General features: G+C 64.3%; 36 protein-coding genes. 25 read left to right on the forward strand and 11 right to left on the reverse strand.

What is annotated here, in order from left to right:
* Nucleotides 1-524, forward strand: a 524-nt coding sequence (locus ACVOK8_RS12045) for a hypothetical protein (RefSeq protein ID WP_481567010.1), incomplete at its 5' end; no start/stop codon positions are given.
* Nucleotides 525-528: 4 nt separating this feature from the next.
* On the opposite strand, the gene tyrS is transcribed toward ACVOK8_RS12045, so the two are convergent.
* Nucleotides 529-1,743 carry a tyrosine--tRNA ligase gene (gene tyrS, locus ACVOK8_RS12050; protein WP_481567011.1) on the reverse strand — a complete coding sequence of 405 codons (1,215 nt, stop codon included), beginning with the start codon at nucleotides 1,741-1,743 and terminating at the stop codon, nucleotides 529-531.
* Between the two features lie 167 nt (nucleotides 1,744-1,910).
* On the opposite strand from tyrS, the gene ACVOK8_RS12055 reads away from it, so the two are divergent.
* Together ACVOK8_RS12055 and ACVOK8_RS12060 are read left to right on the forward strand one after the other, a co-directional pair.
* Nucleotides 1,911-3,368 (forward strand): peptidoglycan DD-metalloendopeptidase family protein, encoded by a 1,458-nt coding sequence (locus tag ACVOK8_RS12055; protein WP_481567012.1) that lies wholly within the window; start codon nucleotides 1,911-1,913, stop codon nucleotides 3,366-3,368.
* Nucleotides 3,369-3,441: 73 nt separating this feature from the next.
* Entirely contained in the window at nucleotides 3,442-4,566 is a 1,125-nt protein-coding gene (locus ACVOK8_RS12060) for an anhydro-N-acetylmuramic acid kinase (RefSeq protein WP_481567013.1), read from the forward strand.
* Between the two features lie 39 nt (nucleotides 4,567-4,605).
* On the opposite strand, the gene ACVOK8_RS12065 is transcribed toward ACVOK8_RS12060, so the two are convergent.
* The 3 genes from ACVOK8_RS12065 to ACVOK8_RS12075 all read right to left on the reverse strand — a co-directional run bounded on the left by ACVOK8_RS12065 (nucleotide 4,606) and on the right by ACVOK8_RS12075 (nucleotide 7,239).
* Entirely contained in the window at nucleotides 4,606-4,833 is a 228-nt protein-coding gene (locus tag ACVOK8_RS12065) for a hypothetical protein (RefSeq protein ID WP_481555387.1), read from the reverse strand.
* 79 nt (nucleotides 4,834-4,912) lie between these two features.
* On the reverse strand, nucleotides 4,913-6,442 hold the full coding sequence (locus ACVOK8_RS12070; protein WP_481567014.1) for an AmpG family muropeptide MFS transporter: 1,530 nt from the start codon (nucleotides 6,440-6,442) through the stop codon (nucleotides 4,913-4,915).
* On the reverse strand, nucleotides 6,439-7,239 hold the full coding sequence (locus ACVOK8_RS12075; RefSeq protein WP_481567015.1) for an exodeoxyribonuclease III: 801 nt from the start codon (nucleotides 7,237-7,239) through the stop codon (nucleotides 6,439-6,441). The genes ACVOK8_RS12070 and ACVOK8_RS12075 overlap by 4 nt, the downstream gene beginning before the upstream one ends.
* 197 nt (nucleotides 7,240-7,436) lie before the next feature.
* On the opposite strand from ACVOK8_RS12075, the gene pyrE reads away from it, so the two are divergent.
* The 8 genes from pyrE (at nucleotide 7,437) to ACVOK8_RS12115 (ending at nucleotide 17,392) form a co-directional block, all read left to right on the forward strand.
* A complete protein-coding gene (pyrE, locus tag ACVOK8_RS12080) occupies nucleotides 7,437-8,096 on the forward strand; it encodes an orotate phosphoribosyltransferase (protein WP_481567016.1) in 660 nt (219 codons plus the stop codon).
* Between the two features lie 69 nt (nucleotides 8,097-8,165).
* The gene (locus ACVOK8_RS12085; RefSeq protein WP_481567037.1) at nucleotides 8,166-8,816 is read left to right on the forward strand and encodes a hypothetical protein; all 651 of its coding nucleotides are present in this window, start codon (nucleotides 8,166-8,168) and stop codon (nucleotides 8,814-8,816) included.
* 694 nt (nucleotides 8,817-9,510) lie between these two features.
* Entirely contained in the window at nucleotides 9,511-9,603 is a 93-nt protein-coding gene (locus ACVOK8_RS12090; RefSeq protein ID WP_054660392.1) for a potassium-transporting ATPase subunit F, read from the forward strand.
* A gap of 11 nt (nucleotides 9,604-9,614) precedes the next feature.
* Nucleotides 9,615-11,333, forward strand: a complete 1,719-nt coding sequence (gene kdpA, locus ACVOK8_RS12095) for a potassium-transporting ATPase subunit KdpA (RefSeq protein WP_481567017.1) — start codon at nucleotides 9,615-9,617, stop codon at nucleotides 11,331-11,333.
* 8 nt (nucleotides 11,334-11,341) lie between these two features.
* A complete protein-coding gene (gene kdpB / locus ACVOK8_RS12100; RefSeq protein WP_481567018.1) occupies nucleotides 11,342-13,390 on the forward strand; it encodes a potassium-transporting ATPase subunit KdpB in 2,049 nt (682 codons plus the stop codon).
* Entirely contained in the window at nucleotides 13,387-13,995 is a 609-nt protein-coding gene (kdpC, locus tag ACVOK8_RS12105) for a potassium-transporting ATPase subunit KdpC (RefSeq protein WP_481567019.1), read from the forward strand. The genes kdpB and kdpC overlap by 4 nt, the downstream gene beginning before the upstream one ends.
* Nucleotides 13,996-14,031: 36 nt before the next feature.
* Nucleotides 14,032-16,692 carry an ATP-binding protein gene (locus tag ACVOK8_RS12110; RefSeq protein WP_481567020.1) on the forward strand — a complete coding sequence of 887 codons (2,661 nt, stop codon included), beginning with the start codon at nucleotides 14,032-14,034 and terminating at the stop codon, nucleotides 16,690-16,692.
* A complete protein-coding gene (locus ACVOK8_RS12115; RefSeq protein ID WP_481546038.1) occupies nucleotides 16,682-17,392 on the forward strand; it encodes a response regulator transcription factor in 711 nt (236 codons plus the stop codon). Before ACVOK8_RS12110 ends, ACVOK8_RS12115 begins: the two co-directional genes overlap by 11 nt.
* Before the next feature lie 548 nt (nucleotides 17,393-17,940).
* Here the strand turns inward: ACVOK8_RS12115 and ACVOK8_RS12120 are convergent.
* From ACVOK8_RS12120 to coaBC, 3 genes are read right to left on the reverse strand one after another with little or no spacing between them, the layout of a single operon-like run.
* Nucleotides 17,941-20,292: a phosphomannomutase/phosphoglucomutase gene (locus ACVOK8_RS12120; protein ID WP_481567021.1), complete on the reverse strand. Its 2,352-nt coding sequence runs from the start codon at nucleotides 20,290-20,292 to the stop codon at nucleotides 17,941-17,943.
* Nucleotides 20,293-20,308: 16 nt separating this feature from the next.
* Nucleotides 20,309-20,776 (reverse strand): dUTP diphosphatase, encoded by a 468-nt coding sequence (dut, locus tag ACVOK8_RS12125; protein WP_481508139.1) that lies wholly within the window; start codon nucleotides 20,774-20,776, stop codon nucleotides 20,309-20,311.
* Complete coding sequence (gene coaBC, locus ACVOK8_RS12130; protein ID WP_481567022.1) at nucleotides 20,773-22,014, reverse strand: bifunctional phosphopantothenoylcysteine decarboxylase/phosphopantothenate--cysteine ligase CoaBC; 1,242 nt, start codon at nucleotides 22,012-22,014, stop codon at nucleotides 20,773-20,775. Before coaBC ends, dut begins: the two co-directional genes overlap by 4 nt.
* A gap of 97 nt (nucleotides 22,015-22,111) precedes the next feature.
* Between coaBC and radC the strand changes: the two genes are divergently transcribed.
* From radC to ACVOK8_RS12150, 4 genes are all read left to right on the forward strand, one after another.
* A complete protein-coding gene (gene radC, locus ACVOK8_RS12135) occupies nucleotides 22,112-22,786 on the forward strand; it encodes a RadC family protein (RefSeq protein WP_481567038.1) in 675 nt (224 codons plus the stop codon).
* Nucleotides 22,787-22,981: 195 nt separating this feature from the next.
* Nucleotides 22,982-24,670 (forward strand): arginine--tRNA ligase, encoded by a 1,689-nt coding sequence (argS, locus tag ACVOK8_RS12140; protein WP_481567023.1) that lies wholly within the window; start codon nucleotides 22,982-22,984, stop codon nucleotides 24,668-24,670.
* A 21-nt stretch (nucleotides 24,671-24,691) separates the two neighbouring features.
* Entirely contained in the window at nucleotides 24,692-25,573 is an 882-nt protein-coding gene (locus ACVOK8_RS12145; RefSeq protein ID WP_481567024.1) for an SPOR domain-containing protein, read from the forward strand.
* 627 nt (nucleotides 25,574-26,200) lie between these two features.
* Nucleotides 26,201-26,953 (forward strand): SDR family NAD(P)-dependent oxidoreductase, encoded by a 753-nt coding sequence (locus ACVOK8_RS12150; RefSeq protein WP_481567025.1) that lies wholly within the window; start codon nucleotides 26,201-26,203, stop codon nucleotides 26,951-26,953.
* A 40-nt stretch (nucleotides 26,954-26,993) separates the two neighbouring features.
* Here ACVOK8_RS12150 and ACVOK8_RS12155 read toward each other — a convergent pair whose 3' ends face one another.
* Nucleotides 26,994-27,434, reverse strand: coding sequence for a PepSY domain-containing protein (locus ACVOK8_RS12155; protein ID WP_481567026.1), 441 nt, complete (start codon nucleotides 27,432-27,434; stop codon nucleotides 26,994-26,996).
* 120 nt (nucleotides 27,435-27,554) lie between these two features.
* On the opposite strand from ACVOK8_RS12155, the gene ACVOK8_RS12160 reads away from it, so the two are divergent.
* Genes ACVOK8_RS12160 through ACVOK8_RS12170 form a run of 3 tightly spaced genes read left to right on the forward strand, consistent with a single transcriptional unit; the run spans nucleotide 27,555 to nucleotide 29,850 of the window.
* Complete coding sequence (locus ACVOK8_RS12160) at nucleotides 27,555-27,863, forward strand: PepSY domain-containing protein (RefSeq protein ID WP_481567027.1); 309 nt, start codon at nucleotides 27,555-27,557, stop codon at nucleotides 27,861-27,863.
* Nucleotides 27,863-28,525, forward strand: coding sequence for a response regulator transcription factor (locus ACVOK8_RS12165; RefSeq protein WP_481567028.1), 663 nt, complete (start codon nucleotides 27,863-27,865; stop codon nucleotides 28,523-28,525). The genes ACVOK8_RS12160 and ACVOK8_RS12165 overlap by 1 nt, the downstream gene beginning before the upstream one ends.
* Nucleotides 28,522-29,850: a sensor histidine kinase gene (locus tag ACVOK8_RS12170; protein ID WP_481567029.1), complete on the forward strand. Its 1,329-nt coding sequence runs from the start codon at nucleotides 28,522-28,524 to the stop codon at nucleotides 29,848-29,850. The genes ACVOK8_RS12165 and ACVOK8_RS12170 overlap by 4 nt, the downstream gene beginning before the upstream one ends.
* Before the next feature lie 81 nt (nucleotides 29,851-29,931).
* Here ACVOK8_RS12170 and speA read toward each other — a convergent pair whose 3' ends face one another.
* Nucleotides 29,932-31,821 carry an arginine decarboxylase gene (gene speA / locus ACVOK8_RS12175; RefSeq protein ID WP_481567030.1) on the reverse strand — a complete coding sequence of 630 codons (1,890 nt, stop codon included), beginning with the start codon at nucleotides 31,819-31,821 and terminating at the stop codon, nucleotides 29,932-29,934.
* Between the two features lie 251 nt (nucleotides 31,822-32,072).
* On the opposite strand from speA, the gene speE reads away from it, so the two are divergent.
* Nucleotides 32,073-32,930: a polyamine aminopropyltransferase gene (speE, locus tag ACVOK8_RS12180; RefSeq protein WP_481567031.1), complete on the forward strand. Its 858-nt coding sequence runs from the start codon at nucleotides 32,073-32,075 to the stop codon at nucleotides 32,928-32,930.
* 269 nt (nucleotides 32,931-33,199) lie between these two features.
* Nucleotides 33,200-33,856 (forward strand): RIO1 family regulatory kinase/ATPase domain-containing protein, encoded by a 657-nt coding sequence (locus ACVOK8_RS12185; protein ID WP_481567032.1) that lies wholly within the window; start codon nucleotides 33,200-33,202, stop codon nucleotides 33,854-33,856.
* A 135-nt stretch (nucleotides 33,857-33,991) separates the two neighbouring features.
* Here ACVOK8_RS12185 and ACVOK8_RS12190 read toward each other — a convergent pair whose 3' ends face one another.
* The gene (locus ACVOK8_RS12190) at nucleotides 33,992-34,330 is read right to left on the reverse strand and encodes a P-II family nitrogen regulator (RefSeq protein ID WP_057628415.1); all 339 of its coding nucleotides are present in this window, start codon (nucleotides 34,328-34,330) and stop codon (nucleotides 33,992-33,994) included.
* Nucleotides 34,331-34,485: 155 nt separating this feature from the next.
* Here ACVOK8_RS12190 and ubiK point away from each other — a divergent pair, with 155 nt between their 5' ends.
* The 3 genes from ubiK to ACVOK8_RS12205 all read left to right on the forward strand — a co-directional run bounded on the left by ubiK (nucleotide 34,486) and on the right by ACVOK8_RS12205 (nucleotide 38,005).
* Entirely contained in the window at nucleotides 34,486-34,743 is a 258-nt protein-coding gene (gene ubiK, locus ACVOK8_RS12195) for a ubiquinone biosynthesis accessory factor UbiK (protein ID WP_481536176.1), read from the forward strand.
* A 10-nt stretch (nucleotides 34,744-34,753) separates the two neighbouring features.
* The gene (locus ACVOK8_RS12200) at nucleotides 34,754-36,268 is read left to right on the forward strand and encodes a YifB family Mg chelatase-like AAA ATPase (protein ID WP_481567033.1); all 1,515 of its coding nucleotides are present in this window, start codon (nucleotides 34,754-34,756) and stop codon (nucleotides 36,266-36,268) included.
* Between the two features lie 210 nt (nucleotides 36,269-36,478).
* Complete coding sequence (locus ACVOK8_RS12205) at nucleotides 36,479-38,005, forward strand: esterase/lipase family protein (RefSeq protein ID WP_481567034.1); 1,527 nt, start codon at nucleotides 36,479-36,481, stop codon at nucleotides 38,003-38,005.
* A gap of 66 nt (nucleotides 38,006-38,071) precedes the next feature.
* Here the strand turns inward: ACVOK8_RS12205 and ACVOK8_RS12210 are convergent, their stop codons facing one another.
* On the reverse strand, nucleotides 38,072-39,532 hold the full coding sequence (locus ACVOK8_RS12210) for an aminotransferase-like domain-containing protein (protein WP_481567035.1): 1,461 nt from the start codon (nucleotides 39,530-39,532) through the stop codon (nucleotides 38,072-38,074).
* A 170-nt stretch (nucleotides 39,533-39,702) separates the two neighbouring features.
* Here ACVOK8_RS12210 and ACVOK8_RS12215 point away from each other — a divergent pair, with 170 nt between their 5' ends.
* Both ACVOK8_RS12215 and ACVOK8_RS12220 read left to right on the forward strand, forming a co-directional pair.
* The gene (locus ACVOK8_RS12215; protein ID WP_481567036.1) at nucleotides 39,703-40,980 is read left to right on the forward strand and encodes a hypothetical protein; all 1,278 of its coding nucleotides are present in this window, start codon (nucleotides 39,703-39,705) and stop codon (nucleotides 40,978-40,980) included.
* A 35-nt stretch (nucleotides 40,981-41,015) separates the two neighbouring features.
* Complete coding sequence (locus ACVOK8_RS12220; protein ID WP_481567039.1) at nucleotides 41,016-41,939, forward strand: hydroxymethylglutaryl-CoA lyase; 924 nt, start codon at nucleotides 41,016-41,018, stop codon at nucleotides 41,937-41,939.
* Nucleotides 41,940-42,017: the final 78 nt, after the last annotated feature.

Below are 42,017 nucleotides of genomic sequence, written 5' to 3' on the forward strand. Positions count from 1 at the left end.
TTTCGCTTGCATTAAAACAATTGAATCATTGCTTGATTAAACGTCTGCAAGATGGACAGTCATCCATTCCTGCAGGCGTCCTCACAAGATACCTGCGCATACTTTCAAAGAACTTCGAATCAGGCCTCAGCGCCTTCTTCGTAGGCTGCGACGTTTCCGTCGTAGCGAGCCGCCCATTATATGGTGGCTTTTTTGCTTCGTCAACACCTCATTTCGAGGCGCTGACTTCAAGCTTTCCTTCCGCTTGCGCCTCTTGCGAGGCCCCTGCGTCGGGGGAGGTGAAGTATGTGCTTCTTTGCGGGGTTTGTGAAGGGGGTGTTGGAGGTTTTTTCCAACTTTCGTTCATTGGCCCGCTGGAGAAGCTGGGGGTGCTTTGCTTGCACCTTATTAGTGTGCGGAGCCAAAGCCGTATAGATGCGCTGATTGAGCTTACGGTGCTGCGGAAACAACACCGCTCCGCTCTGCCCTCACCCCAACCCCTCTCCCGCAAGCGGGAGAGGGGCTTTGGCCAGCTTGGGCTTTGAGCACTTAGGTGCTTGCCACCAACAGGACGCGGGCGAAGGTGCGCTTGCCTACCTGCAGCAGACCTTCGAAGCCGGGCTGCAGTACGGTCTGGGCATCTTCGACTACCTCGCCGTCCACCTTTACCGCACGCTCCTTGAGCTTGCGTGAGGCTTCGGAGTTGCTCGGGGTCAGGCCGGCAGCGGTCAGCAGCGCGCCGATACGCAGGCCTTCGGCCGGAATGGCGACTTCCTGCAGCGGCAGCTGGGTGATGTCGCCCTGCCCGGTTACCGCAGCATTCCAACCGGCAATAGCCTGCTCGGCGGCGGCGGCATCGTGGAAACGTGTGGTCAGCTCGCGCGCCAGGCGCAACTTGATCTCGCGCGGGTTGATGGTGCCGGCCTCGACGTCGGCGCGCAGCTGCTTGGCCTCGTCAATGGAGATGTCGAAGCTGAGCAGGTCGATCCAGCGCCACATCAAGGTGTCGTCCACCTTCATGGTCTTGGTGACCATGTCGATGGCTGGCTCGCTGATGCCAATGTAGTTGTTCAGCGACTTGGACATCTTGTTGACGCCGTCCAGGCCTTCCAGCAGCGGCATGGTTAGTACGATCTGTGCCTTCTGGCCGTGGTGCTCCTGCAGGCCACGGCCCATCAGCAGGTTGAACTTCTGGTCGGTGCCACCGAGCTCAACGTCCGCCTCCAGGGCCACCGAGTCGTAGCCCTGCACCAGCGGGTAGAGGAACTCGTGGATGGCGATGGACTGCTGGGCGGCGTAGCGCTTGGCGAAATCGTCGCGCTCGAGCATGCGAGCAACGGTGTGCTGGCCGGCCAGGCGGATCATGTCAGCCGCGCTCATCTTGCCGAACCACTCGGAATTGAAGCGGACTTCGGTCTTCTCGCGGTCCAGCACCTTGAATACCTGCTCTTCATAGGTGCGCGCATTGGCCAGCACGTCTTCCTTGCTGAGCGGCTTGCGGGTCAGGCTCTTGCCGGACGGGTCGCCGATCATGCCGGTGAAGTCGCCGATCAGGAAAATGACCTGGTGGCCGAGGTCCTGGAACTGGCGCAGCTTGTTCAGCAATACGGTGTGGCCCAGGTGCAGGTCCGGTGCGGTGGGGTCGAAGCCGGCCTTCACACGCAGTGGGTGGCCGCTTTCCAGACGCTGGCGCAGGTCTTCCACTTTGAGGATCTCGTCGGCTCCGCGACCGATCAGGGCAAGGGCTTCATCAATCGAGGACACGCTAAAACTCCCGACTTCGCAGTCAAAAACATGAATGGTGTTAAGTACAAGTTAACCACGTTAACCGATTGAAAAGCCATGCGGCTCAATGGTTTGACGCGGTATTGATAGGTGTCTATGTTACCTGCGTTTGGGCCCGCGATCCGGGTCGACCAGAGAACCGACCGATGTCCCAACCCGATCATGGCTCCGCGCGCAAACAGCGCTTCCAGGAAAGACTGCATGTCCTGCACGACAACGCCCTGCATCGGAAGTTGAAGGAACATCTGCCCGCCGCGTTCAACGAACGCTGGAACCGGCGGCATTGGATCCACGCCAGCCTGTTCGTCACCATCGGTGCGTTGGCGGCGACGATTGTTCCCGGCTTTTCTAATTCGATCGACAGCAATCTGCCGGCCGCGCATTCCACGCTTGCCCTGCCCTTGCCGCCGCTGTCTCTTGCGCGCCGCGGCGAAACCCCGGGCGACAGCTGGCAGATCCAGCGGGTGGAACGCGGCCAGACCCTGAGTGACCTGTTCGCCGCTGCTGGCGTGCCGGCCAGCACGATGCAAAAGGTGCTCGATCATCCCGGCACCCGCGAGGTGCTTACCAAGCTGCGCCCCGGCGCCGAAATCGCCTTCGATCTGCCGGTCAATGGCGCGCTGCGCACGATCCGCTTCGACCGCGATGCCAATCACCGCGTGGAGCTGACCCTGCAGGGCGACCAGATCCGCGAAAAGGTCAGCGAGCGTGCAACCAGCACCCGCACCGTGGTGGCCAGCGGTGAGATCACCAGTTCGCTGTACAACGCCGCCCGCAAGGCTGGCTTGTCGCCGTCGGCCATCGCCACGATGACCGATGAAATCTTCAAGTACGACATCGACTTCTCCAAGGACCTGCAGCCCGGCGACCGCTTCAGCGTGGTGCTGGACGAAACCTGGCGCGAAGGCGAGCGCATCGACACCAGCAAGATCCTGGCGGCGACCTTCCAGACCGGCGGCAAGACCTATACCGGCTTCCGCTTCGATCGCGCCGGCAAGTCGGAATACTTCGACCTCAACGGCCGTTCGCTGAAGAAGAGCTTCATCCGTTCGCCGATCCAGTTCGCCCGCCTGAGCTCGAACTTCGGCACCCGCCGCCATCCCATTCTCGGCACCATGCGCACCCACAAGGGCGTGGACTACGCCGCGCGCACCGGCACCCCGATCATGGCCGCCGGCGACGCCCGCGTGCAGTTCGCCGGCACCCAGCGCGGTTACGGCAATGTGGTTATCCTCGACCACGGCAGCGGTCACACCACGCTGTACGGGCATATGTCGCGGCTGGGCCCCTACCGTGCGGGCCAGCGCGTGAACCAGGGCCAGGTGATCGGCTACGTGGGTTCCACCGGCATGTCGACCGGGCCGCATCTGCACTACGAATTCCGCGTCAATGGCGTGCACCGCAACCCGCTGTCGGTGACGATGCCGCCACCGCAGCCGCTGCAGGGCGCCGATCTGGCTGCGTTCCGCGCGCAGACCGCACCGGCGATGGCGCGCATCCAGGGCATGGAAGAGCTGATCTACGCCGATGCTGGCGACAGCAAGAAGCCGGCAGCCACGCAGACTGCCGCAGCCGCACCGGCAGCCGGTGGCAAGCGCGGCTGAGCCAGCGCACCACCGTTGACGATACGGGCAGGGAGCTTGAAGCTTCCCTGCCCGTTTCTTTTCAGCGACCGCCATGACTTCTGTTGATCCGCAGCTGCCGTTGTTTCTTGGCCTGATGTCCGGCACCAGTGCCGACGGCATCGATGCGGCGCTGGTGCAGTTTCCGCCGAGCGGCGGATGCCACTTCGTGCACGGTTACACCCATGCCTGGGAGGGCGCGACCCGCGATGCCTTGATCGCGCTGGGCCAAGGCGGTGAGCCCGCGTCGATGGATGCACTGGGCCAGCTGGATGCCACGGTCGGAATTGCCTTCGCCAGCGCTGCCAACCAGCTGCTGGAAGAAGCCGGGGTGCAGCGCGCGCAGGTGCAGGCGATCGGTTCGCATGGGCAGACCATTCGTCATCGGCCACTGAGCACTCCGGCTTTCACCTGGCAGCTCGGCGATGCCAACCGTATTGCCGAGCTGACCGGCATCACCACCGTTGCCGATTTCCGCCGCCGCGATGTGGCTGCTGGCGGGCACGGCGCGCCGCTGATGCCGGCCTTCCATCTGGCAATGCTGGGCAGCGCCGACGAAGACCGCGCGGTGCTCAACCTCGGCGGCATCGCCAACCTGAGCCTGATTGCGCGCGATGGCAGCATCCGCGGTTTCGATACCGGCCCGGCCAATGCCTTGCTGGATGGCTGGTGCCAGCGCCATCTTGGTCATGCGTTTGATGCCGATGGCGCGTTTGCTGCCAGTGGCCGGGTGGATGAAGGCTTGTTGGCGCGATTGCTGGCTGAGCCATGGTTTGCGTTGCCGCCGCCGAAGAGCACCGGTCGCGAGCAGTTCCACCTGGAATGGGTGGAGGCGCAGCTGGGCATGAATGCGTTGGCACCTGCGGATGTGCAGGCAACGTTGTTGGAGCTGACCGCAGCCACGGTGGCCGATGCGCTGCTGGCACAGCTGCCGGGTGCGCGGCGGGTGCTGGTCTGCGGTGGTGGTGTGCGTAATCCGCAGCTGTTGTTGAGGCTGCAGGCGCGGCTACCGGGTGTGCTGATTGGTTCCAGTGCCGAGCACGGATTGGACCCGGATTACATGGAAGCGATGGGCTTTGCGTGGCTGGCGCAGGAAACGCTGGCTGGGCGGCCGGGCAACCTGCCCAGCGTCAGCGGCGCGCGCGGGCCGAGGATTCTGGGCGCGATTCATTTGGCGTAAGGCGCTGCGGATAGACGGTAGGCTCGGCTCTACAGGTGCTTAGATGTCGCTGCCGGTGGGTAGTGCCTGCAGGGCTTTGATGGCCTCGGACAGGACGTCTACTTCGGGATCCTCGAATCCGCCACGTACATGGTGCTCGCTGGTGAACAGGCCTTGCTCGAGCAGGGCCAGACAGGTTTGCTCGCGGGTCCAGCCGCGCGCCACCGACAGGCGGCGGATGCGCTCCATCAGCAGCGGATCGATATCACGCAGAGTCACGTCAGCCATGTGCACCACACTACTGTCGGCGGAGCCCCCCAGCGGCATCATCAACGACACCGCCGGAGGATTCAATCGGCGCGGTGCATCAACCAGCGCGCGACAGCTGGGTGGTGGCGTCGACCTCGCGTCGCAGCCACCACGCCATCAGCAGGCCTGGCAGGCCCACCACCACCGACACCAGGAAGAATATCTGCCAGCCATAGGCGTCGGCCAATACACCGGCAAAAGGCCCGACAAACACCCGGCCCAAGGTCGCAAATGCCGATAGCAAGGCGTAATGGGTGGCGGAGAAACGTGTTCCGCAGAGACCACTAAGCAACGCAACAAATGCGGCCGTGCCCATGCCCCCGGCAAAATTGTCCAGGCTCAAGGCGAACAGCAGCAGGCCATCCATCGGCGTGGGATGGTCCAGATGGACGATCAGCAGGTTGAACGCCGGCACTTCAACCGTGCCCCAGGCCCCTGCCCCTTCCCGCGCCAACAGGTAGAAGCCGAGGTTGGACACCAGTTGCAGCACGCCAAAACCGATCACCGCCGTCGACAGGCGCAGACGCAGCAGAAAGAAGCCACCGACGATGGCGCCCACAATCGTCATCAGCAAGCCGATGGTCTTGTTGGCCAAGCCCACTTCAGCCTGGCTGAAGCCCATGCCCTTGAGCAGGAAGGGGGTGGACAGGCTCAGCGCGAACGCATCGCCGACCTTGTACAGCACCACCAGTGCCAGGAACGCACCCGCGCCGCGCATGCCGAAATAGCTGCGCAGCGATGCATTGAGCGTCTCGAACCGCACCCAACGGGTGACGCCCAGCCCCAATACCATTGCCGCCGCGATCTGGGTGACGACGAACACCAGCCGCACCCAACGATCCGCACTGTGCGGATCCAATCCGATCAGCACCAGCGCCTGATGCGCCAGCCATGCACCCAGCGCCACGCCCGCGACCAGTGCCAGAAAACCACGCAGCTCGCCGCCAGCCTTGGAAACCGGTGCCTTGAAGCGCTCCGGCAGCTGCGGCATCAACAGCAGTGCCAATACGCCGACCGCTACCGACAGGCCTGCCATGACCCGATAGACCTGCGGCCAGCTCTGCCATTGCTCGGCCCAGATCAGGGTGATGCCGCCAGACAGGACCATCGCCAGCCGGTAACCCAGCACGGTCAGCGAACCACCCAGGCCGCGCTCGGCCGGCGCCAGCAGGTCGGTGCGATAGGCGTCAATCACCACATCCAGCGTGGCCGACAAGCAGGCCACAAGCACCGCCACAGACGCGAACAGCGCCAGGTTGCGTGATGGCGACAGCGTGCTCATCAAGGTCAATGCCGCGCCCAGCGCGAACAGCATCAGCACGATCCAGCCGCGCCTGCGGCCGAGCAGCGGCAGATCGAAGCGGTCGATCAGTGGTGCCCACAGGAACTTGAAGGTGTAGGGGATGCCGATCAGCGACAGGAAGCCAAGCGTGACCAGGTCCAACCCGTCCACCGTCAGCCAGGCCTGCATCGCGCCACCGGTCAGCGCCAGTGGCAGGCCGGAGGCAAAACCGAGCAGCAGGATCACGAACAACCGGCGCAGGCGTTGCAGCCCGGCCGGCGGGGCTTCCACTACCGCTTCACTCACAGGTCGTAGTCCACGGTAAACGGCGCGTGATCGGAGAAGCGCTGGCCGGTATAGATCGAGCTGCCGCGCAGGCGCTCACGCAGGCCCGGGGTGACGAACTGGTAGTCGATGCGCCAACCGACGTCGTTGGCACGGGCCGCGCCGCGGTTGCTCCACCAGGTGTAATCCTGGCCTTGCGGATGCAGCGCGCGGTAGGCATCGACCCAGCCGCGGCCGTTGGCGGTATCGGTCAACTCGGCCTGGTCGGCGCAGAAGCCGTTCATCCAGTCGCGCTCCTGCGGCAGGCAGCCGGAGTTCTTCTGGTTGGATTTCCAGTTCTTGATGTCCAGCGCGCTGCGCACGATGTTCCAGTCGCCGCACAGGACGTAGTCACGGCCGCTGGCCAGCCATTCGTCGAGGATCGGCTTCAGCCATTCCATCACCTCGTACTTGAAGCCCTGGCGTAGATCGCCCGAGGAACCGGAGGGGATATAGAACGAGACCACGCTGAGGTTGCCGAAGCGTGCCTCGATGTAGCGGCCCTCGTCGTCGAACGGTGCCCAGCCCAGTGCGGTACGCACCTCGTCCGGCTCGCGTCGGCTCCAGATGCCTACACCGCTATAGCCCTTCTTGGTGATGGCATCGCGGTAGAAGCAGTGATGGCCATCCGGGCGGAACAGCGCGTCGGTCAGCTGCGACTCCTGCGCCTTGGTTTCCTGGATGCAGAGCACGTCGGCCTGCTGGGCCAGGAACCACTCGTTGAAGCCCTTGGTGGTGGCCGAACGGATGCCGTTGGCGTTGAAACTTATGATGCGCATGAAGGACCGCTATTGGGAAAGCTCAAGACCGGTACAGCATACCGCCCGGACCCGGGCGGCCGACAAACCGGGCCTGCGCTGTCTTCTGACAGCGGCTCGGCCGAACGGCCAAGCCGGGCCCGGAGCCGCAGCGCAGCAATTGCAAGGGCCATGCTTTACCCTAGGAACCTCAATAGACGATAAGACAGCGTATTTACATGAGTGACCACCGTTCCCGTTTCCTGCAGCTGGCGTTGAACGCCGACGCGCTGCGTTTTGGCCAGTTCACCCTGAAGTCTGGCCGGGTAAGCCCGTATTTCTTCAATGCAGGCCGTTTTGACACTGGCCTGGCGCTGGCCCAGTTGGGCAACTGCTACGCCGACGCCATCGACGACGCCGGTATTGCCTTCGACCAGCTGTTCGGCCCGGCGTACAAGGGCATCCCGCTGGCCACCGCGATTGCCTGCGAGTTCTCGCACCGCGGCCGCAACCTGCCATTGACCTTCAACCGCAAGGAAACCAAGGACCACGGCGAAGGCGGCACTCTGATCGGCGCCGACATGGCCGGCAAGCGCATCCTGATCGTCGACGACGTGATCACCGCCGGCACCGCCATCCGCGAGGCCCTGGCCATCATCCGCGAAGCCAAGGGCATCCCGGCCGGTATCGTGGTGGCGCTGGACCGTCAGGAAATCGCTTCGGAAGAAGACCGCCGTTCAGCCGCGCAGGCCGTGTCTGCCGAAACCGGCATTCCGGTGATTGCCGTGGCCAATCTGGCCGACCTGCTTGCATTCGCGTCCGGGAACCCGGAACTTGTTGGCTATCGCGAACCGTTGCTGGCCTACCGTGGCCGCTACGGGAGCAATCCGACAGGCTGATAGCAGGGGGCTGCCATGGTGCCGAATCCGTCCAAAACCACTGCAACGTTATTGCTGATGCTGGCAGCGCTGGCAATGCCGGCGCTGGCCCAGAACAAGCCGTCCGATGCTGGCAAGAAGCTGTACTGCTGGGATGAGGGCGGCGAGCGCATCTGTTCGGACACCTTGCCACCGGAAGCGGTGAACAAGGCGCGCGAGGAGTTCAACGCACGCAGCGGCATCCGTGGTGCCGATGTGCAGCGCGCGCTCACCGCCGAAGAACGTGCTGACGCGGCCTTGGCCAAAGCACAACAGGAAGTGGACGCAGCGGCGGCGGACACGCGCAAGCGTACCGAGCAGGCGATGCTGTCCACGTACGCCACTGAAGATGATCTGCGCCGTGTATTCAGTGAACGCACGGCGATTGTCGACAACAACGTCAAGACCGCCATCTTCAACGTGACCAGCCTGCGTGGTGCCTTGGCCTCCCAGCTCGCCACAGCCGGTAACAGGGAGCTGGCCGGGCAGAAGGTACCTGACAAGCAGGCCGGCGAGATCCGCCAGCGGCACAACGAACTGCTGGCGCAGCTGCGTCTGCAGACTGCCTTCGAGCAGCAGCGACAGGCGCTGGAAGTTGAAATTGCCGAGAGTTTGGCGCGGTACCGTGAACTAAAGGGGATTGCTGCGCCGGCTTCAGCTGCGGCCGCCCCTGCTGCCAGTGCAGAGCCAGCCAAAGGCTGAGCGGCGTACGCGCTAGACGGTAGTGCCGAGCCATGCTCGGCAGGAGCTCTATCGATAAATTGTCGGATTGCGAATGAAAGCGGCCTTGGGGCCGCTTTTTTTAGAAGCTTCCAGTCAAAAGCTTCCCCTCATCCGCCCTCCGGGCACCTTCTCCCGCAGGCGGGAGAAGGGAAAAGCCTCCCCTCATCCGCCCTCCAGGGCACCTTCTCGCGCAAGCGGGAGAAGGGAGGGATTGGCTCCCTGCGTGTGAAAGTCCGCGAGTTGCTGAAAGTCCACGGGCGGCTGAAAGCCCGCGAACTGCAGCAGAGCCAGCCGCAGGCCAGGGCTGTCCCTTCTCCCGTTCACGGGAGAAGGTGCCCAGAAGGGGCGGATGAGGGGGCTTCTGGCTTCTGGCTTCTGGCTTCTGGCTTCTGGCTTCTGGCTTCTGGCTTGTGGCTTGTGGCTTTCGCTTTCGCTACTGCTCCGGCTCTACTCCCACAGCAATCCCACCCGCATCGCCCAAAACCCCTCTTTTTACGCGCCTTTTACGCCAGCCCCGCCCCATCAGCGTCGATCGTTTACGCCCACCAGGCGGACGATAGCGGCCTGATCGGGGTGATCAGACTTGTCGTTCGCGCCTGCCTGCCGCCCTACCCGTCCACTGACGCGTTTTCCGGCAGTCCCGGCCGCGTCCTGATCGTAATTCGAGGTTTCCATGCCCGGCTGGCTTGCTCTGTTGTGCGGCGTAGTGGTGCTGATCGCCGCTGCCTACCTGTTGTACGCGGTCCTACGACCTGAGTCGTTCTGAGGAGCGCCGTCGTGATTGAACCCATCCTCATCATTCTGGCCAGCCTGGCGCTGGCCTGGCCGCTCGGCCTGTACCTGGCGCGCTTGATGCGCGGTACGCCGATGCGTATCGACGCCCTCTTCCATTGGATCGAAAAACCGCTGTACCGCGTGCTTGGCGTTGATCCCAAGCACTCCATGTCCTGGCGCGGCTACGTGGTCGCGTTCCTGCTCAGCAACCTGGTGTTGGCGGTGCTGACCCAGGCGGTGTTCATGACCCAGGCCTGGTTGCCGTTGAACCCGGACAACATCCCCAACATGCGCTGGGACACCGCGTTCCACACCATGGTGTCGTTCCTGACCAACACCAACCAGCAGCACTACAGCGGTCAGGCGCAGCTGTCCTACTTCTCGCAGATGACCGGCATCACCGGCCTGCAGGTGATCACCCCGATGATGGGCCTGGCACTTGCGGTGGCAACGCTGCGCGCCTTGTTCATGAAACCGGCGACCGGCGACAACAGCAACGCTCCGGTGCGCGTCACCGTAGGTAACTACTACGCCGACGTGGTGCGCCTGTGCCTGCGCTTCCTGCTGCCGCTGTGCCTGGTGTGGACACTGCTGCTGAACTGGCAGGGCGTACCTTCCACGCTGGCCGCTGGCCCGCAGGCCACGCCGATCGATGCCAGTGCCGGCATGGAAACGCAGAAGATCCCGCTCGGCCCGGTCGCGGCGATGGTCGCGGCTAAGCAGCTCGGCGCCAATGGCGGCGGCTGGTATGGCCCGAACAGCAGTTTCCCGCTGGAAAACCCTACGCCCGTGTCGAATGCACTGGAAATGGTCGGCATCCTGCTGATCCCGATGGCCATCATCTGCATGCTCGGTGCCTTTACCGGACGGCGTCGCTTTGGCGCCCTGGTGTTCGGCTGCATGCTGACCATGTCGGTGCTGTCCACCAGCGCCAGCCTGTGGCTGGAAGGTCACAGCGCCAGCGCCGCCAGTGCGTTGCTGATGGAGGGCAAGGAAGCCCGATTCGGTGCCGATGGCACCGCGCTGTGGTCGTCCATCACCACCCAGGTGCAGAACGGCTCGGTCAACGGCATGCATGATTCGCTGAGCCCGCTCGGCGGCATGATGCCCATCGTCAACATGTTGATCAGTGCGATCTGGGGCGGCATTGGCTGCGGTATCCAGCAGTTCCTGGTCTATCTGATGATGGCGGTGTTCCTGGCCGGTCTGATGACCGGGCGCACGCCCGAACTGCTGGGTCGCAAACTGGAAACGCCGCAGGTACGCCTGCTCGCGGTGCTGGTGCTGCTGCAACCGATCACTCTGCTCGGATTGACCGCGCTGACCCTGGCCATCCCCGGCCTGGCAGGCACCTCCAATCCTGGTTTCCATGGCATCAGCCAGGTGTTCTACGAGTTCACTTCAGCCTATGCCAACAACGGCTCCGGCTTTGAAGGACTGGCTGACAACACCGTCTGGTGGAACCTGAGTTGCGCGCTGGTGTTGGCACTGGGTCGGTTCCCGATCCTGATCATCCCGCTGATCATCGCCACCCAGTTGGCCGCCAAGAAGCAGGTACCGCAAAGCGCCGGCAGCCTGCAGATTGAAACCCCGACCTTCGCATTGACGCTTGTCTGCGTGGTCATCGTCCTTACCGTGCTGCAGTTCCTGCCAGCGCTGGTGCTTGGCCCGGTGGCCGAACACCTGAGCCTGCTGGCCCTGCAGGGAGCCGCCTCACCGTGAACGCCCCCATGAACCGTTCTGCTTCTCCTGCGGCATCGCGCCGCCCCGCCCTGCTCGATGCGGCCGGCCTGCGCCGCGCACTGCTCGACTCGGTACGCAAGCTGTCGCCGTTGCACCTGCTGCACAACCCGGTGATGGCGGTGGTGATGGTCGGCACCGTGCTGGCGCTGATCGTCACCCTCAGCGGCAGCGCGCCGTTGGGCTTTGGTCTGGCCGTCACTGCGATCCTGCTGGTGACGGTGTTGTTCGGCAATTTCGCCGAAGCCGTGGCCGAAACACGTGGTCGTGGCCAGGCCGCGTCGCTGCGACGTGCCCGTCAGGACCTGGTCGCACGGCGAGTCGCCACGCCGTTGCAGGGTGCTGCCGAAAGCCGTGTGCCGGCTGCCGAGCTGCGCCCGGGCGAGTATGTGATCGTCAGTGCCGGCGAGTTCGTGCCGGCCGATGGCGAGATCGTGCGTGGCCTGGCCACCATCAATGAAGCGGCGGTTACCGGCGAATCGGCACCGGTACTGCGCGAGGCCGACACCGACCGTTCCGGCGTGATCGGCGGCACCAAGGTGCTGTCCGACGAGATCGTGGTGCGGGTCAGTGCCGAGCCGGGTCATAGCTTCCTGGACCGCATGATCGCGCTGGTGGAAGGTGCGAACCGGCAGAAGACGCCGAACGAAATCGCGCTGACCCTGTTGCTGGCGGCAATGTCGCTGACCTTCCTGGTGGTGGTGGCGACGCTGCCGGCGATTGCAGGCTTTGTCGGCGTCACGGTTGATCCGCTGCTGCTGATCGCGCTGCTGGTGTGTCTGATCCCGACCACCATCGGCGGCCTGCTGCCGGCCATCGGCATCGCAGGCATGAACCGTGCGCTGTCGGCCAATGTGCTGGCCAAATCCGGCAAGGCTGTAGAAGTGGCGGGTGACGTCGACGTGCTGCTGCTGGACAAGACCGGCACCATCACTTACGGCGACCGTCAGGCCACTCACTTCCATCCGCTGGCCGGCATCGACGCCGCGCAGCTACGTGAAGCATCACTGCTGTCCTCACTCGCCGACCCGACCCCGGAAGGTAAATCCATCGTGCGCCTGGCCCGCGAGCAGGCCTGCACCACCGCCGAACCGGAGAAAGCGGAGTACCTGTCCTTCACCGCACAAACCCGCATGTCCGGCGTCGACCTGGACAACGGCCGCAGCATCCGCAAGGGCGCTGGCGATGCCATCACCGCGCATGTACTGGCGCTCGGCGGCACGGTGCCGAACGAGCTGCAGGCGCGGGTGGACCAGGTTGCCCGCCGCGGTGCCACGCCGCTGGTGGTCAGCGAAGGCCGGCATGTGCTCGGTGTGGTGGAACTGGCCGACGTGGTCAAGCACGGCATGCGCGAGAAGTTCGCCCAGCTGCGGGCAATGGGCATCCGTACGGTGATGATCACTGGCGACAACCCGCTCACCGCCGCCGCCATCGCCGCCGAGGCCGGTGTCGATGACTACATCGCGCAGGCACGACCGGAAGACAAGCTGGCGCGCATCCGTGCCGAGCAGGCCGGCGGCCGGCTGGTGGCAATGGTCGGTGACGGCACCAACGATGCACCAGCGCTTGCCCAGGCCGATATTGGCTTGGCGATGAACTCCGGTACCCAGGCGGCCAAGGAAGCCGGCAACATGGTCGATCTGGATTCGGACCCAGCCAAGCTGCTGGCGGTGGTGGAAGTGGGCAAGCAGCAACTGCTCACCCGCGGCGCGCTGACCACCTTCTCGCTGGCCAATGACGTCTCCAAGTACTTCGCGATCCTGCCGGCGCTGTTCGCCGCCAGCATCCCGTCGATGGCAGCCTTGAACGTGATGCAGCTGTCGAGCCCGCGCAATGCGGTGCTGGCTGCGCTGATCTTCAACGCGCTGGTGATCCCTGCCCTGATCCCGCTTGCCCTGCGTGGTGTGCGCTTCCGGCCAGCCACCGCCACCGCGCTGCTGCGGCGGAACATGCTGGTGTACGGCTTGGGCGGCGTGCTGCTGCCATTTGCGGCCATCAAGGCCATCGATCTTCTGCTTGCTCTGGTATTTGGCGCATGAACACCTCCAACACTTCCTCCCGTCGTTCCGGCAACCCGCTGTGGCGGCCGGCCATTGGTCTGTCACTGTTCGGCCTGCTCGGCACCGGCCTGGTCTATGCGGTGCTGGCGACCGGCATCTCCGGCTCGCTGTTTCCGGCGCAGGCTGACGGCAGCCTGATCCGCGATGCCGACGGCCAGGTGCGTGGATCGCTGTATCTGGCGCAGCCGTTCGCTGCGGACGACTATTTCCAGACGCGTCCTTCGGCCGCCAACTACGATCCGATGGCCGCAGCCGGCAGCAATATGGCGCGCAGCAATCCGGACCTGGTCAAGCGCGTCAGCGACGCCACTGCTGCCACCGCAGCGCGTGAAAAGATCGATCCGGCCAAGGTGCCGGGCGATCTGGTCACGCAGTCGGCCAGCGGCTTGGACCCGGAGCTGTCACCTGCTGCCGTACAGGTGCAGGTGGCGCGCGTGGCTGCTGCACGTGGTTTGCCGCTGGCACAGGTGCAGGCGCTGGTTGATGCACAGCTGCAGGACCGCCAATGGGGTGTGTTCGGCCAGCCACGCATCAACGTGATTGCCCTCAACCGGGCGCTGGATCAGGCCGCGCATGCGCGGTGATGTCGGCCGCACCGACAACAGCGCACAATCGCCGCCATGAACGACTCCCGTAGCCGCCAGGCCGATGCCTTGGCCGACGCCCTGCAACGCGACGCCGGCGGCAAGCTGACCGTGTTCCTCGGCGCCGCACCGGGCGTGGGCAAGACCTTCAGCATGCTCACCCGCGCCCAGGAGCAACTGCGGCGCGGTGTGGATGTGGTTGCGGCCGTGGTTGAAACCCACGGCCGCAGCGATACCGCCGCCCTGCTCGACGGCCTGCCACGCATCGCAATGTGCGCGCTGGAGTACCACGGCCATCAGCTGCAGGAGATGGACCTGGATGCGGTGCTGGCCCGCAAGCCGGTACTGGTGCTGGTCGATGAGCTGGCCCATCGCAACGCTCCCGGTAGTCGTCACGAACGTCGCTGGCAGGATGTGATGGAGCTGCTCGATGCCGGTATCGACGTGTGGACCGCGATCAACATCCAGCATCTGGAAAGCCTCAACGATGTGGTGATGCGTATCACCGGCGTGCGCGTCAGCGAGACCGTGCCCGACGTGGTGTTCGACCGCCTGCACGACATCGTGCTGGTCGATCTGCCACCGCGCGAGCTGATCGAACGCCTGCAGCAAGGCAAGGTCTACGTGCCCGAGCAGGCAGCGCAGGCACTGCAGGCGTTCTTCTCGCCGGCCAACCTCACCGCCTTGCGGGAACTGGCAATGCAGGAAGCCGCCGACCGTGTCGACAGCAGCCTGCGCGAGACCCGCGCCGCACGCGGCGAAGGCAATCTGCCGCTGCGGCGGCGAGTGGTGGTCGCCATTGATGGCGGCGGCCAGAGCGAATACCTGGTGCGGGTGGCGCGGCGCATCGCCGAGCGCCGCGATGCGCCATGGACGGTGGTGACCGTGCAGCATCGCCGCCACGACGAGGCCACCCGTCGCGAAATCGATGATGCATTCGCACTGGCACGGCGGCTGGGCGGTGATGCCGAACTGCTGCACGGGCCAGGCATTGCCGATGCACTGCTCGACTACGCCGCGCACAACGCGGTGTCGTCGCTGGTGCTGGGCCGCACCCGCGAGCGACCGCTGGCACGGCTGTTCAACCAGACCCTGACCCAGCAGCTGATCCAGCGCGGCGCGCACTACGAAATAACCATCATCAGCACCCCGCAGGCACGTGCCAACGCGCGCCGTTTTGGCCTGTCGCTGGCCCCGGACAGCTGGGGCAAAGATGCGATGACGGCGGTGCTGGCCACCGCTGGTGCCTGCCTGGCCGCATGGCTGGGCGAGCACTGGATAGGCCTGAGCGATCTGGCGATGGTATTCATCGTCGCGGTAGTGTTGGTTGCCGCGCGCACCCGCATGAGTGCGGCAGTGCTGGCGGCGACGCTGTGCTTCCTCGCCTACAACTTCTTCTTCATCGCACCGCGCTTTACCTTTGCGATCAGCGCGCGGCAAGGCGTGATCACTGTCTTCCTGTTCCTCGCCGCCGCCTTGGTTGCCGGCCGCTTGGCATCGCGTCTGCGCATGCAGGTGGTGGCGCTGCGCGCGGCCAATCGCCATGCCAATGTGCGGCAGACGCTGGGCCGGCAACTGGTTGGTGCCACAGATAACGCGCAGGTCGCGCATGCCGGCCGCGTGGCACTGGAACAGGCGCTGGATGCACCGGCCTGGGTGCGACTGGGCGAGGACATCAGCACCAGTGGCACCGCTGCACCGGGTGACACCGATCTGGCGGCGGCAGATTGGGCGCTGCGGCATGGACAGCCGGCCGGCCGCTTCACCGATACGCTGGCTGGTGCCGGCTGGTGGTTCCTTCCTTTGCTCGACGGCGAGGCACACGCGATCGGTGTGGCCGGCCTGCGCTTTGACCATCAGCATCCACGGCTGGCCCCGGAGCAGCGCCAGCTGGTGGAAGCGATGGCCGATGACATCGCCCAGGCGGCATTGCGCACGCGGCTGGTGGCAGATCTGGAAACCGCACATCTGCACAACGAAACCGAGCGTCTGCGCTCGGCCCTGTTGTCCTCGGTCTCGCACGACCTGCGCTCACCGCTGGCGGCGATGATCGGCTCGGCCGACAGTCTGTCCAACTACGCCGATGCGATGGATGCCAGCGACCGTCGCGCCCTGCTCGACACCATCGTCGTCGAGGGCGAACGTCTAGACCGCTACATCCAGAACCTGCTCGACATGACCCGGCTCGGCCACGACGGGCTCAAGCTCAACCGTGACTGGATCGGCGTGGACGAGCTGATCGGCTCGGCCGCACGGCGCCTGCAGCGCTACCAGCCGGATGTGCGCCTGCAGCTGGATATTCCGGCGGACATGGCACCGATCTGGGTGCACCCGGCGCTGGTCGAGCAGGCGGTATTCAATGTGATGGAGAACGCCGCCAAGTTCTCGCCACCCGGCGTACCGGTGGAAGTCCGCGCTCGCCAGCAGGCCAACGAACTGCGCATCGAGGTGATCGACGCCGGCCCCGGCATTCCCGATACCGAGCGCTCGCGCATCTTCGACATGTTCTACAGCGTGGAACGCGGTGATCGCGGCCGCCAGGGCACCGGCCTTGGCCTGACCATCTGCCAGGGCATGATCGGCGCGCATGGCGGCAGCGTCGAAGCGCTGCCGGGACGCGACGGACGCGGTACGCTGATACGCATGACCCTGCCCCTGCTCCAGCCCCACCCCGAGAGCCCGCGCGATGACGGCTGAAACGCCGGCCATTCCGCCACCGCGCGTGCTGGTGGTCGATGACGAAGTACAGATCCGGCGTTTTCTGGATATCTCACTGCGCGCGCAGGGTTATGCGGTGAGCCAAGCCGCCAACGGCGCCGAGGGCCTGCAGCGGCTGGCCGAGGATGGCGCCGATCTGGTGGTGCTGGATATCGGTCTGCCCGATATGGAAGGCCACGACGTGCTGGCTGAGCTGCGGCAATGGAGCCAGGTGCCGGTGATCATGCTCAGCGTGCGTGCCGGCGAAGCCGAGAAGGTGCGCGCCCTGGACAACGGCGCCAACGACTACGTGACCAAGCCGTTCGGCACCCAGGAGTTGATGGCGCGGGTGCGTGCGCTGCTGCGCAGCCGCAGCACCGACAGCGAGGGTCAGGTGCCGGTGTTCGATGACGGCCGCCTGCATATCGACCTGTCACGCCGCGATGTGCGCGTGGATGGCGAAGCGATTGCATTGACCCGCAAGGAGTACGCGTTGCTGGCGTTGTTGCTGCGCAATGCCGGACGGGTAGTGACCCAGCCGCAGATCCTGCAGGAAATCTGGGGACCAACGCACCGGCACGACACGCATTACCTGCGCATCCTGGTGGGGCGATTGCGGCATAAGCTGGGCGATTCGGCGCTGGAGTCGCGCTATCTGTTTACCGAGCCCGGGGTTGGTTTGCGGTTTGGTGGGGCGTGATCGTTGTGGTGGCTGTGGGAGCGGGGGGGGGCCCCCCCCCCCCTCACCCCCCGCCCGCCCCCCCCCGGCGCCCCCGCCCCGCCCCCCCCCCCCGCCCCCCCCCCCCCCCCCCCCCCCCCCCCCCCCCCCCCCCCCCCCCCCCCCCCCCCCCCCCCCCGCCCCGCCCCCCCCCCCCCCCCCCCACCCCCCCCCGCTCCCCGCCTGCGCCCCCGCGCCCCGGCCGGCCCGCGCCCCCCCGCCCCCCCCCCCCCCCCCCGCTCCCACAGGCAAGCGCAAGCAGAAGCAACGGCAACCCCTCCCTGGCCCTCCCCTTGGCTACGCCAAGGGGAGGGAGACAGGCGGCTGCGCTTCGATCTGACAGGCTGCGCGCACTACACCCCCTCCCTTTGGCGTAGCCAAGGGGAGGGTTGGGGAGGGGTGCTCTTTGCAGCAATCCCAAGCACCCGGCAAACCGCCATGCAGGAAAGCGACACGCGAGAACAAAAGCCCGCGAAAGCAAAAAGCCGCCCGCGCAACACGCGGACGGCTTTTCGCCAAACAATATTCGATCAGAACCCCAGCTCAGTCCCCACCGGCAACACCTGCAGCAACTGCTCGCGGAACACGCCCTTGATCCGCTCCAGCGCCACTTCATCATTGGCCTCGAAGCGCAGCACAAGCACCGGTGTGGTGTTGGAGGCACGCACCAGACCCCAGCCATCGCTGAAGTCGGCACGCAGACCGTCAATCGTCGAGATGCGCGCGCCGGCGAACGGCGAGTCCTCCACCTGCGCTGCAGCCACGATCAAGGCAACCTGCGCATGCTGGGTACCCTCTTCCACTGCCACCTTCAACTCCGGCGTGGAGATCGCATCCGGCAACTCGTTCAGCACCTCGGACGGTTCTTCATCACGCTGCGCCAGAATCTCCAGCAGGCGCGCCGCCGCGTACAGGCCATCATCAAAGCCGTACCAGCGTTCCTTGAAGAAGAAATGGCCGCTCATTTCGCCGGCCAGCTCGGCATCGGTCTCGCGCATCTTGGCCTTGACCAGTGAATGCCCGGTCTTCCACATCATCGGACTGCCACCATTGCGCAGAATGTAATCCGACAACTTGCCCGTGCACTTCACGTCGTAAATGACCATCGCGCCAGGGTTGCGGGCCAGCACATCGGCGGCGAACAGCATCAGCAGGCGGTCGGCGAAGATGATCTTGCCGTCCTTGGTGACCACACCAAGACGGTCACCATCACCGTCAAAGGCCACGCCCAGGTCTGCGTCGAAGCGCTTGACCATCTGCACCAGGTCTTCGAGGTTGTGCGGGTCGCTGGGGTCCGGGTGGTGGTTGGGGAAGCTGCCATCCACCTCGCAGTACAGCGGAATCACTTCGGCACCAATGGCTTCCAGCAACTGCGGTGCCACCGCGCCGGCCACGCCATTGCCGGCGTCGGCGACGATCTTGAGTGGGCGGTCCAGCTGCACGTCGTCGGCAATGCGTTGCACGTAGTCATCGATGACCTCGCGCTGCTGCAGGCTGCCTTCGTTGTCAGCATGCTGCAGGCGGCCTTCCTGGATGCGCTTGTGCAGATCAGTGATGGCGTCGCCGGACAGCGTTTCGCCACCGATGACGATCTTGAAGCCGTTGTAGTCCGGCGGGTTGTGGCTGCCAGTGACTGCAACGCAGCTGCCCGCACGCAGGTGGTAGCTGGCGAAATACACCACCGGGGTCGGGGCCATGCCGATATCGATCACATCGCAACCAGCGCGACGCAGGCCGGTGATCAAGGCATCGGCCAGCTCCGGCCCGGACAGACGACCGTCACGACCCACCACCACATCGCGCAGGCCCTGCGCCTGCATTTCGCTACCAATGGCCTGACCGATCAGGATGGCGACACTGGCATTCAACTCGGTGCCAAGCACGCCGCGGATGTCGTAGGCACGGAAAATGACCGGCAATACCGCTTCAGCCCCGGATTCGACCCGCGCCTGCGGCGCATCGTCCGCGCGTGCATTGGCCGAAGCCGGCAGCGGCTGCGGGTCCTGCTGCAGCGCTTCCTGCAAGGTCAAGCCGCCATCGTCAGCCTGTACGGTGTTCTTGCGCAGGACCGGCAGATTCGCCAAACGCTTGCGCCCCAGCAGCAGCAACAAAGCAGTGGCCAACAGCAACAGCGCCACGATGGCGCTGGCAATCACCCCCAGGCCCATCGCACCGGTGCTGGCATCCGGCAGCTCGGCCACAACGCGCAGGCCGGTGTCACCGACTGGGCGCGCCAACGCATCAGCGCTGTTACCCAGGTTGCTTGCGCCCTTCTGGACGATGGTGAAACCGCCTTGGCGCAGCCCCAGGAAGGCGCTGCTCGGCGAATCAATGCCATCAAACACGGAGGTCAGCCGGGTCAGCGGCTGGCGGATGTAGACCACCGCCGGCTTGCCCTGCAGCAGCACCGGTGCAGCCAGGCCCAAGCGCGGGCTGCCGCCATCGCGGACCACCAGCGCCACCGGCTGGCCGGTGGCCATGGCCTGTTCCAGCAGTGCCAACCGCGAGTAACCGAACGCCGCTGGCTCGGCATAAGCCTCAGCCAGACTGGCGTCGAGAACCTGCGCGTCCTCCACACCGGTCCACTTGTCACGTACCGCCAAGGCAGCGGCTGCTGCATCGCCGCTGGCCAGCGCGATTTTCACCGGCTCCAGCGCCAGCTGCTTGCCGAACTGCGCGGTCTGCACGGTCAATGCCTGTTGCACACCAGCAACGGCACGATCACGGGATTGCTCAAGCCCGGCACTGGTACCGGACTGCATCCATTGATCTACCGCGCTCCAGCCGAACCAACCGGCCAACAACAGCAGCAGCACCGCCAGCAGTGGCGTTGATCGACCCAGCGCAGGACGTGGTCGCCCGCTCTCGTTGCCTTGGCTCATCGTGCGTTCCCCCCTGTCAGCGCACCCCGGTGTGGCCGAATCCACCCGTTCCACGTGCACTGTCGATGAAAGTATCTACTACCTGCAACGTTACGCGTGCAATTGGCATCACTACCAATTGCGCGATACGGTCGCCTGGTTCGATGGTGAAGGCGTCGCGGCCGCGGTTCCACACGCTGATCAGCAGTGGCCCTTGGTAATCGGCATCGATCAGACCGGTGCCATTTCCGAGCACGATGCCGTGCCGATGACCCAACCCGGAGCGCGGCAGAACCACCGCGCACAGGCCCGGATCGGCGATATGGATTGCGATGCCGCTGGGCAGCAACGCCGCATCACCCGGCTCCAGCGTCAAAGGCGCTTCGGTCGCCGCGCGCAGGTCCATGCCGGCACTGGCTTCGGTGGCGTAGGCCGGCAGCGGCCAACTGTCGCCGAAGCGCGGGTCCAGCAGCTTCACCTGCAAGGGCTGCAGTTCATTACTCATGCATCCAACCTCTCGGCAATCAAATCCAGCAACTGTTCGGCAAGTTGGGTCTTGGCAGTGCCCGGGAACTCGCGCAGGCCGCCGTTCCAGTAGGCCACGGCTGCGTTCTGGTCACTCTCAAAACCATTGCCGGCAATACCGACCTGGTTGGCGATGATCAGATCCAGATGTTTGTCGGCCAGCTTGCCGCGCGCGTACTTCTCCACATCGTGAGTTTCAGCAGCAAAGCCCACCACCAGCTTCAAGGCCTGCTCGTGCACGGCCACTTCGGCGAGGATGTCGGCGGTACGCACCAGCTCCAGGGTCAGGGTCTGGGTGCCTGCGGTCTTTTTCAGCTTCTGCGGTGAGACCTGACGTGGTGTGTAATCGGCCACGGCGGCGGCACCGATATAGATATCGGCCGGCAAGGCACCCAGCACGGCCTCACGCATCTGCGCGGCCGAGCGCACATCAATGCGCTGCACGCCGGCCGGCGTGGCCAGCTGCACCGGACCGCTGACCAGCACCACCTGCGCGCCCTGCCGGGCGGCGGCGGCGGCCAGGGCGTAGCCCATCTTGCCGCTGCTGCGGTTGCCGACATAGCGCACCGGATCCAGATCTTCGTAGGTGGGGCCGGCACTGATGAGCACGCGCATGCCGTTCAGGCGGCCCGGCTTGACCGGCGCCTGCGGTGCGACATTGCCGGCAAGCGCAGCAATGATGGTCGGTGCTTCACTGACCCGGCCCGGTCCGGATTCGCCCTCGGCCAACGGGCCATCTTCCGGCCCGATCACCTGCACACCGCGCTCGCGCAGCAGCGCCATGTTGGCTTGGGTAGCCGGGTGCAGCCACATGCGGTGGTTCATCGCCGGGCACACGGTCAGCGGCGCGGTACTGGCCAGACACAGGGTGGTCACCAGATCGTCGGCATTGCCGTGCGCCAGCCGAGCCAACAGATCGGCAGTAGCCGGGGCGATGAGGATGCGGTCGGCCCAGCGCGCCAGTTCGATATGGCCCATGGCCTGCTCGGCGGCACTGTCCCACAGGGTGGTGCGGGTGGGATGGCCGGACAGCGCCTGGAAGCTCAGCGGGGTGACGAACTGCTGTGCACCCGCCGTCATCGCCACCTGCACGGTGGCGCCGGCATCACGCAGCCGACGCACCAGCTCCAGCGACTTGTACGCGGCAATGCCGCCGCCTACGCATAGCAGCAGCTTCTGTCCTTCCAAGGGGCGGGAAGTGGGGGAAACGGCGGTCACGGATGGGGATTCCTAGGTACAGAAGAAGGGTTAGCTTAACCGAAGGCTTTGTTACGCCTGATCCAGTTTTTGGCAAATGGCGGTGAATCTGCCACTCATGCATATCCGTGATTGGCCCAGCGCTGAACGCCCGCGCGAAAAATTACTGGCACGTGGTGCGGCTGCACTTTCCGATGCGGAACTGCTGGCGATTTTCCTCGGTTCGGGCCTGCGCGGGCACGATGCGGTGCAGACCGCCCGCGAGCTGCTGCAGGGCCACGGCCCGCTGCGGGCGCTGCTGGACCGCAGTGCGCCGCAACTGGCCAAGCTGCCCGGGCTGGGCCCGGCCCGCGCCTGCCAGCTCAGCGCCGCGCTGGAACTGGGCCGACGCCATCTGGCCGCCGCGCTGGAGCGCGGCGATGCACTGACCGACCCGGCCGCCGCCGGCCGCTACTTCGCCCAACGCCTGCGCCACCGGCCGCAGGAGGTGTTTGCGGCGCTGTTTCTGGACAACCGGCATCGGGCATTGGCCTTTGAGGAGTTATCCACAGGAACCGTAGACAGCGCCGAGGTACATCCGCGTGAAGTCGTCCGCCAGGCCTTGGCCCACAACGCTGCGGCAGTAATCGTCGGGCACAATCACCCGTCCGGGAATCCTGAACCGTCAGCGGCCGACCGTGCCATCACCGCGCGCCTGCAGCAGGCCTTGGCGCTGGTGGATATCCGCCTGCTCGACCACTTCGTGATCGGTGACGGTGCGCCGGTGTCGCTGGCCGCGCGGGGCTGGGTCTGAACGGCTCAGCCTGAACCACCTTCCGCCTACCCCGGCCCCAAAAACCGCCTGGTCGGGCACGGGGATCCCCTTGACCGCTGGCCGACGCGGTTTTTCCGTTTTTTTGACATTGCTGACCCCAGCTGGCGTGCCGCGGGCGGCCTTGCCGCAGGTCAGGTAAAATGGTCAGTTCCGCGCTTCAAGCAGAATAGTCACGTGAAAGCCCAACTCCGCGCCCTCATCGGCCAAGGCATCGAAGCCTTGCGCGCCAACGGCACTTTGCCTGCCGACACCCTGCCGCCGGATTTCGTGGTCGAGCGACCCAAGACCCGCGAACACGGTGATTTCGCCACCAACGCCGCCATGCTGCTGGCCAAGGCCGCGCGCAGCAATCCGCGCGCCGTTGCCCAGGCACTGCTTGCCGCGTTGCCGGCCAGCGATGACATCGTCAATGTCGAGATCGCCGGCCCTGGCTTCATCAATTTCAAACTCTCGCCGGTGGCTTACCAGCGCGAAGTGGTCAGCGTGCTCAAGGAAGCCGAGGACTACGGCCGCAACCTGAGCGGCAACGGCCGCAGCGTCGGCGTCGAGTACGTGTCGGCCAACCCGACCGGCCCGCTGCATGTCGGCCACGGCCGCGCTGGTGTGATCGGCGATTGCATTGCGCGCGTGCTGGAAGTCAACGGCTGGAACGCCAAGCGCGAGTTCTATTACAACGACGCCGGCGTGCAGATCGAAAACCTGGCCAAGTCGGTGCAGGCACGTGCGCGCGGCTTCAAGCCGGGCGACGAGCAGTGGCCGGCCGAAGCCTACAACGGTGAATACATCGGCGACGTGGCCAAGGCCTACCTGCTCGGTGAAACGGTGGACCTGGAAGGCAGCCAGATCGTCGGCGCCAAGGATGCCGAGAACCTGGAGGAAGTCCGCCGCTTCGCCGTTGCCTACCTGCGCAACGAGCAGAACCTGGACCTGGCCGCATTCGGCGTGGATTTCGACATCTACTTCCTGGAAAGCTCGCTGTACAAGGACGGCAAGGTTGCCGAGACCGTGCAACAGCTGATCAGCTCCGGCCACACCTACGAGGAAGGCGGCGCGCTGTGGCTGCGCTCCACCGACTTTGGTGACGACAAGGACCGCGTGATGCGCAAGTCCGACGGCACCTACACCTACTTCCTGCCGGACGTGGCCTATCACCTGAGCAAGTGGCAGCGCGGTTACGAACGCGCCATCACCGAACTGGGCGCCGACCACCACGGCTCGTTGGCGCGCGTGCGCGCCGGCCTGCAGGCACTGGACCTGGGCATTCCCAAGGGCTGGCCGGAATACGTGCTGCACCAGATGGTGACGGTGATGCGTGGTGGCGAGGAAGTGAAACTGTCCAAGCGTGCCGGCAGCTACCTGACCCTGCGCGACCTGATCGAAGAAGTGGGCAGCGATGCGGTGCGTTGGTTCCTGATCGCGCGCAAGCCCGATTCGCAGCTGACCTTCGACATCGACCTGGCCCGCCAGCAGAGCAGCGACAACCCGGTGTTCTATGTGCAGTACGCGCATGCCCGCGTGTGCTCACTGCTGCGCCAGGCGCAGGAGAAGGGCCTGGACTACAAGCAGGCCGAGGGTCTGGCCGCGTTGTCGCGTCTTGGCGACGACGCCTCGCTGGAACTGATGAACGAAATCTCGCGCTACCCGGAAGTGGTGGAAGCGGCCGGCATCGCGCTGGAACCGCATCAGGTCGCGCAGTACCTGCGTGAATTGGCACACGCTTTCCACACGTGGTATCACGGCACCCCCGTGCTGGTGGATGATGCAGCCGAGCGCAACGCCAAGCTCACCTTGGCCAGCGCCGCACGGCAGACCCTGGCCAATGGCCTGAGCATCCTGGGCGTCAGTGCCCCGGAAAAGATGTAAACACCTGGAGACGCAGTAGACATGGCAGCACGACGCGGCAAAACCCAAGCCCGGCGCAACAACGACAATGGCACGCCCGGCTGGGTGTGGCTGGTTGCCGGCGTGGCGATTGCGGCGGTGGTGTTCCTGGCGGCGCCGAACCTGTTCAAGAAGGACGGCGACGGTTTCCTGCGCGTAGGCCCGCAGCCCAACCCCGACGCACAGCCGGCGCCGGTTGCTGATGCCGACGTCGACGCCACTGTGGAATCGAACAAGCCAGCCACGCCTGCCGGTGCCAAGCCGGAGGAGAAGCCAGCCACCCAGTACGACTTCTACACCCTGCTGCCGGGCACGGAAGTGCAGATGTCCGACGCCGAGCTGGCCGCCAGCGCCAAGGCCGAGGAACAGCGCCGTGCGGCTGCAGCGCGCGCGACTGCGGCAGCAACGCCGGCTACCCCGCCAACCGATGCCCAGCGTGCGCAGGCTGCGTTGGAAGGGCGTCCGTTGCCGGCACCAGTGAGCGAGACCACCCGCCAGCCGGCACCGATCAGCGAAACCGCTGCTCGGCCGACGCAGGTTGCCAGCGCTACCCCGGCACCTGCAGCCACGGCACCCAAGCCGGCGCCTGCAGCGGCAGCTCCTGCTCCAGCTGCGACGGTTGCAACTGCCGCGCCGGCAGCAGCGACCGAGAACGTCCGCTACATCCTGCAGGCGGGTGCATTTGGAGCGTCGGGTGATGCCGAATCGACCAAAGCCAAGCTGGCGATGATGGGTTTGGCTGCGCGGGTGGAATCGGCGCAGATCAACGGCAATACCGTGTACCGCGTGCGCATGGGCCCGTACGGCACCGCCAGCGAACTGGCCGAGGCCAAGGCCAAGCTCAACGGTACCGGTTTGCAGGCCATGGCGATCAAGGCGCAGTGAAGTCGCCTACGGCGGCTTCACCCCAAAGTTTGTAAAGCAAACTTTGGGCCCCGTGCCCGTTACATCCAAAACCCCGCGCCTGTCGGCGCGCCCCCTTTACTAAAGGGGGCTGTTGCGACTGACAGGTCGCTCGAAGAGCTTCTCGATCATTCAGGCCCTGACATCGTTTTGATGTTGGGGCTTTTTGTTGGTGCCGCTGTAGCGCCGGTACGTGCAGGCACCTGGGGCTTTGAGTGCGCATTTGCTCGAGAGTTGGTTTCTCTTGCGCCGGTGTTTTTCCTGCGAAGAGCCCCCCTCCCCAACCCTCCCCTGCACCTGCGGCGCAAGGGAGGGAGCAAAGCGCGACTTCGCTACGCGTCGCCGCAACCCGACAGGTCACACAGTCAGCCCCCTTCCCTTGCGCCGCAGGCGCAGGGGAGGGCTGGGGAGGGGTGCTTGGCTTTGGCTTTGGCTTTGGCTGTGGCTTTAGCTTTAGCTTTAGCCCTTCTCCCGCCTGCGGGAGAAGGGTTGGGATGAGGGGCGCTTTGGCGTTGGCTTTTTGCTTTGGTACTTGCTTGTGCCCTCGGCCCCACACCCCCAATATCCCAAAGTGCGAAAATCAACATCCCCCGCCCCAAGGATTCCGCAATGTCCAAGACCGCTCTGATCACCGGCGCCACCTCTGGCTTCGGCGCCGCCGCTGTCCGCCGCTTTGCTGCGGCCGGCTGGAAAGTGATCGCCACCGGTCGTCGTGCCGAGCGCCTGCAGCCGCTGGTTGAAGAATTCGGCGCCGACAACATCCACGTCGCCGCCTTCGACATCCGCGACGCCGCTGCAATGGAAGCCGCGCTGGCCGCATTGCCGCCTGCCTTCCGCGACATCGACCTGCTGGTCAACAACGCCGGCCTCGCTCAAGGCACCGCTGCTGCCCAGCACGCCAGCCTGGAAGACTGGCGCACGATGATCGACACCAACATCACCGCGCTGGTGACGCTGACCCATCACCTGCTGCCGAAGCTCGTAGAACGCCGTGGCGCAATCATCAACATCAGCTCCACCGCCGCGCTGTATCCGTATCCGGGCGGCAATGCCTACGGCGGTACCAAGGCTTTCGTCAGCCAGTTCTCGCTGGGCCTGCGTGCAGACCTGCACGGCACCGGCGTGCGCGTGACTGCGATCGAGCCGGGCATGGCTGAAACCGAGTTCACCCTGGTGCGTACACATGGCAATCAGGCCGCATCCGATCAGCTGTACGGCGGTGCCAGCCCGATGACCGCGCAGGACATCGCCGAGCAGATTTTCTGGGTGGCCACGCTGCCGGCGCACTTGAACGTCAACCGCATCGAATTGATGCCGGTGAGCCAGTCGTTTGCTGGCTTCCAGGTGGCACGCAACGCCTGATCGCACAGGGCGCAGCCCTTGGCTGCGCCTTCGCGGAAACTCAGTCCAGCCAGCCGTCACGCTCGCTGTGCAGGATGCGGCCATCGATACCGCTCATGCGCACTTCCACGCGCTGGTTGCGGGCATTGCGCGCTTCCAGCTTCCAGGTCGCACCATCGCGTTCCAGCGAATGGATCTCGCGCAGGCCTGCGGCGCCGGCACGGGCCAGGATCTGCTCGCTGCCCAGCAGGGTGCGGCCATCGTGCTCATCGAAGATCTCGCCGGTCGCCGGGTCTACCCACACTTCAGCGAAGCGGCCATCAGCGCGTGCGACATCGGCTTCCCACAAGCCGTCGTCCTTCTCGATCTCGTGGATCTGGGTATAGCCAGCGGCACGCAGCTTCTGCTCGACCTCGGCCATGCCCAGCGACTTGGTCTGTGCATGGGCGCTAGTGCTCAATGCTGCGGCGATGGCGACGGTGGCGAACAATGACTTCAACATGGGGGAGTTCCTTGAGTGCTGCCGGATCAGCCCGGCCAAAACAGTCTCCGCCGCCTGTCTAACAACACCCTAGCCAGCGCTGTTAGTCGATTGTTAGCCAGGCGCGGTATCAATAGCGCCATGTTTTCCTACCGCATCCTTGTCGCCCTCGCTGGCCTGTCCTTGCTGACGGCAGGCACGCCGCTGGCCATCGCCCACGGCCAGGACGCCGCACAACAGACCGCACGCCAAGCCCTCAAGCAGGGCCGCTACGTGCCCTTGGAAAACATCGTGCGCGACGCGCTGAAGCGACATCCCGGCAAACTGCTGGAAGTTGAACTGGATGACGGCATCTACGAAGTGGAAATCCTGCGCGCAGACGGCGTGGTCATCGAGCTCGACTATGATGCCCGCAGCGGTGCCTTGCTGAAGACCGAACTGGACGATTGATGCGGATCCTGTTGGCCGAAGACGACCTTGAACTGACCAGCCGCCTGCAGCCGCTGCTGGAGCAGGCCGGCTACGTGGTCAACCATGTCAGCGACGGCCGTGAAGCCGAGGAACTCGGCCAGATCGAAGAACTGCAGGCAGCCATCGTCGACCTTGGCCTGCCCGGCTTGGATGGGCTCAGCGTGATCGAGCGCTGGCGTGGCAATGGCCGCGACTTCCCGGTGTTGGTACTGACCGCACGCGGGCGTTGGCACGACAAGCTGGCCGGCTTCGATGCTGGCGCCGATGACTACCTGACCAAACCCTTCCAGGCCGATGAGCTGATCCTGCGCCTGCGGGCGCTGATCCGCCGCAGCAACGGCCACGCCAGCGCGCAGCTGAGCTGTGGACCGCTGCAATTGGAGATCAACGCCGGGCGCTTCCTGCTGGAAGGACAACCGCTGTCACTGAGCCCGCAGGAATTCCGCCTGCTCAGCTATTTCATCCACCATCCCGGCAGCGTCGTCAGCCGCCAGCGGCTGGGCGAGCAGGTCTTCGATGGCGGCCATGATCCGGACTCCAATGCGTTGGACGTATTGTTGGGACGACTGCGACGCAAACTGGGCCTGGACATGATCCAGACCGTGCGCGGCCAGGGCTGGCGCCTGGTCGCGCCAGCATGAAGGCGCTTTCGCTGCGTGCGCGCTTGCTGCTGGCTGGCGGCTTGGGGCTGGTGCTGGTCTCGGTGCTGGCCGGCGTGCTGCTGGGGCGCTTGTTCGAACAGGCCGCACGCGACAATCTGGATACGCAATTGGAGCAGGACCTGCTGACCGTACTGGCACAGGCCGAGATTGACGCCAGCGGCAAGCTCACGTTGCGCCAGGAACCCAACGATGCACACTTCCAACGGGTGTTCTCCGGCGCGTACTGGCAGATCGCCGCAACCGATGGGCAAGTGCTGCTGCAATCACGCTCGTTGTGGGACGAGAGCCTGCAGCCACCGATTCCAAAGGCTCCCTCCCAGGCAAGCGGCGTGGACTTCAGCGGTCCGATGCAGCAGCCCCTGCGCGGCCTGACCCAACAGGTGCGTCTGCCGCGCAGCCAGGCTCCATTGCAGGTCACTGTCGCCAGCGATCGCAGCCAACTGGATGCCGATGTCGCCCGCTTCCGCCAGCGCTCTGCACTGGCGATGGCGGTGTTGATCGCGGCGTGGCTGGCGGTGCTGGTCAGCCAAGTGCAATTCGGCCTGCGCCCATTGCGCGCGCTTGGCAGGCGCGTGGAGCAGGTGCGCCACGGCGATGCCGCACAGATCAGCAGCGAGGGGCTTGGCCGTGAAGTGGCGCCGCTGGCAGATGAACTCAACGCCCTGCTTGCCCATCACCAGCGCATGGTCAGCCGCGCACGCAGCAGCGCCCAGGATCTGGCGCATGCACTGAAGACACCGCTGAGTGTGTTGCATGCCGAAGCCGATGGCAGCGGCGAGCACTGGCGGCAAACCCTGCGCGAGCAAAGTCGCCGCATGCAGGCCAGCATTGATCGGTATCTGGCCGCTGGCATGGCAGCGGATCGGCATCAACGCAGTGCCCTCGCGCCAGTCGCGCAATCGTTGTGCCGACTGATGCAGCGTGTGCACGGCGAGCGTGGCATACACTTCGTCGCCGACGATATAGATGCACAACTGTGCTTTGCCGGCGCGGCAGCCGACCTCGAAGAAATGCTCGGCAACCTGCTAGACAACGCTGGCCGCTGGGCGGCACATGAAGTGCGCATCCAGGCGCGTGCAGACAATCAGCAGGTGCTGATCGACATCATCGACGACGGCCCGGGCTTGGCCGAGGAAGCGCTGCAACAGGTGCTGCAACGTGGCGTACGTCTGGACGAGCGTGATGGCAGCAGCGGGCTTGGGCTGGCGATAGTCGGCGACATCGTCGACAGCTATGGCGGCAGCTTGACCCTGCGCAATACCGGCAGCGGGCTGTGCGCAAGCCTGCAGCTGCCGAGGGCCTGAGCGCACACCAAATCAGATCGCCAAATAAAACGCCGCGCAGGAAACCTGCGCGGCGTTTCTTTTCTTGCAGGTGCTGATGGTTCAGCCCAGCGGTTCGTCCGACAGGTAAGTGTAACCGGTCAGGCCCGCTTCCAGCGCGGCATCCAGTTCTGCGGCACGTTCGGCCGACAGATCGGCGGCAGCCACGCGATCACGGTAGGAACGACGCAGGTCGTCCAGGCTGTAACCCACGTAGTCCAGCATCACGTCGGTGGTGTCACCGCGACGCTGCTGGGTGATCACGTAGCCGTCGTCTTCCACCACTACTTCCACCGCGTCTGTATCGCCGAACAGGTTGTGGATGTCGCCGAGGATTTCCTGGTAGGCACCGACCAGGAAGAAGCCGATGCGGTAGCTCTCGCCATGGCGCACAGCGTGCAGCGGCAGCGAGCTGTCGAGGCTTTCGTTCTCAACGTAGGTCTTGACCATGCCATCGGAATCGCAGGTCATGTCGGCGATCACGCCGCGACGCTCGGGACGCTCATTCAAGCGCTCGATCGGCACGATCGGGAACACCTGGTCGATTGCCCATGCATCCGGGATCGATTCGAACACGCTGAAGTTGACGAAGTACTTGTCGACCAACCGGTCGTTCAATTCGTCCAACGCCGGGCGATGGCTCTTTTCGTCATAGCTCAGGCGCGCACGCACGCCATTGGCAATGGCGTAGAACAGATCGTCGATGCGCGCACGCTGCGGCAGGTCGATCTGCCCCAGCGCATAGGCGCTCAGCCCTTCGGCATGGAAATGCTGGGCTTCCTGGAACAGCTCCACCGCCGGGCGCTGGTCGAGTTCCTCGTGGATCTCGCGCAGGTGGCGGATCGCCGCCGGCTCATCGTCATGCGCTTCCGGCACGCGGCCTTCGGCGGCCTGTTCCACTTCCGACACATTGGCGATCAGCACCGCGTGGTGCGCGGTCATTGCGCGGCCACACTCGGTGATGATGCGCGGCGGGGTCAGGCCATGCGCTTCGCAGGCCTCGGCCAGCGGCTGCACGATGTTGCTGGCGTAGGCATTGAGGCCGTAGTTGATCGAGCAATAGCTGCGCGAACGGGTGCCTTCGTAATCGATGCCCAGGCCGCCGCCGACATCGACGTGGCTGATCTTCGCGCCCAGCTGCGACAGCTCGACGAAGTAACGGGTGGCCTCGCGCATGCCGTTGGCGATGTCGCGCACATTGCTGATCTGGCTGCCCATGTGGAAATGCAGCAGGCTCAGGCAATCGGCGTATTCGGTGTCACGCAGGGCCTTCCACAGGTCCAGCAGCTGGCGCGGGGACAGGCCGAACTTGGCCTTGTCGCCGCCGCTGTTCTGCCACTTGCCGGCGCCCAGCGAGGCCAGACGCATGCGCACGCCGAGGCCCGGCATCACGTCCAGCGCCTTGGATTCCTCCAGCACCAGCTTCAGTTCGGACGGCTTCTCGATGACGATATAGGTCTGCAGGCCGAGCTTGCGGCCGATCAGGGCCAGGCGGATGTACTCGCGGTCCTTGTAGCCGTTGCAGACAATCAGCCCGCCCGGCCGGCTCAGCGCCAGCACCGCCATCAGCTCCGGCTTGGAGCCGGCTTCCAGGCCGAAGCCCTCGCCGTGGTGGCTGGCCAGGGTGCCGGCCACGCCACGGTGCTGGTTCACCTTGATCGGGTAGACCGCGGTATAGCCGCCTGCGTAGTCCCAGTCGGACTGGGCCTGGGCGAACGCCGCCTGCAGCTTGCCCAGGCGCTGGCCGAGGATGTCCGGGAAGCGCACCAGCAATGGCAGTTTGGCGCCGGCGGCACGCGCCGAATCGACAACCTGCGGCAACGACACCGCCGCGCCCTGGGCGCCTGCGGGACGGACCACGACGTGCCCGGCGGCATCGACGTCGAAATAACCATCAGACCAGTGCGGAATCGAATAGGTCTTGCGGGCCTGTTCGAGGGACCAATCGCTCATCGGCGTAGCAACTCTCAGCTGTGGATAAATAAGGACGCGCATTCTAACGCTAGCGGGGCAAGGGTCCGTTACAATCCGCGCCCGCGCCTTTCCCCCAGCCTGACTGACCAGCCTGACTGAATCGGGGTTCAGGACCAGATTACGGGTGAAACCCTGCTGTGGCAGGCTCACCGCTGCCCTCATCCGCCCCTTTGGGGCACCTTCTCCCGCCTGCGGGAGAAGGGAAAAGTCCATTGCACCCAGGAATCATCATGACCTCCAACGAAAACTGGTTCATCGAACACTTCCAGCCGACCGGTTCGGCTATTGGTTTCCGCATCACCGGCAAGCTGGACGAGGTGCAGTCGCCGTTCCAGAAGATCGAGATCTACGACAGCACCGACTGGGGCAAGTTGATGGTCATCGACGGCGCCATGATGCTGACCACCAAGGACAACTTCTTCTACCACGAGATGATCAGCCACCCGGTGCTGTTCACCCACCCGGCGCCCAAGCGCGTGGTCATCATCGGCGGCGGCGATTGCGGCACCCTGCGCGAGGTGCTCAAGCACCCGGGCGTGGAGAGCGCCACCCAGTGCGATATCGACGAGCAGGTCACCCGCATGGCCGAGAAGTACTTCCCGGAACTGTGCGAATCCAACGGTGACGCCCGCGCCGAGCTGCTGTTCGACGACGGCGTGGCCTACATGGCCAACTGCACCCCGGGCAGCGTCGACGTGGTGATCGTCGACTCCACCGACCCGGTTGGCCCGGCCGAAGGCCTGTTCAACAAGGCCTTCTTCGAAAGCTGCTTCCGCGCCCTGAAGGACGACGGCCTGCTGGTGCAGCAGAGCGAGTCGCCGCTGGCCCTGCTGGAGCTGATCAAGGACATGCGTTCGGAAATGGGCAAGGCTGGCTTCCAGTCGTTCAAGACCCTGCCGTTCCCGCAGCCGTGCTACCCGACCGGCTGGTGGTCGGTGACCGTGGCCAGCAAGCAGGCCGGTTTCGGCTTCGGCTTCCGCGAGGCCGATTCGGCCGCCAAGCCGTTCGACACCCTGTACTACACCGCCCCGCTGCACACCGGCGTGCTGGTCAGCCCGCCGTTCGTGGCCAAGGCCCTGGGCGAATAAGCCCGCTGCCAGCGCCGTGAATCGAACCCCGCGCCCGCAACGGCGCGGGGTTTTTCGTTCAGGGCCGGACGCCGCGCACACGCCCCTGTCGGTGACAACCGCGCGATCGCAACAATCATTTCCGTCACAGGATTCCTACATTTTTTTTACATTCAGCAATTCATGGACTGTGCAGTTTTATAATTGCCGCACATCCCCGCCCGCCCAGGGCACGTTAGACCGGCTTTGCAAGACGCTTTCCGCGCCATGCCCGCGTCAGGAAGGTTTTGATGAACACATTGCCCAATTTCGACGGCGAACACGCGGTTGTTCCCGCCCACCATCTGCTCAAGCGTGGCGAACGCCTGCTGGAGCCTGACGTCTACCGCACCGAACTGGACGGCCGCCCGGCGGTGGTCAAGGACTACCGCCGCTATCAAGGCACGCCGCTGTCGCCGGTGGCGCGCCTGCTGGTCCGTCGCGAAGCCAAGGTGCTCAAGCGCTTGCAGGGTTGGAAGCACGCTCCGGCGCTGCTGGGGACCCTCGGCGGTCTGGCGCTGGGCATGGAATTCATCCCCGGCGACACCCTGAGCGCCGGCGTGCAAGGCGTCACCCAGGAAGTCTTCGACCAGCTGCAGAACGCCTTGGCGCGCCTGCATGCGGCCGGCATCACCCATAACGACCTGCATGGCACCAATGTAGTGGTCAGCGCCGGCGTGCCGGTGCTGCTGGATTTCACCTCGGCGCTGCGCTCGCCACGTTGGTTCCGGAACTGGCCGATCTCGCGCCAGCTGCGCCGCAGTGACATGAAGAACCTGGTGAAGATGCGCCAGCGTCTAACTGGGCAGAAGCCTTCCGCCGAACAGGCCGCGGCGCTGGCTGAGCCGGGCTGGGTGCAAGCGGTGCGTAATGCGTGGAAGCGGCTTTATCGGTGGATCAAGGGCTAAAGCTGCCCCTCCCCTTGGCTGCGCCAAAGGGAGGGGCAGATCGCTTGGCCCCCTCCCTTGCGCCGAAGGCGGAGGGGAGGGCTGGGGAGGGGTGCTCTAAAGCTTTAGATCGTCAAAACCCCAAACCCACAAACCTCAAAGCGCATCCCCATCCAGCTCACCGGTGCGGATCCGCACCACGCTGCCCAGGTCATACACGAACACCTTGCCGTCGCCGATCTTGCCGGTGCCGGCCGCCTTGACGATGGCTTCCACCACCTCGTCAGCCTGCGCATCGGTCACCGCGACCTCGATCTTCACCTTCGGCAGAAAATCGACCACGTACTCGGCACCGCGGTACAGCTCGGTGTGGCCTTTCTGCCGACCAAAGCCCTTGACCTCGGTGACGGTGATACCGGCCACGCCACGTTCGGCCAGCGCCTCACGCACGTCGTCCAGCTTGAACGGCTTGACGATGGCCATGATCATCTTCATTGGTCGGCTCCTTGAGTTATGCCTGAAGCATACCGTGCAGGCTGACGTGCCACTAGCAAGGTTCCGGACTATCCTTACCATTGGCACTAACCGATACCGATGCCCGCAACCAACAGCCGCCGCCTAGGCTCGGCTCACCCCTGCGGAGAAACCCCATGATCGACCTCAACCACATCGACGAGCTGGCCCGCCGCCTGAGCAGCCTGGTGCCGCCGGGCCTGCGCGAATCGCGCGAAGAACTGCAGGCCACCTTCAAGACCGCGCTGCAGGCCGGGCTGAGCAAGCTGGACCTGGTCACCCGCGAAGAATTTGAAGTGCAGCGCGCCGTATTGCTGCGCACCCGTGAAAAGCTCGACGCGCTGGAACACGCTGTCGCTGCCTTGGAAAACCGCGCCTCCGACAAGAACGCCTGAGCGCCGGGCGGTGAGCCTGGCGCTGGTGCACAGCCGCGCCCGTGCGGGTGTGCATGCACCGCTGGTGCAGGTGGAAGTGCACCTGTCCGGCGGCCTGCCCTTCACCCAGATCGTCGGCCTGCCCGAGGCGGCAGTGCGCGAATCGCGCGACCGGGTGCGCGCCGCCATCCTGTGCGCGCAGTTCGACTATCCCGCACGACGCATCACCATCAATCTTGCGCCGGCCGATCTGCCCAAGGAGGGCGGGCGTTTTGATCTGCCCATCGCGCTCGGCATCCTCGCTGCCAGTGGCCAGATCGACCGCAATGCGCTGGCCGACTACGAGTTCATCGGCGAACTGGCATTGACCGGTGAATTGCGCGCGGTAGATGGCGCACTGCCTGCAGCAATCTCTGCCGCCAATGCCGGGCGCTGCCTGATCGTGCCACCGGGCAACGCGGGCGAAGCAGCGCTGGCCCAACATGCGCAGGTCAAGGTCGCACGCACGCTGCTGGAAGTCTGCGCCGCACTGAGCGGCAGCAAACAGCTGCCCGATGCGCATGTTCCGGCAACCGAACCCGCAGCACTCGCAGACCTGAGTGATGTGCGCGGTCAGCAACATGCGCGGCGTGCACTGGAAATTGCTGCGGCCGGCGGCCATCATCTTCTGCTTCTGGGCTCACCCGGCTGCGGCAAGACCCTGTTGGCCTCGCGCCTGCCCGGCATCCTGCCCGAGGCCAGCGAGGAAGAAGCACTGGAATCCGCTGCCATCGCCTCGATCAGCGGCCGCGGTGTTGATCCCAGTCGCTGGCGGCAACGCCCATATCGTGCCCCGCATCACACCGCCAGCGCAGTTGCCTTGGTTGGCGGCGGCTCGCATCCGCGCCCTGGAGAAATCTCCCTCGCGCACAACGGCGTTTTGTTTCTCGATGAACTGCCCGAGTGGAGCCGCCATGCCTTGGAAGTTCTGCGCGAGCCGCTGGAGTCCGGCACGGTCACCGTCTCGCGGGCAGCACGCAGTATGGAGTTCCCTGCGCGCTTCCAGTTGGTTGCCGCGATGAACCCCTGCCCCTGCGGATGGGCAGGTGATAGCAGCGGCCGTTGCCGTTGTTCGGCCGAAAACATCCGTCGCTATCGCGCACGCATCTCCGGGCCGCTGCTGGACCGCATCGATCTGCATCTGCAGGTGCCGCGGCTGGCGCCGAGTGAGTTGCGTGGCGATGCAAGCGCAGGCGAAAGCAGCGCCGTTGTGCGCGAGCGGGTGATGCAGGCACGGACACGCCAGTTGCATCGAGCGGGCAAGGCCAACGCGCATCTTGGCCAAGCGGAGACGCTGCGCGACTGTGTGCTGTCCACTGCTGATGGTGATCTGCTTGAGCAGGCGATGGAGCGCTTGCAGCTGTCCGCGCGATCGATGCACCGGATTCTGCGGGTAGCACGGACGATTGCCGATCTTGCTGCCGAAACTGTCATCCAACGGGCGCATCTGACCGAGGCGATTGGCTATCGGCAGCTGGATCGGGGTGGGGTTGGGGGTGAGGGGTAGGTTGCTGGAGGCGAGGTGCTGCAACGGCCGAAACTTACCCCTCCCCAACCCTCCCCTGCGCTTCGCGCAAGAGAGGGGGCAGAGCTTGACCCCCTCCCTTTGGCGCAGCCAAGGGGAGGGCTGGGGAGGGGTGAGCTTCTGAAATTCCACATTCAAGACAAATCCCAAAAATCCGTTCACCATCGCCAGCAGCCCCTGCAGAGACCGGCCATGGAACGTATCGAACGCCCCTACTTCCCGATCATTTACGTGCGCGGCTACGCGATGACCCGCGATGAGATCGTCGAAACCACCTCCACACCATTCATGGGCTTCGAGGCCGGCTCCACCAAGATGCGCCAGGCCCAGGACGGCAGCATCGTCAAGTTCGTCTTCGAGTCGCCGCTGGTGCGCTTGATGAAGGACTATAACTACCGCGACGTCTACGAGTTCGGGGCCGAGCGCCGCGATCGCATCTCACCGCGCTGCATCGTCATCCATCGCTACTACGACCCCGCCGATCCGGCCTTCGGCGATGGCAAGACACCGTCCATCCCCGATGCCGCCGCCGCGCTTGGCAAACGCATCGAACAACTGCGTGACAGCATCTGCGGCAACAACGCGGCCATGCGCAAGGAGTTCCGCGTCTATCTGGTCGCACACTCGATGGGCGGGCTGATCTGCCGCTGCCTGCTGCAGAACCCGGACGTGGCCAGCGCCGAGGTGCGGGCCATGGTCGACAAGGCCTTCACCTATGCCACGCCGCACAACGGCATCGAGGTCGGCGGCATCAACCTGCCAAATCTGCTGTCGGTCAACGACATGAACAATTTCAACCGCAGCAATATGGGCAAGTACCTGAAGGTGCCCAAGGACAAGGTCAACACCTTGGGCAACTCCGGCTTTCCGCCGGAGCGGTTGTTCTGCCTCATCGGTACCAACAGCCGTGACTATGCTGCTGCGCATGGGCTGTCGTCCTTTGCTGTCGGTGCTCTAAGCGATGGGCTGGTGCGTATCGCCAACGCCTACGTTGAGGGCTCGCCACGGGCCTTCGTCAACCGCAGCCATAGCGGCTACTTTGGCATCGTCAATTCCGAGGAGGGTTACCAGAACCTGGTGCGCTTCCTGTTCGGCGACACCTGCGCCACCGCCCAGCTCGACATCAGCGCACTACCCTTCCCGCCGGAGATAGAAGCTGCGCGCAAGCGCGGAAAGAAGATCGAATCCTCGTACTACATCGAGGCCACCGTTGCCCCGCGTGGCGCCTACACCTATGAACTGACCTCGCGCACGCAGGCCAACCAATGCGCCATCCGCCGCGAGTACGGCGATATCTTCGACGCGCAGGGCAACCTGCTCAAGGACAAGCGTTCGACCGTACTGTTCTCGGTATTCCTGGACAGCAGCAAGATCCTGGCCGGCAGCGAAATCGCCTTTTCCATCGATCTGGCGGTCAGCAACGCCGGCTACCAGGTAGATGGCGCCCTTTTCCTGAAGAACCATATCCCCGGCGAGTACCTGTTTCGCAACACACTGGTGGTATTCGCAAAACCCGACGACGCAGGCGGTTGGCGCCTGCGCTATGTCTGGAGTGACGACCAATGGGCGGGCGGCCCCAAGAATGAGGCCGAGCTGGATACCGCGCGCACCAAGGCCATCGGCATCAACCAGCAGGCACCGAACATCTTCGCGGTACCACTGCAGTCAGCCAAAGGCTTCAACGCCGAGTTGAAGCTTTCGCTTTCCGACTGGCGCTGAGCTTTCGCCATGCATGACCGTGCTGGGTGCTCCGCTCGCGGAAGCTCCCAGTTGGCCGTGCCATCTTCAAGCCAACGCCGCTACGTGGTCCATCTCCTCGCGGAGACTATCGATGAAGACGCTGTCATTCAAATAGGCGACGTTCAAGCGTGTCCACGGCGACACCTGCTCCGAGTCAATATTGAAGAAAGCACCCGGCGCCAACACAACGCCACGAGACAGCAAGCGGGCGGTCAGCCAGCGGGTATCGTCGATGCCATCGAAGCGTGCCCATAAATACAGGCTTTGTTCCGGCGTTGCATAGACGGTTGCATCCAGCCTATTCAGCACCTCCAGCCCTTCCGCTGTTGCCGCACGCACCCGGTCCTGCAAACGCCCGACATGGCGCAGGAAATTGCCTTCGCGCAGGATCGCCTCAAGTACACGCTCGCCATACTCGCTACTGCCGATATGCAATAACATCTTCAGATCGGCCAGCTCTTCGATGTGTGCGTTCTCGCCGGCAATGAAGCCACTGCGCAACGCCGCCGAGACCGACTTTGAGAAACTGCCCACATACAGCGTGTTCCTGAACTGCGACAACGAGGACAGGCGGAACGCCGAGTTCGGCTTGAAGTCGGCCATTGCGTCGTTCTCGACGATCAGCACATTGTGTGCGGCTGCCAACTCCAACAAGCGCTTGCCGACTTCCGGCGACATATCGGTGCCCGTTGGATTATGCGCCGTGGTCTGCATGAAAAAAACGCGCGCCTTGCTGGTCTTCAGCGCCGCCTCGAACTCAACCAGATCGGGGCCATCTACACGGCGTGTGATTGCAATCGAGCTTGCACCCTGCAACTGCAGTTTGCCGAACAGCGGATAATAGCCAGGCTGCTCCACCAGCACCGTGTCGCCCGGCGCGACATAGCGTCGGATGATCAGGTCCAACGCATGGTTGGCGCCAAATGTGGTTACCAACTGTCGCGGCCCCAACTCCATGCCATGCATCGCCATGCGTCGTATCAACTGTTGCCGCAACGGCAGGTAGCCATAGCGATTGCCGTAGCGGAACAGGCTGCCGATGCCGCTGCGTGCGACCTGCCGATGGAAGCGATCCAGTCGCATATAGGTCAACCAATCAACAGGCGGAAAGCCTTCGGCAAGGTGTGACCGCCCCGGCTCACGAATCGCCTGCTGGCGCATCATCCACAAGGTATCGATGACCCTGCTGTAACCCACAGGCTCTTCATCGACGTCCCGTTCCGGCGGCGCTTCAACGCCACGAACAAAAAAGCCCTTGCCATGCTGCGCCTCAACCAGCGCTCGCTCACCAAGCAAGTCAAACGCTGAGATAACCGTATTCTTCGAGTAGCCATTCAATCGTGCGTACTCGCGCAACGACGGCAGCTTGTCTCCAGGCTTCAGCACACCGGCCAGGATCTGACGACCGATGTCCATGGCAACTTTTTCCGCTAGTGAAATCTTCCGTGGTTCAGAGCGCATAAGAATCCATACAAATTTCTTCGGGCGCTCACTGTATCTACGCATCAACACACGCTGTAAAGAGCATAAATAAACATTTCGATATGAACTGATGGATACGATTCAACGCACCTACTGTTCAAAAGAACTGTACCTTTCGCCCGCTCCTTGCAGAGCACATTGTGTCAGTCGTTCTGCGCAATTCTCATGGCTTGTGAACTTGCGATGCAAAACACATGAACGCAACAAATGCACATTCGCTGCGCGATCCGCCATCCAATTCGATGACAGTCATACCGCACATGCCGCGCAACTCTGCACGTGCAGCCCCTCCTTTCGCAAAGCAAGATCCATCAACACCTATCCATATTGCAAGCACTGCATACAACCTTCATGCGCGCACCCGCCCACCGGTTTCCTTCGTGGACGGCTTGCTGATAAATGGCGTTCGTCTGCGTGTACCGATAGCAGCGGAGAAACTGCGGCAAAGCCGCGTTATTCAACAGATCGCCAGGCTTGGAAACGCGACCGGCGGCTTCCGTACGTTCGGAGCCGCCCCCTTGTTACGCGCACGCCTGCAGTTCAATGAAATCGCCGATGTGTGCAGTGCTCGCAAACATGTGTTGCTGCTTCGAAACCAGCTGATTGGGTTCGCCAATACCCTGACTACGACACAGACGGCCCGTGGTGGTAGCTGCAAGGACATCGACGCGCATGTTCAACAATCAGATGATGGATCCACACATCTGGAGGTCCATCTTCTGATCGAGGTTCCCGATCGCTCCGACGTCCTGGTGACCGACACGATGATCGCGAAAATGGCGCCACTGATCGAGCAGATTACCCATGGCAGGAGACGGCGCACTGCGATCAGCTGCATCGCCGAGCGTCAGCTTCTATGCGCGCAGCTGACACTGGACGCCGACAGCTTCTCGATCACTCCAACGCAGGCCGATGCACTTACCAGGCGCCTGGTGGATCTGCACAATTCCACTAGAGCTGATGTGGCAACTGTCAGCGCATGCAACAAGGACATCATTGATGCCGCCAACAGTGTCTATGCTGCCGTTGGTGCCACGGATCGCCGCGCGGTTCAGGCATCACGCCACTGCTTGCTACACAGCAGCCAAGGTGCGTCACTGGCTATCTGGCACCACGATCATCACGGACGTCTTTCCGGAAGAGTCGCCCTGCCGTTACAGATCGGCCAGACCGATCGTCCGGCAGCGATGCCAGCACACGCATCCACATGCTTCGCCGCTGAAGCAGCCAGAAAAGTGCATTCAGTTGAGCACGCGGCCGCCGCCGTAGCGCTGGCGCAGAGTCTTGCTGGCCTGCATGCGCATGCGACTGAAGCCATCATGCGAAGCAATCCAGCCCAGCATGCATATGATCTTGCCCTGCTGGCTGGTGCACGCGGCAGCGAGACCAAGCACGTGGTGGAAGCCATGCTGACAGCGCGGGCGCTTCGCTTTGATCATGCGATCACCTTGCTCGACGGCATGAGGGCGTAGCGGTGCGCGATAAGGATGAAACGCAACAGGACCACGTGCGCATCATCGACGTAGGCGCAGGCAGCAGCTTGCAGCGCCACGCCAGGGTGTTACCCACGATCGTCCGCATGAACTTGATCGAGTTGCTGGAATCAGCCGGTATCAAGGAAGTCGAACTTGGATGGTTCACCTCCTCACGGCGGATGCCGCAAATGGCCGATACCGCGGCCCTATGCGGCTTGCTCGGCCCGCCTCCGGTCAATCGCATTCGCTCGGCCTTGGTCCCCGGCATGAAGGAACTGGACATGGCGCTCGCTGCCGGCTGCCGCGACATCACCATCGCGTCGGCCGCATCGGATGCTTATTGCCGGGCCAGTTTCAATTGCAGCATCACCGAGAGCCTGCGCCGTGCTGATGAGATCACCGCGCGTGCTCTGACCCTCGGCATCCAAGTCCGTGCCACGCTGGCCACGGTCATCCAATGCCCGTTCAATGGAGCGGTGACGACTGCGGAGGTCACCCGCATCGTCCGCGCGTTCTACGATATGGGCTGCCGCGAGATCAGCCTATGCGATACCACCGGCAGCGGCACCCCGGCATCGGTTGGCGTGTTGTTGCGCGCTTGTGCCAGCGAAGTGCCCATGCACTGCTTGGCAACGCATTTCCATGACACCTTCGGCCTGGCCATCGCCAATGTCATAGAAGCACTGGAGCACGGAATACGCGCGTTCGACGGTGCCATCTCTGGGCTTGGCGGTGACAGCCACGCACCAGGTGCAGCAGGCAGTATTGCCACTGAAGATCTGGCCTATCTCTTCTCCGAGTTGGGGATCAACTGCAATGCCGATCTCGATGGCTTGCTACTGGCTGCCGACTACATCGACTGCGTACTTGAGCGCAAAACCGAGTCGCGCGTTGGTCGGGCACTGCGGTCGCGAAAAAGCCGGTGGAAGGACACGGCCAGAATCTGGATTGGATGAACCTGATCACTTGCTGCAGTGGTTCCCGGCGGTCACCGGGTACCACGGCTTGCGTGTCGCCGGGGGATACCGTGGCCG

Source organism: Stenotrophomonas sp. STEN083, from assembly GCF_056759195.1.

What these genes read in the sequence shown, in the direction of transcription:
- ACVOK8_RS12055 (WP_481567012.1), top strand. Translation starts at nt 1,911, where the DNA reads ATGTCCCAACCCGATCATGGCTCCGCGCGCAAACAGCGCTTCCAGGAA.
- ACVOK8_RS12060 (WP_481567013.1), top strand. Translation starts at nt 3,442, where the DNA reads ATGACTTCTGTTGATCCGCAGCTGCCGTTGTTTCTTGGCCTGATGTCC.
- ACVOK8_RS12065 (WP_481555387.1), bottom strand. Translation starts at nt 4,833, where the DNA reads ATGGCTGACGTGACTCTGCGTGATATCGATCCGCTGCTGATGGAGCGC.
- ACVOK8_RS12075 (WP_481567015.1), bottom strand. Translation starts at nt 7,239, where the DNA reads ATGCGCATCATAAGTTTCAACGCCAACGGCATCCGTTCGGCCACCACC.
- pyrE (WP_481567016.1), top strand. Translation starts at nt 7,437, where the DNA reads ATGAGTGACCACCGTTCCCGTTTCCTGCAGCTGGCGTTGAACGCCGAC.
- ACVOK8_RS12090 (WP_054660392.1), top strand. Translation starts at nt 9,511, where the DNA reads ATGCCCGGCTGGCTTGCTCTGTTGTGCGGCGTAGTGGTGCTGATCGCC.
- kdpB (WP_481567018.1), top strand. Translation starts at nt 11,342, where the DNA reads ATGAACCGTTCTGCTTCTCCTGCGGCATCGCGCCGCCCCGCCCTGCTC.
- kdpC (WP_481567019.1), top strand. Translation starts at nt 13,387, where the DNA reads ATGAACACCTCCAACACTTCCTCCCGTCGTTCCGGCAACCCGCTGTGG.
- ACVOK8_RS12110 (WP_481567020.1), top strand. Translation starts at nt 14,032, where the DNA reads ATGAACGACTCCCGTAGCCGCCAGGCCGATGCCTTGGCCGACGCCCTG.
- ACVOK8_RS12115 (WP_481546038.1), top strand. Translation starts at nt 16,682, where the DNA reads ATGACGGCTGAAACGCCGGCCATTCCGCCACCGCGCGTGCTGGTGGTC.
- ACVOK8_RS12120 (WP_481567021.1), bottom strand. Translation starts at nt 20,292, where the DNA reads ATGAGCCAAGGCAACGAGAGCGGGCGACCACGTCCTGCGCTGGGTCGA.
- dut (WP_481508139.1), bottom strand. Translation starts at nt 20,776, where the DNA reads ATGAGTAATGAACTGCAGCCCTTGCAGGTGAAGCTGCTGGACCCGCGC.
- radC (WP_481567038.1), top strand. Translation starts at nt 22,112, where the DNA reads ATGCATATCCGTGATTGGCCCAGCGCTGAACGCCCGCGCGAAAAATTA.
- ACVOK8_RS12145 (WP_481567024.1), top strand. Translation starts at nt 24,692, where the DNA reads ATGGCAGCACGACGCGGCAAAACCCAAGCCCGGCGCAACAACGACAAT.
- ACVOK8_RS12150 (WP_481567025.1), top strand. Translation starts at nt 26,201, where the DNA reads ATGTCCAAGACCGCTCTGATCACCGGCGCCACCTCTGGCTTCGGCGCC.
- ACVOK8_RS12155 (WP_481567026.1), bottom strand. Translation starts at nt 27,434, where the DNA reads ATGTTGAAGTCATTGTTCGCCACCGTCGCCATCGCCGCAGCATTGAGC.
- ACVOK8_RS12160 (WP_481567027.1), top strand. Translation starts at nt 27,555, where the DNA reads ATGTTTTCCTACCGCATCCTTGTCGCCCTCGCTGGCCTGTCCTTGCTG.
- ACVOK8_RS12165 (WP_481567028.1), top strand. Translation starts at nt 27,863, where the DNA reads ATGCGGATCCTGTTGGCCGAAGACGACCTTGAACTGACCAGCCGCCTG.
- ACVOK8_RS12170 (WP_481567029.1), top strand. Translation starts at nt 28,522, where the DNA reads ATGAAGGCGCTTTCGCTGCGTGCGCGCTTGCTGCTGGCTGGCGGCTTG.
- speA (WP_481567030.1), bottom strand. Translation starts at nt 31,821, where the DNA reads ATGAGCGATTGGTCCCTCGAACAGGCCCGCAAGACCTATTCGATTCCG.
- speE (WP_481567031.1), top strand. Translation starts at nt 32,073, where the DNA reads ATGACCTCCAACGAAAACTGGTTCATCGAACACTTCCAGCCGACCGGT.
- ACVOK8_RS12185 (WP_481567032.1), top strand. Translation starts at nt 33,200, where the DNA reads ATGAACACATTGCCCAATTTCGACGGCGAACACGCGGTTGTTCCCGCC.
- ACVOK8_RS12190 (WP_057628415.1), bottom strand. Translation starts at nt 34,330, where the DNA reads ATGAAGATGATCATGGCCATCGTCAAGCCGTTCAAGCTGGACGACGTG.
- ubiK (WP_481536176.1), top strand. Translation starts at nt 34,486, where the DNA reads ATGATCGACCTCAACCACATCGACGAGCTGGCCCGCCGCCTGAGCAGC.
- ACVOK8_RS12205 (WP_481567034.1), top strand. Translation starts at nt 36,479, where the DNA reads ATGGAACGTATCGAACGCCCCTACTTCCCGATCATTTACGTGCGCGGC.
- ACVOK8_RS12210 (WP_481567035.1), bottom strand. Translation starts at nt 39,532, where the DNA reads ATGCGTAGATACAGTGAGCGCCCGAAGAAATTTGTATGGATTCTTATG.
- ACVOK8_RS12215 (WP_481567036.1), top strand. Translation starts at nt 39,703, where the DNA reads ATGAACGCAACAAATGCACATTCGCTGCGCGATCCGCCATCCAATTCG.